Raw genomic sequence first — 56,128 nt, forward strand, 5'->3', positions numbered from 1 at the left:
TCCTGCAGGGCGCGGTAGTAGGGCAGTTCGGCGCCGGTCTGGACGAACACCTCGTTGACGCCGTGCAGGGCCAGGACGTCGATCTCGTGCCGGTACGCGGCGAAGTCGCGATAGGCGCCGGAGTACCCCTGGTCGGTGTCGTTCAGGGCGTAGCGGTGCGGGACCACGGCCGAGCGGGTGACCGGTGTGCCGACGCCGGGCAGGACGGCGGGCAGCCTGGTCACCGAATCGCCCGGCAGCCCGATGTCCACCCCGGCGACGTGTTCCAGGTACCACCCGGCCCCGGTCAGCAGCGCGGCGGCCGAGGTCCCGCGCAGGGTGACGGCGCCGGCCGTCCCGGAGAGCGAGAAGGAGTCGCCGCCGCCCGCGTCCACGGGGTCGGCGCTAAGCCTGAACTGACCGGCGTGGTCGGGCAGCAGACGGCCGAGGGCGGCGGCGGCCGGGGCGGTGTCGAACGCCGGGACGCTCCCACGGGCGGGGGCGGCACCGGCCGGCAGCGGGAGCAGGGCGGCGCACACCGTCAGGGCCGCCAGCACCGCGGTGGTCGCCGGGGCCCGGAGCCGGCGGGTGAATGGGCGCATGTGGCAGGGGCCTTCCTGACGCGGCGGTGCCGGGGAGGGAGGGACGCTTGCCTCGGGATTCTTCCGCCCGGCGGGCGCCGCGCGGGGCGGCGACGCCGAGGCGTACGGGTGACAGTGCCGCGGGGCGGCGTCAGCCCGCCAGCCAGCGCAGCCAACCGGGTGCGAGCAACTCGGCGAGCACGTCGTAGCCGGCGGCCCCGGGGTGGGCGCCGTCACCGACCCGCACCTCGTGCATCCACACCGCACTGTCACGCAGCGCCTGGTGGACGGAGAGGTACGGGACGGACGCGTCGCCGCAGATCTCGGCGAACCGCTCGTCGAGGGCAGCCGTCCGGGCGTTCTGCCCGGCGTCGTCGACCGGCGGCGGCGCCACCACCAGGACGGGCCACCCCCGGGAGGCCGCCTGATCCAGCATCAGCGCCAGATTCGCCGCGGACTCCTCGGGCCCCACCCGCGGTCGCCCGTCCGCGTGGGTGGTGTCGTTGACACCGAGCGAGAGCACCACCCGGCGGTCGTCGCCGTCGCGCAGCCGCTGGTCGCACTCGCCCAGCCAGCGGCCCAGGATGTCGCTCGAAGTCTGGCGCCGGACACCGAGGTTGTAGGAGGTGAGGGGCTGCCCGTCGGCGTGGGCCCGCGCGGCCAGCCGGCCCGCCCAGCCGAGGCAGCGGGGGTCGCCGACGCCGGCGACGAAGGAGTCCCCGACGAAGCAGATGCGGAGGTCACGGGTCATGGCCCGATCCTCGCACGCCCGTCGGGGCGGCCAGGGGTGCGTTCCAGCACCCGGGACGGCCGGTCGCCGGAGCCCCCGCCGGAGCCCCCGCCGGGCGGCCCCGGTCGGTCGACCTGCGCCGGTGCGGCCGCCGTGGCTGCGCGCCGCCACCACCGTCGCCGCTGCTGCCACCGACCCGGGCGGGGCGAGGTCTACCCTTCGTGCCAGGGGCCGGTCCGGGCCGGTCCGGGGCCGGTCGGGGCCGCTGCGCCCGACCCCGGCCCGACGTTTCGCCCGACCGAGGAGGAGTACCCGGATGGACAGTCACGCCTGGGACGCGCGCTACGGCGCCACCGATCTGGTCTGGGGCACCGAACCCAACCGCTGGGTGGTGCGGGAGACCGGCGGTCTGCCCGTGGGGCGGGCGCTCGACCTCGCGGCGGGGGAGGGGCGCAACGGCATCTGGCTCGCGGCCGGGGGGTGGCGGGTGACCGCCGTCGACTTCTCCCGGGTCGCCCTGGAGCGGGGCCGGCGGCTCGCGGCCGCGCTGCCGGGGGAGGTGGCCGACCGGCTGACCTGGATCCGGGCCGACGCGCTCGACCACCGGCCCGAACCGGGCGGCTACGACCTGGTGCTGATCGCCTACCTTCACCTGCCGGCCGAGCAGCGGCGCAGCGTGCTGGCGATGGCCGCCGACGCGCTCGCTCCCGGCGGCACCCTGCTGGTGGTCGGTCACGCGAGTGCCAACCTGACCGAGGGGGTCGGTGGCCCCCAGGACCCGGGGGTGCTCTACAGCCCCGGGGACATCGAGGCCGATCTCGCCGGGCGCGGCCTGCGGACCGAGCGCGCCGAGCACGTCCGACGGCCCGTCACCACCGTGGACGGCCGGGTCGAGCAGGCGGTCGACACCCTGGTCCGCTCTCGCCGCGCCGAGCCGGCCGGCTGACCGGGCCGACCGGCGGCGTCATTTCGACGGCGACGTGCGATCGCCATCCGCTGGTCCTGCCGGGGTGCCATGGTGTCCCTCCCGCCGATGGGCTTGACGAGATCAACGGTAGGAAGAGGGGGCGGGTGCGGGCCATGGAGGCCACCGGCGTCCGCGGGGTGGGGTTTACCCCCGGGCCGCCCCCGGGCCGCCCCCGGGCCGCCCCCGGGCCGCCCCCGGGGCAGCTCCCGCGACGACCGCGCCCCCGCGTCCGGGCAGGGCGGAGGGCGCGGGAGCGGTGCGCCGGGCTCAGGCGGTGAGCGCCGAGCCGAGCGCCGTGACGGCGATCGCGTGGTCCTGCTCCGGCGCGCCGCCGCCGACCCCGACGGCGCCGATCAGCCGCCCGCCGCGGTGCACGGGGATGCCGCCGGCGATGAAGAGCAGCGGCCGGTCCAGCGCGGTGGGCAGGGTGTGGAAGAGCCCGCCGGGCCGGACCGCCTCGACCAGGTCGGCGGTCGGGGTGTCGAGCTGCAGCGCGGTGTACGCCTTGCGGGTGCTGGTCTCGCCGGAGATCAGCACCGCCCGGTCGTCGCGACGGAAGGCGAGCAGGTGGCCGCCCGCGTCCAGGACGGTGATGCTGACCGCGACGCCCTGCGCCTCGGCGGCGGCGCGGGCGCTCTCCACCAGGACCTGCGCGTCCTGGATGGTCAGCGGTGCGACGGCTGCGGTGGTGGTGGTGCTCATGACGCTGCTCCTTGTGGGTGAGGTGGTGCGGTGCCGCTTGGGTGCGGTGGCGCGGTGCGGGGCGGGGTGGCGCGGTGCGGGTCGGTTCAGTGCTGCAGGGCCGGGGCAGGCGCCGGGGCGGCCTCGGCCCTGCTCCCCGTGTCGTCCCGGCCGCTGCCGTCGCCGTCGCGGCCGCGGCGCTCCAGCGCACCGGAGACCAGCGCCAGCAGCAGGGCGGAGGCCGCGAGCGCCGCGCCCACCCAGTCAGGGGCGGTGTAGCCGAAGCCGGCCGAGATGACCATGCCGCCGATCAGTGCGGCGATGGCGTTGCCGAGGTTGAAGGCGCCGATGTTGACGGCGGAGGCCAGGGTCGGGGCCCCGGCGGCCTGGTCCAGCACCCGCTTCTGCAGCGGCGGGACGGTGGCGAACCCGAGGGCGCCGATCAGGGTGATGGTCACGGCGGCCGCGAACTTGTCGTGGGCGGTGACGGTGAACAGGGCCAGCACGAGGGCGAGCGAGCCCAGGGTGACGTACAGCAGCGGCATCAGGGCCCGGTCGGCGAATCGGCCGCCGACCAGGTTCCCGCCGACCATGCCGAGGCCGAACAGGACGAGCAGCCAGGTGACGGAGGAGTCGGCGAAGCCCGCCACCTCGGTCATCATCGGCGAGATGTAGGTCACGGCGGCGAACACCCCGCCGAAGCCGAGCACCGTCATGGCCATCGCCAGCAGAACCTGGACGTTGCGGAAGGCGGCGAGTTCGTGCCGCAGGCGGACGCCTTCGGGGCGGGGGATCTCGGGCACCAGCCGGGCGATGCCGACCAGGCCGAGGACACCGAGGCCCGCGACGATGAAGAAGGTGGCGCGCCAGCCCATGGACTGGCCCACGTAGGTGCCCAGCGGCACGCCGACCACGTTGGCGACGGTCAGGCCGGTGAACATCATCGCGATGGCGCCGGCCTTCCTGGCCGGGGGGACGAGTCCGGCCGCTACCACGGAGCCGATGCCGAAGAACGCGCCGTGCGCGAGGGAGGCGACCAGCCGTCCGACCACCATCACCCCGAAGACGGGCGCGACGGCGGAGAGGACGTTGCCGATCACGAACAGCACCATCAGCAGCATCAGCATCCGCTTGCGGGACACCTTCGTGCCGAGGACGGTCATGACCGGCGCGCCGAGCAGCACGCCGAGGGCGTAGCCGGTGACCAGCCAGCCGGCGGTCGGGATGGACACGCCGAAGTCCCCGGCGACCTGGGGCAGCAGGCCCATGATCACGAACTCGGTGGTCCCGATACCGAAGGCCCCGATGGCGAGGGCCAGTAGTGCGAGAGGCATGGGGGCACCTTCCAGATGATTGCTTCCGTGCCTTACAGGCGCCAACAATAGTTGCAGACGCGGGATGATTGCAAACACTGGCTATTGCGGACGTGCTCTATCCTGGGGAGCGCACGAGATGGAGGAGGAAGCCGGAGATGACCGCCACGGACCCCGCACTCACCGCCCTCGCCCAGGGCTGGTGCGCCCTGTCGCTGCTCCACGGGCGGATCGAGAGCCACGTCGAGAAGGCCCTCCAGGCCGCCCACGCACTGAGCGTGCGCGAGTACTCGCTGCTCGACGTCCTCAGCCGCCAGCACGACGGCGAGGGCGGCCACCTCCAGATGAAGCAGGTCGCGGACGCCGTCGTGCTCAGCCAGAGCGCCACCACCCGGCTCGTCACCCGGCTGGAGGACCGCGGACTGCTCGCCCGCTACCTCTGCCCGACCGACCGGCGCGGCATCTACACCGACGTCAGCGAGAGCGGGCTGGCCCTGCTGGAGCAGGCCCGCCCCACCAACAACGGCGCACTGCGCGAGGCCCTGGACGCGGCCGCAGAGGTGCCCGAGCTGGCCCCGCTGGTCTCGGCGGTCGAAACGCTGCGCGTCCCGGCCTGATCGCGCGCCCTGCGCCGGGCCCGTGCGCAGGCCCCCGACGCTGCGGGCCCCGGGGGGACGGAGGGGAGCGATCGTCAGGAACACCGGCGTGAGGGCGCGTTGGCACTGCTCCCATCGGTGGGATTCCGGCCGCCCGGTCGCCGTGGTCTTTGACACTCCCCGTCGGCCGTCCAAGAATCCGGACGATATGACTTTCTCCTGAGAGAAGGCAGCCGTCCGTGCTCCGACCACGATGCGTCCGGCTGTTCGGCGCGGTTCTGCTGGCGGCGCTGAGCGCCGGTGGTGTCGTCGCCGCTCCGGCCCGAGCGGCCGCCACGCAACCCACCCGGTACGTGGACCCCTTCATCGGTACGGACGACAGCACCGCCCCCGATCCGGTGGCGGGCGGCTCCGGGGGCAGCACCTACCCCGGGGCGGTCGTCCCGTTCGGCGGGGTGCAGTTCGGCCCGGACACCCCCACCGCCTCGCCGTCCGGATACCGCTTCTCCGACACCGCGGTCGAGGACTTCAGCCTGACGCACTTCGACGGCGCGGGCTGCGCCAACAACGAGGACCTGCCGCTGCTGCCGGTCACCGGCGAGATCGGCGCCTCCCCGGGCACCGGATGGACGGGTTACGCCTCGGCGCACAGCAAGGCGGAGGAGTCCGCGGCGCCCGGCTACTACCGCACGGTGCTGGAGCGCTACGGCACGGGGGTCGAGCTGACCGCCACCACCCGCACCGGCATGGGCCGCCTGACGTACCCCGCCTCGACCGCCGCCCGGCTGCTCCTCGGCGCCGGCCGCAGCGCGACCGGCGACCGCGCCGGATCGGTGCGGATCGACGGGTCGGAGATCACCGGCAGCATGACCGCGGGCGGCTTCTGCGACGCGTCCAAGACCTACCAGATCTACTTCGACCTGCGGTTCGACCGGGAGCCCACCGGTTTCGGCACCTGGACCGGTGACGAGGTCACGGCCGGCTCCGCCGACGCCTCGGGCACCAGGACCGGCGCCTACGTCACCTTCGACACGACGAGCGCACCGGTGGTCCGGTTCAAGGTCGGCATCTCGTACGTCAGCGTGCAGGGCGCTCAGCGCAACCTCGCCGCGGAGAACCCGGGCTGGGACTTCGACGCCGTGCGCGCAGCCGCCGACGCGGCGTGGAACGGCGTCCTCGACCGGGTGCAGGTCTCCGGTGGCACGGCCGCCGACCTGCAGAAGTTCTACACCGCGCTCTACCACGTCTTCCAGAGTCCGAACGTCTCCAGCGACGTCGACGGCGCCTACCGGGGCTTCGACGGCGCCGTGCACAGCTCGGCCCACCCGGTTTACCAGAACTACTCGGGCTGGGACGTCTACCGCTCGTGGGCGGCGCTGGTCGCCCTGCTCGCGCCGGCCGAGGCGAACGACATCGCCCGCTCACTGGTGCTGGACGGGCAGCAGGGCGGCCTGCTCCCGAAGTGGTCCCAGCAGACCAACGAGGACCTCGTGATGACGGGTGATCCGGGCCCGATCGTGGTCGGCAGCCTGTACGCCTTCGGCGCGCGCGACTTCGACACGGCCGCGGCGCTGTCGCTGATGGAGAAGTCCTCCGGGGGCGGCACCACCCAGGGCAGCCCGATCCGCGGGAACCAGGCGGCCTTCACCGGCCTGCACTACATCCCCGGCAGCCCCTCCGACTCGCTGGAGTACGCCGCCTCGGACTTCGCGGTGGCCCGGTTCGCCCACGCCCTCGGCGACGAGGAGTCCTACCGCACCCACCTGACCCGGGCGCAGTGGTGGCGCGAGTCGTTCGGCCCGGAGTCCGGCTACGTGCAGCCGCGCGAGGCCGACGGCGGCTGGCGCCGGCCGCTCGACCCGGCGAGCCCGTCCGGGTTCACCGAGGGCAACGCCGCGCAGTACACCTGGATGGTCCCGTACGACTACGCCGACCTGGTCGGGGCCATGGGCGGCCGGTTCGTCGCCCGCCAGCGACTGGACCACCACTTCACCGAGGTGAACGCGGGCCAGAGCAGGCCCTACTACTACATCGGCAACGAGCCCGAGCACGGTGTCCCGTGGGCGTACAACTTCGTGGGTCACCCGGCCGGCGCCTCGGACGCGGTGCGCCGGGTGGCGACCGAGTCCTTCACCACCGGCCCCGGCGGGCTGCCCGGCAACGACGACCTGGGCGCGACCTCGGCCTGGTACGTCTGGGCGGCGCTCGGCATGTACCCGGTGACGCCCGGCGCCGACACGCTCGCCCTGCACGGGCCGCTCTTCCCCGGCCTGGTGATCCGGCGCCCCGGCGGTGACATCACCGTCGCCACCTCGGGAGTCGGCCCCTACGTCCAGGGCCTGACGGTCGGCCGGGCGGCCACCACCCACAGCTACCTCCGCTACCCCGATCTGGCGGCCGGGGCGCAGCTGACCTACACGATGGGCGCGGCTCCCGGCCCGGACTGGGGCACCGGCGCGCAGGACGCCCCGCCCTCCTTCGCCGACGGGGGCACGCCGTTCCCCGAGGCGCCGGACCTCGGCGAGAACCTGGCCCTGGGCAGGCCGGTGACGGCCTCGGCGCCCTGCGCCGCCGCCGAGCCGGGTACGAACGCGGTGGACGGCGCGCTGCGCGGCGACAGCAAGTGGTGCTCCGCACAGGCGGGCGCCGCGCTGGAGGTCGACCTGGGATCCGCGCGGACGGTGTCCTCGTTCGTGGTCGTGCACGCCGGGCTCGGCGGCGAGAGCACCGCCTGGAACACCGCCGACTTCCGGATCAGGACCAGTACGGACGGCAGCGGTTGGAGCACGGCGGTGGACGTCACGGGCTCCCGCTCCAGCCGGACGGTCCACCTCGTCACCCCGCAGTCGGTGCGGTACGCCCGGCTGGAGGTGCTGCGGCCCACCGCGACGGCCGATCCGGCGACCCGGATCTACGAGTTCGAGATCCACGGCGGCTGACCCCGCCCGCGACCCGCCTGCGGCCCGGCCCGGCCCGGACCGGCCCGGACCGGCCCCGGGGTTCGGCCGTGAGGCAGGGCACAGGATTCGTGCCCCCCGCAATGGTTGCCTGGAGCAACCAAGTGATATGGTTGCCCCGGGCAACCAACGGGCGTGGCGATGGACGGCGAACCCTCGACCGCCTCGGGTGGGACGCGTGTCGTCGAACTCGCCGACCAGCTCTGCGTCGACCTGTCGGCCGTCGGCCGGCCGCCGCCGGACAGGGAGGGGACCGGTCGCCCGTCGGCCGAACCCCGCCGCCGCCCGGTGACGCAGCGCCCTGAGCCGCACTCCCGGAGCGTGGCCGCCCGGCCGAGGCGCGGCATCGAACCACCCGAACCACCCCGCCGAGCACGACGGGACCAAGGAGAAGCACGTGTCACACCAGCCGACCACCGGAGTGCCCGCGGCAGCGGGGACGGCGCAGGCGGCGGGCCCCATGACGCACCGGCAGATCATGGAGGCGCTCTCCGGCCTCCTGCTCGGACTGTTCGTGGCGATCCTCTCCAGCACCGTGGTGTCCAACGCGCTGCCCCGGATCGTCTCCGACCTGCACGGCAGCCAGTCCACCTACACCTGGGTGGTCACCGCGACCCTGCTCGCGACCACCGTCTCGACCCCGATCTGGGGCAAGCTCGCCGACCTGACCAGCAAGAAGCTGCTGATCCAGCTCTCCCTGGGCGTCTACATCGTCGGCTCGGCGCTGGCCGGCCTCTCCCAGAACAGCGGCATGCTGATCGCCTGCCGGGTGGTGCAGGGCCTCGGCGCCGGCGGCCTCACCGCGCTCGCCCAGGTCATCCTGGCGACCATGATCCCGCCGCGTGAGCGCGGCAAGTACAACGGCTACCTCGGCGCGGTCATGGCGGTCGGCACCATCGGCGGCCCGCTGCTCGGCGGCGTCATCGTCGACACCTCCTGGCTCGGCTGGCGGTGGTGCTTCTACGTGGGCGTCCCGTTCGCCGCGCTCGCCCTCGTGGTGCTGCAGCGCACGCTCAAGCTCCCGGTGATCCGGCGCACGGTGAAGGTCGACTACCTCGGCGCCGTCCTGGTCAGTGCGGCGGTCAGCCTGCTGCTGGTCTGGGTCTCGCTGGCGGGCGACAGCTTCGCCTGGGGCTCCTGGCAGACCGCGGTGATGGTGCTCGGCGCACTGGCGCTGGCGGCCTTGTTCGTCCGGGCGGAACTGCGCGCGGCCGAGCCGATCATCCCGATGCACCTGTTCCGCAACCGGACGGTCAGCCTCTCGGTCGTCGCCAGCCTGGCGGTCGGCACCGCGATGTTCGGCGCGACGGTCTTCCTCAGCCAGTACTTCCAGATCAGCCGGGGCAAGTCGCCGACGATGTCCGGGCTGATGTCGCTGCCGATGATCATCGGTCTGACCGCCTGCTCCACCGTGGTCGGCCGGCTGATCTCGGCCTCGGGCCGCTGGAAGCGGTACCTGGTGGCCGGCGGGGTGCTGCTGACCGTCGGCTTCGCGCTGATGTCGACCGTCCGGGCCGACACCTCCCTGGTGCTCCTCGCCGGCTACATGTTCCTGGTCGGCTGCGGTCTCGGGATGACCATGCAGAACCTGGTCCTCGCGGTGCAGAACACCGTGCCGATGAGCGAACTCGGCGCCGCCAGCTCGGTCGTGGCGTTCTTCCGCACCCTCGGCGGCACGATCGGCGTCTGCGCCCTCGGCGCCGTGCTGGCCGCCCACGTCAAGACCTACACCGCCGAGGGCCTGGCCGGGATCGGCGTCACCCCGGCCGGCGGTGACGGCTCGCTGCCCGACGTCCGCACCCTGCCCGCCCCGCTCGCCCACGTGATCGAGGGCGCGTACGGGCACGCCACCGGCGGCGTCTTCCTGATCGCGGCGCCGATCGCGCTGGCCGCCCTGATCGCGATCCTGTTCGTCAAGGAGACCCCGCTGCGCACCGGCGCGCGGCCGCAGGAGCCCGCGCCGGCGCAGGAGAGCGTGCCGGCCCGCGGCTGACCCACGAACTCGGTGGTCCAGCAAGGCCCGGGGACGGGGCCGGACCGCCGAAGAACGCACCCAGGGCATCGGTGCGTTCCCCAGAAGGTCGGGCCGGACCGCTGCACGCGGTCCGGCCCGTCCGCTTTGGCACGGCGGTTCCGGCCCCGCCCGCTTTGGTACGGCGGCGGTCTGCCGGGCGAGGGCCGCCCCCGTGCTCACGTCGGGCCGAGCACCCGGATGACGTTCTGGCCGCTCGGGCTGTCCGAGCCGCCCTGCCGCGTGAGCCGTTCCTCTCGCCCGGGCCGCCCGTCACCGCCGAGGTCGTGGTCCGCGCCCGGTGAAGCCGCCCGGGGTCTGCCGCAGTTCGACGTCCGCCGTCGGCCGTCCGTCACCCGACGGCTTCGGGCGGGGCCGGGACAACGCCGTGGCCCCGGCCCCGCGGTGCGGGGGCCGGGGCCACGGCGGGCGGCGGTGAGGCCGGCGTCAGCCCTGCGGCGTCACCGAGGCGAGGTACGCGGCGGCCTTCTCCGGCTCGAAGAACCAGTGCTCGAAGTCGGCCGCGTCGGCGAAGCCGTTGGCGAAGCGGTCGGCGACCTGCGGGAGCTGGCCGGCCGCGCCGAGGAGGTTCAGCACGTGCTCCGGCGGCGGCGCCAGCATGGCGTTGGTCCACTTGGTGACGTGCTGCGCGCCCTCCCAGTAGCGGTCGAAGGCGGACTGCATGAAGTCACGGTCGAAGGGCTTGTCGCCGTGCTCCAGGATGGCGTCCAGGTAGACGGAGGCGCACTTGGCGGCGTTGTTCGAGCCCTGGCCGGTGATCGGGTCGTTCGCGACGACCACGTCGGCCACGCCCAGCACCAGTCCACCGCTGGGCAGTTCGCCGATCGGGTTGCGGACCACGGGCGCGTAGCGGCCCGCGAGCGTGGCGCCGGCATCGGTCAGCTCCACGCCGTCGCGGGTGCGGTCGTACTCCCAGGGCGTGAAGGTCCGCATCAGCTCCAGGGTGAGCCGCAGGTGCTCGCCCGGGTCCTTCACATCGCCGAAGACGTCCAGCGGACCGCCCGGGATGCCCTCCCAGAACAGGATGTCGCCCGGGCCCGAGGTGGTCAGGCAGGGCATCACGAACAGCTCGCCGACGCCCGGCACGAGGTTGCACCGAACGGCGCGGAAGTCGTGCTCCGGGCGCGGACCGAGACCGTGCACGTAGCTGACGGCCAGCGCGCGCTGCGGCGCGTCGTAGGGGGAGCGGGAGGCGTCCCGGCCGAACATCGAGACCAGCTCGCCCTTGCCGGCCGCGACCAGCACCAGGTCGTACGTACGCGCGAAGTAGTCCAGGTCGGAGACGGCGACGCCGTGCACCACGACCTGGCCGCCGCGCTCGGCGAAGGTCTCCAGCCAGCCGGACATCTTGACCCGCTGGTCGACCGACTGCGCGTAGCCGTTCAGCCGGCCCACCCAGTCGATCACCCGGGCCGTCTCGGGACCGGTCACCGAGACACCGACGCCCTCGATTCTCGGGGCCTCCTGCTCCCAGAAGTTGATGCCGAGATCCCGCTCGGTCTGCAACGCGGTGTCGAACATGCACTGGGTGGACATCACCCGGCCGTCGCGGATCTCGTCCGCCGTGCGGTTGGTCATCACGGTGACGTCGTAGCCGTTGGACTGGAGCCCCAGCGCGAGCTGGAGCCCGGCCTGCCCGGCCCCGACGATCAGTATCCTGCGCATCGCTGCCTGCCTTCTCGAAATGGTGGTGGTGTGTCCGCCGCGCCGGGCCGCCCGGCCTGCCCGGTTCGCCCGGGCGGGCCGGACACCGGTCGGCGGGGACGGCTCAGCGGTGCCCGGCCGTCGCCGACTCCTGCGCCAACGCGTGCACGACCAGGGCGGTCAGCACCTCGACGGACGAGGACCGCTGTCGCGCGTCGCACAGCAGCAGCGGGATGTGCTCGGGCAGCGCCAGCGAATCCCGTACGGCGTCGACGGAGTACACCGGGGCGCCGTCGAACTGGTTCACCGCCACCACGAACGGCAGCCCGGTGCCCTCGAAGTAGTCCAGCGCGGGGAAGCAGTCGGCCGGCCGGCGGGTGTCGGCGAGGATCACCGCGCCGACCGCGCCGCGCACCAGGTCGTCCCACATGAACCAGAACCGGCCCTGCCCGGGGGTGCCGAACAGGTAGAGCACCAGATCCGACTCCAGGCTGATCCGGCCGAAGTCCATCGCCACCGTGGTGGTCCGTTTGCCGGGGACGGCGTCGGAGTCGTCGATCCCCCGGCTCGCCTCCGTCATCACCGCCTCGGTGGTCAACGGCGGGATCTCGGAGACCGAGGCGACGAACGTGGTCTTGCCCACGCCGAAGCCGCCCGCCACCACGATCTTCGTGGAGGTCGCCGTCCCGGCGACCAGGGGAATGCCCGGCGGTATCGCCGGAGTTGCGGGCGCGACGTTCGTGACGTGCGCGTCCGGCGTTGCTGAGGCCCGTTCCCGTGCGGCCTCAGAGCTTGCGAAGTCCACCCAGCACCTTCTCCAGCAGATCCCGCTTCGACGTTCCGTACGCCTCGTCCGTGCCGTCCGTGGAACCGGTCGCGGAGTCCGCGCCGTGCACCCGGATCCGGCCCTGGTCCGCGAGGTCGCTCACCAGTACCTTGACCACGCCCAGCGGGATCCCCAGCAGCGCCGAGATCTCCGCGATCGAGCGCATCTGCCCGCGGCAGACCTCGCAGATCGCCGCCAGCTCGGGCAGCGCCCGGTCGGACGGGTCGGCAGGCCGGTTGAGGGCCGAGACGAGGGTCTCGACCAGCAGTACCCGGGCGAACCGTGTCCGGCCCCGGGTGATGGTGTAGGGCCGGACCCGGGACGACCGCCCCCGGCCGGGCCGCGCCGCATCGGTCCGCGGTGTCCGGACCACGTGGGCCTGCCCCGCTCCGGGCGCGGCTGTGTGCGTACTGCCGTTGCCGTCACCGGCCATGCTTCCCACCTCCCTGCGCCTCATCGGACGGCCATCGTCCGGTGGAGTTCGCTGCGCACCTGGGGCGTCAGCGCGTGTCCGGCGCGCTCGACGAGCAGCGCCATCTGGTAGGCGACCACGCCCAGATCGCATTCGAGCGAGGCGTACACACCGAGGCAGGAGCCGTCGCTGATCGCCATCACCACGAGATGCCCCTGATCCATGGTCACCATGGTCTGCTTCACGGTGCCGCGGTCCAGCGAGCCGGCCGCGCCGGCCGCCAGGCTGGTCAGCGCCGACACGATGGCCGACAACTGCTCGGACCGGCCGCCGTCGCGGGAGTCCGCGAGCAGCAGGCCGTCCGAGGAGACCACCACGGCGTCGACGACGCCGGTCACCGAGCCGAGGAACTCGCCGAGCAGCCACCGCACGTTGCCGGCCGCCTGACTGACCTTGCTCTGTCCGTAGCCGTTCATCGGTTGTCCCCTTCGACGGCCGCACTGCGCGGCTGCTGCTCCGGTAGGGCCTGCCCGCCACCGGGGCCGGCCGGTTCGGCGCCTTCGGCCGGGCGACCCTCGGCGCTCCCCTGCGCCGCATCACGGGCCGCGCGCCGCAGGCCGCCCTGGAAGACGCCGAGCCGGCGGCGCAGCTCCTCGGGCGAGGTTCCGCTCCGGACCGGGGCGGGCGCGCCCGCCTCCGCGGCGGTGGTCACGGTCTGCGCGGGCGTGCCGAAGGCCTGCACGGGTGCGACGGCGGGTGTGGGGCCGGCGGGTGCGGGTGTGGGTGCGGGTGCGGGAACGGGCGTGGACGCCGGCTCCGTCGCTTCGGTGGCGAGCCGCCGAAGGCCGGAGGCGGGCATCTCCCCGGTGCCCGGGAGTCCGTTGCCCCTGGGGACGCGGCGGGGCAGGCCGAGCGCCGTGACGGGGCCGTCCGTCGTCGGGCTTCCCGTCGTGGGGCCTCCCGTCCTCGGGCCGTCCGCGGCGGGTCTGCCGGCCGACACCGGGGTTCCCTGCGGACCGGTCTGCGCCGCCGGGTCCGTCGCGGACGCCGCCGGAGCGGGCTGCGGGGACTGCGGAACCTGCGGGGAGAGTGGGGACTGCGCGGGCTTGCGGCGCGGCAGGGCGGGCAGCTCCCCGTCCGAGACCGGCTGCCCGGCGGCCGCCCGGAACGCCCCGGTGACCGCTGCGGGCGTGGCCGGCGGCGCGAGTGCCGCGGCGGCCTCGGCCTCGGCCCGGGCGCTCTCCGCCGCCGAGGTGGCGGTGCGTTCCGCGCGGCGCTGGTCGTCGAGGTCCGTGCTGGTCACGGCGTCCTGCTGGAGGGCCTCGCGGGGCAGCATGACCATCGCGGTCACGCCGCCGCCCTGCGGGTTCTCACGCAGCTGCACCCGGATGCCGTGCCGCCGGGCGAGCCGCGCGACGACGAACAGGCCCATGCTCCGGCCGGTCAGGGCGCCGGCGAGCAGGGCGTCACGCCGGCCGGCGCCGGCTTCGGCGGGCTCCGACAACTGCTCGTTGAGGGCGCGCAGCCGCTCGCCGGGCAGGCCGATGCCGCGGTCGATCACGGAGATCATCAGCTCGCCGTTGTCCAGCAGCCAGCCGCCGACCTCGACCTGATCCTGCGGCGGTGAGAACGCGGTGGCGTTCTCCAGCAGTTCGGCCACCAGATGGCTGGTGTCGTCGGCGACCGCGCCGCTGAGCCGGATCGAGGCCAGGAAGCCGAGCCGGACCCGTTCGTACCGCTCGATCTCGGACACGGCCGCGCGGACCACGTCCAGCAGGGTGACGGTCTTACGGCTGCGGTGGCTGTTCTCCAGGCCGGCGAGCAGCAGCATGTTCTCGCTGTTGCGGCGCATCCGGGTGGCCAGGTGGTCGAGCCGGAAGAGGCTCTCCAGCTGCGCCGGGTCGGCCTCGCGCCCCTCCAGGTTCTCGATCAGGACGAGCTGGCGCTCCACCAGTGTCAGCGTCCGCATCGCCAGGTTGACGAAGGTCGCGTCGACGCTTCCCTCCAGCTCGTCGCGCTCCCGGGCCAGTTCGTCCCGTTCCTTGGCGAGGGAGTCGTGCGCCGCGTGGAGTTCGGCGAGCCGGGCGGCGGTCCCGGCCTGCTGCTCGGCGGCCTCGGTCCACTGCCGGGTCAGCTCGTCCTGTTGCCGGAGCAGGTTCTCGCGCTCCTGGAGCAGCGCCTGCCGCTCGCCCGCGAAGGCCTGCAAGCGGCGTTCCTGGTTCTCGCGTTCGGTGGCGAGAACGGCCCGTTCCTCCAGTACCGCACCGAGGTTGCTGGCGTCCTGGGCGCGGGCGCGCTCCAGCGGACGCTTGGTGATCCGGCGCGCGGCCAGGGCGCTGCCGCCGGCCAGGACGGCCGCCGCCGCGGCGCTCGCACCCCAGAACGCGGGTGTGGCGGAGCCGTCCGCACCGGCGCCGCAGCCGGAGAGGGACAGCACGGCCAGGCAGCAGGCGAGGGGACGTGGAAAACGTCCGGCCGCCCGGACCACGCCCGGTACCGGCAGGCCCTTCGCGGGGCCCTCGTCGGCCGGGCCGCCCAGGGCCCGCCCGGGGCTCCGACGCTCCGTCATCCTTGTATGCAACGGTGCTCACAATCTCGTCAGACCCCAGGTGAGCAAGCACATTGAGGTCTTCGTGGATCTCAAAGGAGGACGGTAACCCCCGATCCCGCCGCAGACACCCGCGAGAGTCAACCGTAGAAGGAGGTGGACAAACAAGATCAACTCCGGGGCCTCTTCGGTCACTTCTCTGACACATTGTCATGCTTGCCCGAGTTGTCGCAGGTCAGAGCGGTACGGACAGTCGCACCTTCGAAACTTTGGGTCACCCGGTGTGATGGAGATCTCATTCGGCCCTTGTGGCCGTACGTGGTCGAACTCATCGGGTCCGCAAGGCGACCGAGTGCTCGGGGAGTCTCGGCCGGCCGGCGGACCCTCTGCGCCGGACTCGTCGGACGCCGGGCCGGCGGACCCGCCGGGCACGTCCTGCCGTAACGCGCGGTGGTGCGCGCCGGCGCGTCGCGCTCTGCCGTGCCGCGAGGTGAGGGCGCTCCGGCGTACCGGGCGGTAACCGCGCTCTGCCGTAGCGCGCCGCGCGCCGCGCCGCCCGTGAGTCAGCCGGGGTCCGTCAGCCGGCGACGCGGCCGGTGCTTCCCTCCAGGGCGAGCAGCAGCCGGCTGAGTGCCTCGGCGAGGTCGTCGCGCTGCTCGCTGCTCAGGCCCGCGAGCAGCGCGTCGTCGTAACCCAGCAGCTCCGGGTAGAGCCGGTCGACCAGGTCCGTGCCGCTCGGGGTCAGTGAGAGGTGGGCCACCCGGCGGTCCCGCTCGTCGATCCGACGGCTCACCAGACCGAGGGATTCCAGCCGGCGCAGGCGCTTGGTGACGGCGGCTCCGGACGCGAAGCTCTCCCGGGCCAGCTGGGTGGGCGTCAGTTCGTGGCCGACCCGGCGGAGCGCGCCGAGGATGTCGAATTCGGACCGGGCCAGGCCCTCGCGGCCGAGCGGGCCGCCGGTGCCCTGCTGGAGCAGCGCCGAACAGCGGTTCAGCCGGCCGATCACCGCGATCGGGCCGGTCTCCAGCCCCGGGTACGCCCGCTCCCACTGCCGCAGCACGCCGGCGACGACATCCTCCACGCGCGTGCTCCCGTTCGTCGCGGCCGACGCGGTGGCCGGCGGCTGTGCTGCGGGCCGGCGGGCGGGCCGACCGCCTCGATTCTACGGCCGCCGACCTGTGCCGGTCGGCCTAGAGTGCCGCCGTCCCGCGGCTCGGCGCCGCGCGGCCCCGCAGCAGGGCGGCGAGCAGCAGGTGCCCACGCTGCTCGGTCTCGGCGACCCGCTCGTGCGGCAGTACCGGCTGCCACCACTCGCCGGCCGCGGTGTCGGCGGCCTCCCGCAGCTCGACCAGGGTGTGCGCGAGTCGGCCGCGGGCGGCGGCGACCGCCCCGGCGGTCGCCCCTTCGGCGACCACTGCTTCGGCCGTCGCCTCCTCGGCCCGTGCTGCGGTCGTTGCCGGGGTCGGGGTCGTGGTCGTGGTCGGGGTCGTGGTCGGGGTCGTTGTCGTTGCCGTACCGCCTGTTCGCGTGCCGGTCGTCGGTGTGGTGGTCGTCGGTGTTGCGGTCATGGGTGTTGCGCCCGCTGCGGCGTGGGCTGCTGCGGCCGCGTCGTCCACCCCGGTGAGCGCGTGCTCCAGTCGCGTGGCGGTCCGCCGGTTGGTGACGAGCAGGCAGGCGGCCAGTCCCGCCAGGGCGCCGATGCAGGTGTCCAGCCAGCGGTCCGCCACCATCTCCCGGGCCGGGTGGTAGCCGGCGAACTCGGTCATCACCAGGGCCATCGGCGTCACCAGGACGCTGGCCAGCCAGTAGCTGCGCGCGATCGTCGCCTCGGCGCCGAACTGGCACAGCAGCCCGAGCAGGACGAGGGCGAGCTGCCCGGAGTGGGAGACCGGCAGCAGCGCGGTGAACAGCACCAGCCCGAGCAGGTTGCCGAGTACGCGCTGCAGAGCCCGCTGCCAGGACAGCGCGCTGTTGGCCTGGAACACCGAGGCGGCGGTCACCACCGCCCAGTACGGGCGGCCGACGCCGAACGCCATCGACAGCCACCCGGCGGCGGCGCAGCCGACGGCCACCCGCAGTCCGATCGGGAGTAGGGGCGAGCCGGGACGCAGCGCCTGTCGCAGTGCCCGGCGCAGCGCCCGACGCGGTCCGCCGACGGGCGCGACGGCGGGACGGGCGGCGGCTTCGCGCAGCTCGTGGGCCTCGGCCGGTGTGAGGGGCTCCGGAGAGGGCAGCGGACGGCCCCGCCGCAGGCCGCGCGCCCAGCTCTCGTAGCGGTCGGCGCGGCCGTCGTCCGCTGCGGTGGCGGCCAGCGCGGATTCGCCGCGCAGCAACAGGGCGTGGAGCGCGGCCGTGTTCTCCCGCCGGGCGGTCCGCGGCTCCCTCCCGGGCGCGCGCGGGGCGAGTGCCTGCCGCCCCGCGCCCACGGCGGCCGCCAGCGCGGCCTGCGCGTGCGGGCGTCCGGCCGGCTCGCTGCGGAGCAGTCGGGCGGCGGCCTCCAGGGCCCGCGCGACCGCGATCCGTTCGGGGCCGTGCGGGCGAATCAGGGCCGGCGCCAGGCAGACCAGCCAGGCCAGCGCCGCACCGCCCGCGGTGAGCGCGAGGTGGAAGGGGAGGTCGCCGAGCCGCTGGGGGACGAAGGCGCAGCTCGCGCTCGTGAACGTGATGATGATGCTGCCGGGGGGCCCGATCCGGGTCGCGTCGCAGACCACCTTGTGCACGGCGGCGAGCGAGGCGGCGACCGCGACCAGCACGGTGACGGATCCGGTCAGCGCCGAGGCGGTCAGCGCAGCCGCGGTGCTGGCCACCGTGCCGAGTGCGACGGCGGCGAGCGTCCGTGTCCGGGCCGGGTACGGCAGCCCGTGGCCGTACAGCGCGACCAGGGCGCCGGCGGAGGTGTAGAGCGAGAGGTCCAGGCGGCCGGCGCCCAGCAGTACGAAGTTCAGCGCGGCGAGTGCCACGACCGCGCTGACGGCCGGCTTGTGCCAGATGTCCCCGGGGGCGCCGAGCCGGAAGACCTGGCGCAGCGGCGGGAGGGGGCGGCGGAGCGCGGGTACGGGGAGGGTGAGCTGTCCGGCCATACCGGAAAGCTTAGCAGGTAATTTACTCGTAAATGATATGCGGGCTCGATCGACTCCGATGCCTGCCGTCACCGGCGGCCGGCGCTACCCCTGGGCAGTGAGCGCCCGGGCGCGGGCAGCGACCTGGTCGAGGACGCGGGCGGCGGTCGCGAGCTCGGCCGGGTCCAGCCCGCCGTAGACCTGCTCGGTGATGTCGGCGGTACGGGACTGGATCTCGTCGCTCAGCGCCCAGCCGGCCGGTGTGAGCCCGACCAGGCCGGCTTCGTCCAGGGTGGCGAGGCCCTGGGCGGTCAGGGTGGGGACGATCAGGGGTGCGTCCTTGGCCGTCACCGCCAGGCTCTCGACGAGGATCTCGGCCAGACGGTCCTGCGGCAGGGCCGTGCCGTGGCTCGCGACCAGGCGCAGGGCGGTCGACTGGGCGAAGTCGATCCCGTGCTGGTCGAGCTCGCGGTTGAGGACGGCGCGGATCGCGTTGAAGGCCACACCGATGTTCCGGCCGGTGAGCGTCGGCTGGGGTGCGGCCTGGGGTGCGGCCTGCGGTGCGGCCTGGGCGGCGGTGCTGGGAGGTGTCGACCGGGGCGTGGACTCGGATGTGGGCTGCTGCGACATGCTGGTGCTCCTGTTCCGGATGCCCAGAAGCGTCCGAAGTGAGTCGGTCAGCGCGCGGGTCTGCGGGCTGCGGGTGCCGCCGAGCGGGGCGGTGAGTTCCTGGAGGAGCTCGTGGACGATGCCGATGGCGCGGACCGCGACGTCGCTGCCCTGTGCGGTGAGGCCGAGCTGGACGGCGCGGGAGTCGTCCGGGTGCTGGGTGCGGAGCAGCAGGCCGGAGCCCTCCAGTGTCCGGGCGAGCTTGGAGACGAAGATCGGCTCCAGGCCGGTGTGCTCGGCCAGCTCGCGCTGGCTCGGGCGGCGTCCGCTCCTGGCCATGCCGTAGAGGGAGGCGAGCAGGGAGTACTGGGCATGGGTCAGCCCCAGCGGTGCGACGGCGCGGTCGGTGGCGGCGCGCCACTTCATCGAGAGCCGCCAGACCAGGTAGCCGGGCGTGTGTCCGCGGGGCTCCCCGGCAGGTTCGTCGACGGGCTCCTCGACGGTTGTGGCGGACGGCGGATCGGTCGGCGTCTTCTCCATGGTCGATACAGTACACGGACATAGTATCCATGGCTACTATCTGCTGACGCGAAGGGTTGTGCCGCGCGGTCGGTCGGGTCCGCGGTCGGTCGGGTCCGCGATCGGTCGGGTCCGCGATCGGCGGGTCCACTGTCGGTCGGGTCCGCGATCGGGCGGGTGCCCGAGTGGGCAGGCGGCCCCGGGAAGCCGGTCGCAGGAGTGGCTCCCCGGGGGGTGGGTCAGAGCTTCGGGTCGAGCAGCAGCTTGCCGAACGTCCGGCGGGCGCGCAGGTCGGTGTGGGCGCGCGCCGCCTCGGAGAGTGGATAGACCCCGCCGAGGTGCGGCTTCAGCCGGCCGTCGATCGTCATCGCGAACAGCTCGGCCATCGGTTCGCGGTACATCCCCGGCCGCCCGACGCAGTGCATCAGCCAGAAGCCCACCACGGCCCGCGAGCGCCCCATCAGCTGGGCCGCCGTCACCGGCGTGGGCTCCTGCCGCGAGGCCATCCCGTACGTGACCAGCCGCCCGAACGGAGCGAGCGCGGCCAGCGAGGCGTCGAACACCGGGCCGCCGGTCATCTCCAGCACGATGTCGACCTTCCTGCCGCCGTTGGCCTCGATCAGCCGTTCCTTCAGGCCTTCGGCGTCGCCGTCGACGGCGACGTCCGCGCCGAGTTCGAGGGCGAGGTCGCGCTTCTCCTTCGAGGAGGCGGTGGCGATCACCCGGCCGGCCCCGAACTGCTTCGCCAGCTGTACGGCCAGGGAGCCGGTGCCACCGGCGGCGGCGTGGACCACAACCGATTCGCCCTCGGCGATCCTGGCGGAGGTGCGCAGCAGGTGCCAGGCGGTGAGGCCCTGCACCACCAGGGAGAGTGCCTGGCCGTCGGTCACCTCGTCCGGGACGTCGTGGGCCATCGACTCCCGGACGGCGGCCCGCTCGGCGTACCCGCCGTTGTCGCAGATCGCGACCACCCGTCGGCCGTCGGCGGTGCGCCCGACGACCTCGCCACCCGGTACCAGCGGCAGTGCCGTCCGTGAGAGGTAGGAGTCCTCCACGGCGTGGGTGTCCGCGTAGTTCACGCCGGCCGCCGCGACATCCACCAGCAGATGTCCCGGCTGGGCCTCCGGCTCGGGCAGATCGACGACGTGCAGCACCTCGGGGCCGCCGAACTCGGTGATCCGGATCGCTCGCACAAGCACTCCCTACCAGTGGGTAACCATTGCTGGTCAGCCAACACCGCCCGTGGGCCCGATGTCCAGAGCGGAGAGGTGTGTTTCCTGTGCGTACCCAGCGCGGCCGCGCCGGGGCTGCCACGGACTCGCGCCGGTGATCGCGCGAGGAGCCGGGAGCGCGGGGCCCGGCTTCCGGCTCCGCGCCCGCTACCGGCCGGGTGGTGCGGCGAGGGCCTGGCCGCCGAAGCCGGTCGCGCCGTCCACCTGGCTGTTCCACCAGGCGACCACCTGCGGGCCGTCGATCGTGGTCCAGTCGGGGGCCTGCTCGACCTGGGCCCGCCCGAGCCTGCGTCCGAGGGACACCAGGGCGCGCCCGGCCTCGCCGCGCTCCCGTTCGTAGGCGGCGAGCAGCTCGCTCCAGCCGGCGCTGCGCCGCCAGGCCGCTTCGAAGGCGCAGGCGTCCTGCAGTGCCTTGGCCGCTCCACTGGTGTTGTGCGGGCGCACCACGGCGGCGGCGTCGCCCGCCAGCAGCAGTCGGCCCCGGGTGCGGCGCGGGGTGTCGAGGTCGTGGATCGGCTGGAGCAGTGTGCGCACCGGCGGGGTCAGTGCCAGGACCTCGGCCCAGTACGGCGGGAGGTGGCGCTCGGCGAGCTGCCCCAGGCGCCCGGCCAGGTCGGCGGCGAGGGCGCCGGGCGGGATGCCGGCCGGGGCGTCGGATCGCGCTCCGGTGGCGGGCGGCTCGGTGTAGAACACCCAGTTCACCATCAGGGTGCCGGGCTCAGGACCGGGGATCCGGTACAGCACGCACTGGCCGCCGGGAAAGCAGACCGTGATCGCGGCGGTCGCGGGCCAGGCCTCGGCGGCGGGGGTGCCGAGCTCGGCCAGCCGTTCGGCGGGGAAGCTGCCGCGCCAGCAGACGTATCCGGCGTACTGGGGGCCGGCCTCCGGGCAGACGGCCGCGCGCACCACCGAGCGGTAGCCGTCGGCGCCGATGACCAGGTCGAACCGCTCCTCGCCGCCGGCGACCAGCCGGACGCTCGCACCGCCGGTCCCGCCCGCCGGCCCCTCCGTCCCATTGGCCGGGCTGCCGTTCGCCGGAATGCCTTTCGCCGCGCTGCCGTTCGCCGCGTCGGTCCCGTTCGCCGCCGGGGCGGGCACGTTCGCCACCGCGGCCACGGTGTCGCCCAGCCGGTACTCGACCGACGCCGGGGTCCGCTCGCGCAGGCCGCGCCAGAGCAGACCCCAGTGGTAGGAGCGGAACGGGAAGGGCTGGTCCCAGAGCAGCCGCCCCGATGGGGAGCCGTCCCGGGTGAGCCAGTGCCGCCGGGTGAGCCGGTGCCAGGCGATGGAGTCGTCCAGGTACCCGGCGACGGCCAGTTCGGCGTACCGGTCGTCGTGCACGCAGAGGCCGACCCCGCGGTCCGTCAGCTCGCCGTACGTGCGCTCCAGGACGACCACCCGATCGGCCCCGGCGCGGGCGGCCGCCGTGGCGAACGCGCAGCCCGCGATACTTCCGCCCACCACCGCGACACCGGCCGCACGCATGGTCACCTCCGCCGCGATCCCGAACACGTCCCGTCACGGCGACGGTACGCCGCACACGGAGAAGTTGACGCGACATCAGTGAACTGCGTGCGGCGGCGTCGCCCGGACACGACGGGAGGGTGCGGCCAGGTGATGGCCGCACCCTCCCGTCGCCGGACCGGATCAGCAGGTCAGGTTACTGCCCGCGGTGGTGCCGAGGATCTGGACGAAGTTCTGGTACGCGTTGACGCGGCTCTGGACCTGGGCGGGGTTGCCGCCGTTGCACTCCAGGCTGCCGTTGATGCTGCGGATCGTCTCACCGAACCCGTAGCCGTTGACCATCGCGTTGTGCGGGGTCATCGTGCCCGGCCCGCTCTGGGTGTTCCAGTACCAGAGAGCGGTCTTCCAGGCGACGGCGGAGTCGGTCTGGACGAGGTTCGGGTTGTGCAGCAGGTCGATGCCGAGGGCGTCGCCCGCCGCCTTGTAGTTGAAGTTCCAGCTCAGCTGGATCGGCCCGCGACCGTAGTACGCCGAGGTGCCGGCCGGGCAGCCGTACGACTGCGAAGTGTCGCAGTAGTGGGGGTAGTTGGCGGTGTTCTGCTCGACCACGTAGACCAGGCCGCCGGTCTCGTGGCTGACGTTGGCCAGGAAGGCCGCGGCCTCCTGCTTGCGGGTGGTGTCACTGCCGGTCGCCGCGAACGCCGGGTAGGCGCTCAGCGCGGCGGTCAGGCCGCTGTACGAGTAGAACGAGTTCCGGCTCGGGAACATCTGGTTGAACTGGGCCTCACTGACCGGGAATCCGCTCGGGTTCGCGGTCGGCGTCGGGCTGGGGGACTGGCCGCCGGAGCCGCAGGAGTAGGGCTGCCAGTACCAGGTGCTGATCACCGGGTCGTAGCCCGGGTTGTCGTGAGTCGCCTGGTAGAACAGGCCGTTGGTGTAGGTGACGATGGCGCCGGTCGCGTACGTCTGGCCCGCGACCCAGGCCGGGTACGAGCACCCCGGGCCGGAGGTGGGGGTGGGCGTCGGGTTGGTCGAGCCGCCGCAGGAGCCCTGGTCGGCCCAGACGCCGGAGGAGCCGCCCGGGGTCTCGTTCTGGGTCCACCACTTGGCGGTCCAGTTGTGGGAGTTGTAGGAGACGGGTGCGCTCGCCGCGGTGTAGACGGTGCTGGAGCTCCAGGCGGTCGCGCAGGTCGCCGCGGAGGCGGAGGCCGGTACCAGGACGGCCAGTGCGATGGCGGTCGCCACAGCTGCCAGCAGTGCCATGAGGCGCTTGACGGACATGTGTTTCATCACCCCTCGGTGCGGTGTGGGGGACCGCACGGGTCGACGACAGGAAGGTCCCGCGGGGGGCCGGCCGGGGCCGGGCCCCGACCGGGGGTGCGGGCCGGGGCGGGACTGAGGGGGACTCAACCGGGACTGGTATATACCTGTCAAGAGGTACAGACCATATCTCCTGGAAACCTCCACGCGGGCGCGCCCCGCCGAGCGCCCGGAAGCACCCGGGATCACCGTGCCTGGGAGGCCGGATCCCCCACGAAGCGCCACCACGACGGGCGGGACGGCCGGCCGGCTGCCGCCACTCGGCCCGGCGCCGCCGCCGGCCTCCTCGCCGCCACTCGGCCCGGCGCCGCCGCCGGCCTCCTCGCCGCCGGGCGGACCGAACTGCCCCGGGGACCGAACTGTCCGGCGGGCCGAACTGTCCGGGCGGTGGGCCCGGTTCGAGCGGTTCGAGCGGTTCGAGCGCCCGCCCGGTGCCCGGGTCCGCCTTGACGGGGCCGGTGGGACCGGTGGGGCCGACGGGGCCGGACCGGTGCTCCGTCCCCGGCGTCCAGGTCCAGCAGCTCCACCGCGAGCCGGGCCAGCGATCCGGCCACCGGGGGGGAAGCCAGCCGCCCGGGCCGACCGGTGCGAGGAGTTCGGGCCGGCCCGCGGTGAGCCGCTCCCGCAGCTCGCCGGGCGACGGCCGCGCACCCGGGTCCTTGGCGAGACGGCTCAGAACGACGGACCGCAGCCCGCCCTCCAGGCCGCCGAGTTCGGGCGCCTCGTGCAACACCCGGTAGAGCAGTACGGCGGCGCTGGCCCCGTCGCCGAAAGGCGGTACGCCGGTGGCGGCGTAGGCGAGGACGGCGCCGAGCGAGAACACCTCGCTCGGTGGTCCGATCCGATCCCTGACCCCCGCTGCGGAAGCGGGTGCCTGACGCGGTGCCTGACGCGGTGTCCCCCGGGGCCGTCCGAGCGGTCGGCGGGTGCGCGCGGCCGGGGCCCGGGCGCGGCCGGCGCCGGGGCCCGGATCTGCGAGGATGGCCGGATGAACGACACCCCCGGCCCCGGAGCGCCGATCCGGGCGGGTATCCCGGAGCACGGCCGGGTGCCCAAGTACTACGCGGTGAAGGGCGAGTTGGACGCGCTGCTCGACGAGCTGGGCGAGGGCGGCGTGCTACCCACCGAGCGCGATCTGGCGGCCCGCTTCGCGGTCTCCCGGGACACCCTTCGCCAGGCGCTGCGCGAGCTGCTGATCCAGGGGCGGGTACGCCGCCGGGGGAGGAGCACCGTGGTCGCGGGACCGAAGCTCGAACAGCCGCTCTCGCTGGCGAGTTACACCGAGGGGGTACGCCGGCAGGGCCGGATCCCGGGTCGGCACCTGATCGGTCTGGAGCGGTGCGCGGCGGACGGCGCGCTCGCCACGCAGCTGGGGATGGCGCCGGGTGATCCGGTGTGGCACCTGGAGCGGGTCCTGCTGGCGGACGGCGAGCGGGTGGGCCTGGAGAGCACCTACCTCGCGGTGTCCCGGGTTCCCGCGCTGGACCGGGACTTCGACCCGACGTCCTCGCTCTACGCCTATCTGCGCGAGCGGCTCGGCATCGGCTTCGGCGCGGCGGACGAGCGGATCGAGACCGTCCTCGCGACCCCGCGCGAGGCGCTGCTGATCGGCACCCCGCCGGCCCTGCCGATGCTGTTGCTGCACCGGCTGACCCGGGACGCCGCGGGGCTCCCGGTGGAGCGGGTCCGCTCCCTCTACCGGGGCGACCGGTTCAGCTTCACGACCCGCTTGGACGCGCCCGCGCAGCCGTCCTGACGGGTGCCCCGGCCGTCGAGCGGGCCCTCCGGCCGTCGCCGGTCCGCGAGGGGCCGCGGTCGCCGATCACCGGGCCGGGGCCGGGGCCGACGCGGAGCGGGGCCGGGGCCGGTACCGCTGGGCCGGTCAGTCGCGTGCCAGTGCGTCGCGCAGGCGGCCGGCCACCTCGGCGGCCGCCGTCTCGTCCGGGTACCGGCCGCGCGGCCAGAAGAACCCGCGCAGGCCGTCCTTGGGGTTCCTCGGCACCACGTGGACGTGCAGATGCGGTACCGACTGACTGATCCGGTTGTTGGCGGCGACGAAGCTCCCGGCCGCGGGCATCCCGCGCTCCACCGCCCCGGCGACGCGTTGCACCCGGGCGAAGAACGGCCCGACCTCCTGCACAGGCAGCTCGGTGAGTGTCTCGCGGTGGTGCCGGGGCACCACCAGCACATGCCCGGGGAAGAGCGGGCGCCGGTCCAGGAAGGCCACCGCCACCTCGTCGTCGAGCACCCGGTGCGCGGGCAGTTCACCGGTCACGATCCCACAGAAGACGCAGTCCACCGCTTCAGTCAAGCCCACCGCGCCCGCGCGCCCCGGCAGGCCGCGCCGGGGCCGGCGATCCGTGCGCCGGGCACGGTACCGGTCGGGCGCCGGCGCGGTTTCGGGGGCGATCCACCCCGGGCCGCAATCGGCCGGGCGGACCGCCGGGCGGACAATGGTGGCGGGGCCGCCGACGGCGGCCCGGGGGAGGAGCGGACCGGCGAGAGGAGGCACCCGTGATCGTCCGGATCTGGGCCGCCCAGATCGTCGCGGGACGGATGGACGACTTCTGCGCCCTGCTGTCCACCCAGGTGATGCCGGAGCTGCGGGCCACGGACGGGTGCCTGGGCGGGGAGGTGCTGCGCTCGTTGACCGACGAGGGCCCCCGGGTGCTGATGATCAGCCGGTGGCGGGACGAGGACGCGCTCCGGGCCTATGCCGGGCCGATGTGGCGGATCCGGCCGGTGTGGGCCGAGGACGAGTTGCGGTACCTGGCGCACCCGCCGGAGGTCGCCCACTACCGGCCGCTGCCCCACGGCTGAGCCGTGACCGCCGCTGAGCGGCACCCGCGTGCCGTCCCGCCCGACACGGCCGTCCCCGGCCCCCACCGGCCCCTGATCCCGCCGTCCCCGGCCCCCGCCGGCCCCTGCTCCCGGCGGGCGGGCACCGGGCGCCCCGAGAGCCGCCCGCCGGACTACGCTCGACAGCGGGACGGGAGGACTGCGGATGCCTGGGCTTCCCTTCGTCGGCCGGGCCGACCTGCTGGCTGAGATCGGGGACGCGCTCGCGGACGCCCGCTCGGGGCACGGCGGGCTGACCGCACCGGGAGGCGGGAGCCGCGCCACCGGCGGACGAGGGCAACCTGTTCCGTCGGACGGGCGGCCTCTGGCACCTGCGCTACGCGGGCGCGGAGGCGACCCTCCCCGGCAGCAAGGGCCTGCGCGACCTGGCCGTCCTGCTGGCCGCCCCCGGCCGCCCCGTACCGGCGCTCGACCTCGCCACCGCGGCGCCGGACCGGACGGCGAACCCCGACCCGGAGGCCGGACACGCTCCGGGCGACACCGGCGAGTTGATCGACGCCACCGCCCGTGACGCCTACCGGCGCCGGTTGCGGGAGCTGGAGCGCGCGGCGGGGGAGGCGGACGGGGCGGGCGACGCCGAGCGCTCGGCCCGGATCGCGGTGGAGCGGGACGCGCTGGTCGGCCAGCTCTCCGCCGCGTACGGGCTCGGCGGGCGGGTGCGTCGCACGGGCTCCGCCGCCGAGCGGGCCCGTACCACCGTGACCGCGCGGATCCGCGCCGCGATCGACCGGATCGCCCATGAGCACCCGCCGCTCGGCCGGCACCTGGCCAACGCGGTCCGCACCGGCACGCTCTGCGTCTACGAGCCCGAATCGCCGGTGGTCTGGCGGCTCTGAGGCACTCCTGCCCGTGCCGCGCACGACGCCCGCGGTAGGGCCCCGGTACGTCCGCCGTGTGCCCGGCTGCCCGGTATCGGCCGGGTGCCGTGTGCCCGGCTGCCCGGTACGTCCGCCGGGTGCCGTGTGCCCGGCTGCCCGGTACCGGCCGGGCGGGTGCGGTGGCCCACCCTCACATCGTGGGACCGGATCTCACGCCTCCCGGGTGAAGGGGACCGCAACCGATCGAGGAGGACACCGTGCCACGCATCTCGAAGCCCGAGGCGACGCTCGCCCTGGACGAGCCGGTGATCGAGGGCCGCTACGCCGAACTGGACGGGTACACCGTCGGGTTCGAGACCCACAAGGCGGACGTGGACCCGGCGGCGCTCTTCGCCGGGCTGCCGCAGGATCGTTGCCAGAGCCCGCACTGGGGGTTGGTGCTGACCGGGAAGGTGATCTTCCGCTACCCGGACCACGACGAGGTCTACCGGGCCGGCGACGCCTACTACGGCGCCCCGGGCCATCTGCCGCTGCTGTTCGCCGGTACGGAACTGGTCGAGTTCAGCCCGACCGAGGCCCTGGAGCGGACCACCGCGGTGGTCACCCGCAATCTGGCCGCCGCCACGGCCGGCGCCCCCTCGACCGGGGGCTGAGCGTCGTGGACACCGACCCCCGAGGGAATGCCCCCGCCGTGCCCCGGGAGGGCGAGCGGGAGGTGCTGGCGAGCCGCCTGGTCGCCTTCCTGGAGACCGGCTCCCCACCGGAGGGGCTGTTCCGGCCTGACGTGTTCTGCGATCTCACGCTGCCCGGCTGGCGACTGCAGTCCGTCGGTGTTCCGGGGCTGGTGGCCCTGCGCCGGAGCGGGCACCCCGACCCGGGGCTGGTCCCGCGCAGCCGGTTCGACCCGACGCCCGGCGGTTTCGTGCTGGAGGTCGAGGAGCGCTGGGAGCAGGGCGGGCAGTCCTGGTACTGCCGGGAGTTCCTCCGGGCGGACGTCGAGGCCGGCGCCGTCGGACGGCTGTCGGTCTACTGCACCGGTGACCGGGACGACGCCCGGCAGCGCCGGCACGCCGCGGAGGTGGTGCTGTTCAGGACGTGACACGGGCCTTGACAGCCGCGATCAAGTCATATGTTCTTTCGAAAATAAACCGCTTGGACCGACGGAGGGCCGACAGATGGCCACCCCGCCGGCCGCGGCCCCCGGCACCGCTCCGCCCGGCAACGGCACCGCTGGGCCGGTCACCGGTACCGCTCTGCCCCTCGACGGCGGTTCGCCCGCCGTCCTCCCGGAGGTCAACGTCCGATGAGCACGTCGCTGCCCGCACCCCGGCCCGTCGACGACCGGGTCAGCTCCCTCGGCGAGGGACCGGTGTGGGACGTCCGAACCAACTCGCTGCGCTGGGTGGACATTCCGGCCGGTACGGTGCACCACTCGGACGGCAGTTCCCGTCGGCTTCCGCCGCCCGCCACGGCGATCCTGCCCACCGCCGACGGCTGGGCGGCCGTCCTGCGGGACGGGGTCGTGGAACTGGACGGGCCCGCGCGGGCCGCGGTGCCGCTCGGCCGCGCCGAGCGCTGCAACGACGCCAAGGCCGATCCGGCGGGCCGGATCTGGGTCGGCACCATGGCGCCGGAGGAGACGCTCGGCCGGGGCGCACTGCTGCGCCTGGACGGCACCGAGGCCACCGAGGTGATCAGCGGCGCGAGCATCGCCAACGGCCTGGGCTGGAGCCCCGATGCGCGGCTGATGTACTGGATCGACACCCCGACCGGGCGGATCGACGTCTTCGACTACGACCTGGCCGACGGCAGTGTCCGCGGCCGACGCCCCTTCGCCGACGTGCGGGGCGACAGCGGCGGCGGACACCCCGACGGCCTGGCCGTGGACGCGGAGGGTGCGCTCTGGGTCGCCCTGTGGGGTGGCGCCGCGCTCCACCGCTACCTGCCGGACGGGCGGTTGGACACCGTCCTGCCGATCGCGGTGGCCTGCCCCACCAGTTGCGCCTTCGGGGGCGAGGATCTGCGCACGCTCTACATCACCACCGCCCACCGCCCCGGCGCGGACGGCCGGTTCGCGCCGGACGCGGGGCGTCTGCACGCGGTGCGGGTCCCCGTCCCGGGGCCGCCACCCACCCCGGCGGTGTTCCCCGGGCGGGTCGGCGCATCCCCCGGTGGGGCATTCCCGCCCTCCGAGTGAAACAGGCCACAGTGCGGCCCTCTCCCTGAGCAGGCGCGGACCATGGCACAATGACGGCAGTAGTAGTGACGTTCAGCGCACTCCGGGGTCGGTGAAAATCCGAACCGGCGGTTACAGTCCGCGACCCGTCCGCAGCCAGCGGGCGGTTGACCAGGTGAGATTCCTGGACCGACGGTTAAAGTCCGGATGGGAGGCGTGCGCGACGGGTTTCGAGCGGTGCCGTGGTTCCCCGTGGACCACGTGAGGATGTGCACAGGGAGAGCTCCCTCCGGCGACGACGCCGATCCGAGGGTGGGCTCTCCAGGTGGTGCGTCCGCTGCCGCGAAGGTCCGTGTCCTCTCCCATGCCGCCCCGGAGTCCGCGCCCCAAGCGCGAGGAGAACCCGGGTGTTCACCGGCATCATCGAAGAGCTCGGCGAGGTCGTTTCGATCGAGGAGATCGGCGACTCGTCGCGGATCCGCCTGCGTGGCCCGGTGGTCTGTCAGGGTGCGCACCACGGCGACTCCATCGCGGTCAACGGCGTCTGCCTCACGGTGGTCGACACCCCCGAGCAACTGGCCTCCGACAGTGCTGAGTTCACCGCCGACGTGATGGCGGAGACGTTGAAGCGCTCCAGCCTCGGCGCCCTCGGCACCGGCTCCCGGGTCAACCTGGAGCGCGCGATGGCCCTCGGGGCCCGGCTCGGCGGCCACCTGGTCCAGGGTCATGTGGACGCCACCGGCGCGCTGTTGGGCCGCGAGCCCGGGGATCCGGACGCCGAGGGGCTGCCCCGCTGGGAGGTGCTGCGGTTCTCCCTTCCGCAGAGCATCTCCCGCTACCTGGTCGAGAAGGGCTCCATCACGGTGGACGGCGTCAGCCTCACCGTCGTCGAGGCGGCCCGCGACAGCTTCACCGTCAGCCTGATCCCGGCGACCCTCGCCCTCACCACGCTCGGCACCAAGGTCGTCGGCGACCCCGTCAACCTGGAGGTCGACGTCCTCGCCAAGTACGTCGAGCGCCTGCTGGAATCCCGCACCCTGCCCGACACCATCGCGAAGGAAGCCCCGTGAACTGGCTCAGTGGCACAGCGTTCACCGCCTTCGGTGAGCCCGTGAAGTGGGCCGACATGTTCGGCAACCTGCTGGGGTTGAGCGCGCTCGCACTCGGCTGGCGCCGCTCGGTGTGGAGCTGGCCGGTCCAGCTCCTCTCCGGGGCGGTCCTGATCGCCGCCTACCTCTCCAGCGCGGTGCCCGCGCCCGGCCTGATCAGCAAGCAGCTCATCGTGATCGCCGCGGCCGGCTGGGGCTGGACCCGGTGGAACCGCGGGCGCCGCGACACCGGCGACATCGCGGTCCGCTTCGCCACCTGGCCCGAGCGCGCGGTCCTGGCCGGCGCCACCGCGCTGGGCACCCTCGCCCTCGCCTGGATCTTCCTGGCCAACCCCAGCCTGTCCTGGAACCCGTGGGCCGACGCCTACATCTTCGTGGGCACGCTGGCCGCCATGTACGCCCAGGCCAGGGGATGGGTGGAGTTCTGGTTCGCGTGGATCGCCGTCGACGTCGTCGGCGTCCCGCTCGCCTTCGACAGCGGCTACGCCTTCTCCGGGCTGACCTACAGCATCTACTTCGTCCTGGTCCTGCTCGGCCTGCGCGCCTGGTGGCTGCGCACCCGCGAGAACCGTCCCGCGACCGCCAACGTCCCGCAGGGAGCATCCGCATGAGCACCCAGCCCGCCAACGAGTCCGCCGGCGCGTTCGAGGACCTCGCCCTCGACCCGGTCGAGCGCGCCATCGCCGACATCGCGCTCGGCCGCGCCGTGATCGTGGTCGACGACGAGGACCGTGAGAACGAGGGCGACATCGTGTTCGCCGCCTCCGCCGCCACCCCCGAGCTGATGGCCTTCACCATCCGCTACAGCTCCGGTGTCATCTGCGTGCCGATGACCGGTGAGGAGCTGGACCGCCTCAAGCTGCCGCCGATGACCCAGGTCAACGAGGACCGCAAGGGCACCGCCTACGCCGTCTCGGTCGACGCCCGCGACGGCGTCTCCACCGGCATCTCCGCCGCCGACCGGGCCCGGACCGTCAAGCTGCTCGCGTCGGCCGGCACCGAGCCGGGCGACCTGACCCGCCCCGGGCACGTGTTCCCGCTGCGCGCGGTCGAGGGCGGCGTGCTCGTGCGCCCCGGTCACACCGAGGCCGCCGTCGACCTGGCCCGGCTGGCGGGGCTGGCTCCGGCGGGCGGCATCGCCGAGGTGGTCAACGACGACGGCAGCATGGCCCGGCTGCCCGAACTGGTCGCCTTCGCCCGCGAGCACGGCCTGGCGATCATCTCGATCGAGGACCTGATCGCCTACCGCCGCCGCACCGAACTGCACGTCGACCGCGCCGCCGTCACCTCGCTGCCCACCACGTACGGGGAGTTCACCGCCGTCGGCTACCGGGGCACCCTGGACGGCATCGAGCACCTCGCGCTGGTGGCCGGCGGCCTGGACGCCGAGGGCCGGGTGACCGACGGCGAGGACCTGTTGGTCCGGGTCCACTCGGAGTGCCTCACCGGCGACGTCTTCGGCTCGCTGCGCTGCGACTGCGGCCCCCAGCTCCAGGCCTCGCTGGAGAAGGTCGCCGCCGCCGGCCGCGGAGTGGTGCTCTACCTGCGCGGCCACGAGGGCCGGGGCATCGGTCTGGCCCACAAGCTGCGCGCCTACGAGCTCCAGGAGCAGGGCCGCGACACCGTCGACGCCAACCTGGACCTCGGGCTGCCCGCCGACGCCCGGGACTACAGCATCGGCGCGCAGATGCTCACCGACCTCGGGGTGTGTTCGCTGACGCTGCTCACCAACAATCCCGACAAGATCGCCGCGCTCACCGAGCACGGCCTCAAGGTCAGCGGCCGCGAGCCGGTCCGCACCCCCGCCGGCGAGCACAACCTGCGCTACCTGCGGACCAAGCGGGACCGGATGGGCCACGAGCTGCCCTGGCTCGGCCACGACTCCTGACCGCTCTCCCGTCGCCACCGCCGCGCGCCGGCACCGATCGGCACACCGGCGCCGGCGCCGACCACCACCCACCACCTCAGCACCGATAGGAAGTACGCACGTGAGCGGCCACGGAGCCCCCGAGCTGACCATCAAGAACTGCGCCGACCTGCGGGTCGCCGTGATCGCCGCCCAGTGGCACGAGCAGGTGATGAACGGCCTGCTGGACGGCGCCCACCGCGCGCTCAAGGAGCTCGGCATCGACGAGCCGACGGTGCTGCGGGTGCCCGGTACCTTCGAACTGCCGGTCGCCGCGAAGCAGCTGGCCGGCCGCGGCTACGACGCCGTGGTCGCCCTCGGCGTGGTCATCCGCGGTGGCACCCCGCACTTCGACTACGTCTGCGAGGCCGCCACGCTCGGTCTCACCCAGGTCAGCGTCGACACCGGCGTCCCGGTCGGCTTCGGTGTCCTGACCTGTGACAACGAGGAGCAGGCGCTGGACCGCGCGGGCCTGCCCGGCTCGGCCGAGGACAAGGGGCACGAGGCCGTCACCGCCGCCGTGGCCACCGCCGCGGTGCTGCGCTCGGTCTCCGAGCCCTGGCGGTAGCGGCCGCGGGACGGCGTTCGGGCGGCGGCGGACGTCGTCCAGGACGGTGTCCACGGCCTGGGACCGTTTACCGCCCGTATGCCCGCAAGCCGTAAGGTGAGTCCATCATGGCTTCGAAGACATTCGAGGAGCTCTTCATCGAGCTCCAGCAGAAGGCCGCCACCGGCGACCCCTCGTCCTCCCGTACCGCGCAGCTCGTCCAGCAGGGCGTCCATGCGATCGGAAAGAAGGTCGTCGAGGAGGCCGCGGAGGTCTGGATGGCCGCCGAGTACCAGTCCGACGAGGAGACGGCGGAGGAGATCTCGCAGCTCCTCTACCACCTCCAGGTGATGATGGTCGCCAAGGGGCTGACGCTCGACGACGTGTACGCCCATCTCTAGCAAGGACCCGCCACCACCTGGTACGGGCCGCCCTCGCGCGGCCCGTACCGCTGTACCGATCCACTGCTCCGCCCGCTCCACCCCCACCCGCTACCTCAGCGAAGGATTCACCACTCATGCTGCGCATCGCCGTCCCCAACAAGGGTTCGCTCTCGGGTCCCGCGGCGGAGATGCTCCATGAGGCCGGCTACCGCCAGCGCAAGGACCCCAAGGAGCTCGTCCTCGTCGACCCGGACAACCAGGTCGAGTTCTTCTTCCTGCGCCCGCGCGACATCGCGGTCTACGTGGGCTCCGGCCGGCTGGACGTCGGCATCACCGGCCGCGACCTGCTGCTGGACTCCGCCTCCAATGCGGAGGAGGTGCTCGCCCTCGGTTTCGGCGGGTCGACCTTCCGCTTCGCGCGTCCGGTGGGCGTGCAGGTCGAGGACGTGAAGGGCCTGGAGGGCCTGCGGATCGCCACCTCCTACACCGGCCTGGTGCAGCAGCACCTCGCCGAGCACGGGGTGAAGGCGACCGTCACCAAGCTCGACGGAGCGGTGGAGACCGCCGTCCAGTTGGGCGTCGCCGACGTGATCGCGGACGTCGTCGAGACCGGCACCAGCCTGCGCAACGCCGGCCTCGAGGTCTTCGGTGACCCGATCCTGGTGTCGGACGCAGTGGTGATCCGCCCCAAGGGCGCCGGCGAGGACGCCGGGGTCGAGCAGTTCCTGCGCCGCCTCCAGGGCGTGCTGGTGGCCCGCCGCTACGTCCTGATGGACTACGACATCCGCGCGGAGAGCGTCAGCGCCGCCGTCGCCCTCACCCCGGGCCTGGAGTCGCCGACCGTCTCGCCGCTGCACACCGAGGGCTGGGTCGCGGTGCGCTCGATGGTGCTCCGCAAGGAGGCCCAGCGGATCATGGACGACCTCTGGAGCATCGGCGCCCGGGCGATCCTGGTGACCAACATCCACGCCTGCCGCCTCTGAGCACGCACGCTGTCTGAACCACCTACGGGCGGGGGCGCCTCGCGCCCCCGCCCCGTTCTCTGGAGACCCCACGTGTCCACCCCCGTCGAGCTCCCCGTCACCTGGGCCCCGCGCCGGACCAGGGCGGTGCTGCTGCCGGTCAGCGCGCTGCTGGTGGTGCTGTTCGTCGTGATCGCCGTCGCGCTGCCGCAGAACTGGCAGCTCAACGACCGGATCGCGATGGTCATCAGCGGCCTGGTCTTCGCCGGGGCCGCGCTGATGCTGGCCCGCCCCCGGGTGAGCGCCGACGCCGAGGGCGTCACGGTGGTGAACTTCGTCCGCAGCCGCCGGCTGGCCTGGCCCGAGATCGTCCGGGTGAACTTCCGCCAGGGCGACCCGTGGGCCAGCCTCGACCTCGCGGACGGCACCGCGCTGGCGGCGGTCGGCATCCAGGCGGGCGGCGGCCACCGGGCGGCCGTGGCCGCCGCCCGGGCCCTGCGCGACCTGGTCGAGAGCCGCGGCCACCGGGACATCCGGGCCGGCTGAGCCGCGACGCGCCGGGATCCCGGGGCACGCCGCCCGGTCGAACAAGATCCTTACACTCGTACGGGTATCGTCTACGCTGGTAAAAGCAGGGCAAAGCCCTGCGCCCCGCCCTGCGACCAGAGGAGTGACACCTCCCCTCGATGGACGATCCGTCCGGTAGTACCTGCGCCGCCCCACGTCCGGCATCCGGAAGGCGGGCGGCACCGTGACCACCGCCTGGCTGCTGTTGCTCGCGGCCGTGCTGCTCATCCTCGCCAACGGCCTCTTCGTGGCGGCCGAATTCGCCTTCGTCACCGTCGAACGCGGTGTGGTGGAACGCTCCGCCGCGGCCGGGGACGCCAAGTCCCGCCGGGTGGCCCGGGCCCTGCACCGGCTCTCCTTCGAACTCTCCGGCGCCCAGCTCGGGATCACGATCACCTCCCTGGTGGTCGGCATGCTCGCCGCTCCCGCCCTGTCGACACTGCTCAGCCCGTTCTTCACCGGGCTCGGCCTGTCCGCCGGGGCCGCCCGGGGCGCCGCGGTGATCGTGGGCATGCTGCTCGCCACCGTGATCCAGATGGTGATCGGCGAGCTCGTCCCCAAGAACTGGGCGATCTCCCGTCCGCTCCAGGTGGCCCGCGCGGTCGCCGCTCCGCACATGGCCTTCTCGCTCGTCTGCCGCCCGCTGATCAGCCTGCTCAACGGCGCGGCCGACCGGACGGTCCGGGCGCTGGGCGTCGAGCCGCAGGAGGAGTTGGGCCACGCCCGCACCCCCGCCGAGCTGGTCTCGCTGGCCCGGCACTCGGCCAGGGCGGGCGTGATGGACGAGGAGTCGGCCACCCTGTTCGTGAAGACCCTCGGCCTCGGCGAGCTGACCGCCCAGAGCGTGATGACCCCGCGCGTCGACGTCTCCGCCCTCCAGCGGGACGCCAGCGCCGCCGACGTGATCAACCTCACCCGGGCCACCGGCCTCTCCCGCTTCCCGGTCTACACGGACAGCCTGGACGAGGTCACCGGCACCGTCACGCTCAAGGACGCGCTGGCCGTGTCCAAGGAGCGGCGCGGCGCCGTCCGGGTCGCCGATCTCGCGGTGCCGCCGCTGCTCGTGCCCGAGTCACTGCCCGCCGAACGGCTGCTCGACCAGCTGCGCCGTCAGCAGCCGATGGCCATCGTGGTCGACGAGTACGGCGGCACCGCCGGTGTGGTGACGATCGAGGACATCGTCGAGGAGATCGTCGGCGAGGTCCAGGACGAGCACGACCCCGAGGACGTCCCCGAGCTCCTGCCGCTGCCGCCGGTGGACGGACTGCCCGTCTGGGCAGCCGACGGCGGGGCCAGGATCGACCAGCTGGAGGCCCTCGGCCTGCACGCCCCCGAAGGCCCGTACGAGACCCTGGCCGGCCTGGTCGCCGACCTGCTCGGCAAGATCCCGGCCCGCGGCGAGCAGGCCGAACTCCCGGGCTGGCGCTTCACCGTGGAGAACGTCGACCGGCACCGCACCACCAAGGTCCGGATCGAGCGCACCGGCGGACACCACCACGACGAGGACGAGACCCGATGACCGCGCTCCAACTGGCCGCCGCACTCCTGCTGCTGCTGGGCAACGCCTTCTTCGTCGGCGCCGAGTTCGCCGTCATCTCGGTCCGCCGCAGCCAGGTGGAGCCCCTCGCCGAGGCCGGCAACAAGCGCGCCCGCACCGTGCTGCACGCCCTGTCCAACGTCTCGGCGATGCTGGCGGCCGCCCAGCTCGGCATCACCATCTGCTCGCTGGGCCTCGGCGCCCTCGCCGAGCCGACCATCGCGCACCTGGTCGAGGGGCCGTTCCACTCGATGGGCGTCCCCGAGGGCCTGATCCACCCGCTCTCGTACGGGCTGGCCCTGGGGCTCGTGGTCTTCCTGCACATGGTGATGGGCGAGATGGTCCCCAAGAACCTGGCCCTGGCCGGTCCGGAGAAGGCCGCGCTGCTGCTCGGCCCGCCGCTGGACCGGCTGGCCCGGATGCTCACCCCGGTGATCACCTTCCTGAACGCCTTCGCCAACGGCGTGCTGCGCCTGTTCAAGGTGGAGGCCAAGGACGAGGTCGCCTCGGTCTTCACCACCGAGCAGCTGATGTACCTGCTGCTCGACTCGCGGGACGCCGGCCTGCTGGACGAGGAGCGCCAGGAGCGTCTGGAGGACGCGCTGGAGCTGGGCCACCGCCCGGTCACCGACGTGGTGCTGCCGTTCGAGCAGCTGATCACCGTCGGGCCTGACGTGACGGCGGCCGAGATCGAGGCGCTGGCGGTCCGTACCGGCTTCTCGCGCTTCCCGGTGGTGGACGGCGACGTCGCGGCCAACGGATTCCTCGGCTACCTGCACCTCAAGGACATCCTGGACGTCGAGGACCCGGCGGCGCCGCTCCCGGCCAGGCTCTGGCGCCCGATCACCGTGGTGCGCGGCACCCTGCCGCTGGACGACGCCCTGGGTGCGATGCGCAGGGCCGCCTCCCACCTGGCCGCCGTGGCCGGTCCGGACGGCCGCACGCTCGGCCTCGTCGCGCTGGAGGACGTGGTGGAGGAGCTGGTCGGCGAGGTCCACGACCCGGACCACCGCCCGGCCGCCGCGTGACACGGCGGGTGCCCGCCCGGTCGGCGCCCGGCCGGCGGGTGCCCGACCCGGCCGGGGGTGGCCCGGGACACCTCGGCGCCGGGGCGGGCCGGGAGGCCGTCAGAGGTCGCCCCGGCCGTCGATCAGTTCTCCGTACGCCTGCACCAGGTCGGGCAGTCGCAGGGTGGCCAGGTCCTCCCGGCTCGGCTGCTCGCCGGTGAGCGAGAGCCGCAGGTCGCGGTAGGCGCAGGACTTCTCGTACAGGGTGCGGACGAACCGGCCGTTGCCGAGGTCGTCGATCCAGCCCTCGCGGACCACGTGCGCGCAGATGCTGGCGAGCTCCTCGGCGGCGTCCTCGTCCCAGCCGTCGCCGTCCCTGCGGGCCAGCGTGGCACCGATCGCGCTCAGCTCCCCGGGCCGGTAGCTCGGGAAGTCGACCCGGGTGGTGAACCGGGAGTTGAGCCCGGGGTTGGTGGCCAGCAGCCGGTTCATCCCCTCGGGGTAGCCGGCGAGGATCACCACCAGCCGGTCCCGGTTGTCCTCGGCCCGCTTCAGCAGCACCTGGAGGGCCTCGTCGCCGTACGCGTCGCCCTTGCTGTAGCCGGAGTTGGAGAGGCTGTACGCCTCGTCGATGAAGAGCACGCCGTCCAGCGCCGAGTCGATCAACTCGTTCGCCTTGACGGCGGTCTGACCGAGGAACTCCCCGACCAGGTCGGCCCGCTGGGCCTCCACCAGGTGATTGCCGGAGAGCAGCCCGAGCGAGTGGAAGACCCTCCCCAGGATCCGGGCCACCGTGGTCTTTCCGGTGCCGGAGGGGCCGGAGAAGACGAAGTGGCGCTTGGGGGGCTGCACCGGCAACCCCTCGCCGGCCCGCAGCCGGGACATCCGCAACTGCGCGGAGAGCGCGTGGACCTGGCGCTTCACCGGGTCCAGGCCGACCATCCGCTCCAGAGCGTCGAGTGCGGCGTCCAGCTCCTGGCGGCTGCCGGCCCGCCCGGGGGAGATCCGGTGCGGGACGGCGGCCTGCGATCCCATCGCCCGGCCGGGCAGGAACAGGGTCGGCGCGGGGCCGGGATCGCCGCCGGCGTCGGAGCGGGCGCCCGCACCGGCGCCCTGGGCGGGTCCGCCGAGGGCGCCAGGCGCCGCACCGGGCCCCGGTCCGGCCGGTCGCTCCGGCTGGTCGCGGGCACCGGGCGGGCCCGCCGGTCCCGGTCCCGGATCGGTGGGATCCCCGGGCGCACCCAGGTCCTCCTCCGCGCCGAGGTCCACGAGGTCGTCGTACGCCTCCTCGTCGGCGCTCGCGCCGACGAGCCCGAAGGCCGGGCCGTTGTCGGGGCCGACGCTCTGCCCGCCGTCGGGGCCGAAACTCTGCCCGCCGTCGGGCCCGAACGCCGGACCGCCCGCGGCGCCGGTGTCCGCCCCGCGTCTGCCGCCGGCGCTGCCGCCGGTCCCGGCGAAGCCCTCCAACAGGGCGTCAGCCGGGCCGTCCTCGGCGGATATCGCCGCGAGCCGGGCCGAGGTGTCCATGAACGCCGCGTCGGCCCGGTGCACCGCGCGGTAGAGCGGCAGCGCGGCCGCGCTGCGCCCCGCGCCCTCGTACGCCCGCGCCAGCCAGTACCGCAGTTCCTTGCGCTGCGGCTGCTCGGACCGGCAGCGGGCGAGCGAGGACGCCAGCGGGCCCTGGGCCTGCGCACACATGTCGAGCCGGACCCTGGCCATGCCGGCGAACAGCCCGGCCTCGATGCCGAGCAGCTGGTCGTCCAGCAGCCGGTCGGTGTCCCGGATCAGCTGCTCCCAGTCCTTCACCAGGTAGGAGCGGCAGGCGCGCAGAAAGCGCACGGAGGGATCCTCGGCGGCCGGCGCGCACCCGGCGAGCGCGGCGTCGAGTTCGGGCAGGTGGCGGCCGTCCAGCCAGTGCGAGGCGTGCGCGAGCGCGAGGTCGCGGGCGTCCTCCAGCACCGGCTGGACCCACCAGCCCAGCCAGTACCAGGAACTGAGCGGCCGTCGGTGGCGGCCGCGCTGCTCGCCGAAGCGGCTCCGGTGCCGGTGCATCGCCAGTAGCGCGCCGGAGGTGTCGCAGCGCAGGGCGTGCAGGCCGAGCCAGGCGTCGGCCATCCCCGGGTCGAGCTGGACCGCGGCCCGGAACTCCTCCTCGGCGCGCGCGTAGGCTCCCGCCTGGTAGGCGTCCATCGCCCGCAGCCAGGCGCGGTCGGCGAGCCCGCCGGGGCCCCCGCCGCCCGCGACGTCGCCGTCGGAACTGTCCACCGTCGTCACTCACGCCCCCCGCGGTGTGCCTCGGGGCTCTGCCGGCCGATGGTCCGTCAGTGGTGATGGCCCCTGGGGCGCATATGCGCCTGCGAGGAATCGTACCGGCGCGGCGCTGATCCGGAAGGGTGCGACGCCAGGTCAAATCGGAGCGACGGCCGGGTCGTTGGCGTACGGGGGAAAGGAGAACGGCATCTCCGGCTCACGGGGGAACAAGCCGGAGATGCCGTGTCTGTGGTTGCGCGATCAACAATCCTGCAACGAATGGAAACCTAGTTCCCGATGACGTCCCAGGTCAAGGGCGGTTTCACAGCTCACCGAGGGTGCCGGAGGCGATCCGTCCGGTTACTCCGTGGACCAGCCCATCGGCGTACGGACGGCTCGGATCGGCCGCGAAGTGGGCCTGCTCGGCGCGTGCCCAGTCGGCCCAGAACCGTGCCAGTTCCGGGCCGTCCCTCAGCTCGCCGCGCCGGCGCGCGTCCGGTGCGTCCAGCTCCATCCAGAGCAGCAGGGCCAACCAGGGGCGGATCTCCCGCCGCCCGGCGCCCACCCCTTCGAGCAGCACCACCGGCGCCGGCGGCACGGCCCGGACGGCGTCGAACCGGCGCAGCGTCCAGTCGTACACCCGGTGCTCGGCCGTGCGGCCGGCGGCCAGGGGCTCCAGGACCTGCCGGCGCAGCCGGACCGTCCATCCGAAGGGCTCCCGGTGGGTCGCCAGGTCATCCAGATGGACCACCGGTGCGCCGCCGAGCGCCGCTGCCAGCCGGCCGGCGAACGTGGTCTTCCCGGAGCCGGCGTGCCCGTCCACCGCGACCAGCCTGACCGGCCCGCAGGACGGCGGCGCGGCCCGGATCCGGGCCGCCAGCGCGGCCGTCTCCCGGTCGGCCGGGCCGCCCGGTCCGTCCGCACCCGCGCCACCGCCGACATCCGCCACAACGGCCACTGTACGGTCGCGCCCGCCGCCTCGCGGACGGCCCTGCGCCGCTGGTCGTGACGGCCGGGCCCGGATCGGGCATACTCACATCGCCAGACATGTGAACGACCGTTCACCGCGACCCGGTGCCGGTCGGGCCGACCTGCCACACCCGCGCCGTGCCCGCCACCTCTGGGCCCGGTGCCCGATCGAGGAGGCGACCAACCGCCATGAGCCCCGCACCCGCGAAGCCTGTGGACCGCCAGCTGCCCAGCGAGGAGGCCAGGCAACTGCTGAGCCTCACCCGCGAGCTGGTCCAGCGCGAGATCGCCCCCCGGGCCGCCGAGGACGAGGCGGCCGACCGCTTCCCCCGCGACGTCTTCCGCACGCTCGGGGACGCCGGCCTGCTCTCCCTCCCGTACGGCGAGGAGTACGGCGGCGGCGACCAGCCCTACGAGGTGTACCTGCAGGTGCTGGAGGAGCTCGCGAGCGGCTGGCTGGCGGTCGGCCTGGGCGTCAGCGTGCACACGCTCTCCTGTCACGCCCTCGCCACCTTCGGTTCGGACGAGCAGCGCGCCGCGTGGCTGCCCGCGATGCTCGGCGGCGAGCAGCTCGGCGCCTACTGCCTCTCCGAGCCGCAGTCCGGCTCCGACGCGGCGGCCCTGCGCACCCGGGCGGATCTGAACGGCGACGCGTACGTCGTGAACGGGACCAAGGCGTGGATCACCCACGGCGGCCACGCGGACTTCTACAGCACCATGGTCCGCACCGGCGAGGACGGACCGCGCGGCATCAGCTGCCTGCTGGTGCCCGGTGCCTCGGCGGGCCTGTCCGCCGCGCCGCCCGAGCACAAGATGGGCATGCGCTCCTCGCCGACCGCCCAGGTGCACTTCGACGGTGTGCGGGTGGCCCGTGAGCGCCTGGTCGGCGCCGAGGGGCAGGGCTTCCAGATAGCCCTGTCGGCCCTGGACTCCGGGCGGCTGGGCATCGCCGCCTGCGCGACGGGCGTCGCCCAGGCCGCGCTGGACCTCGCGGTCGACCACGCCGGGACCCGCAAGCAGTTCGGCCGCCGGATCGCCGACTTCCAGGGACTGTCCTTCATGCTCGCGGACATGGCCACCCAGATCGAGGCCGGTCGTGCGCTGTACCTGGCCGCCGCGCGCCGGCGGGACGCCGGGATGCCGTTCTCGAAGGAGGCGGCGATGGCGAAGCTCTTCTGCACCGACGCCGCGATGCGGGTCACCACCGACGCCGTCCAGGTGCTCGGCGGCTACGGGTACACCCAGGACTTCCCGGCCGAGCGCTACATGCGCGAGGCCAAGGTGCTGCAGATCGTCGAGGGCACCAACCAGATCCAGCGCCTGGTGATCGGCCGCCACCTCAGCGGAGCCTGAGTCCTCGGGCGTCGGCGCCCGGCGTCCCGGGTGGTGGCGGTACGGTCCGGCGGCCGCCCCGCGTCAGCGGTGGCGCCGGACCGTCCTGGGCCGTCCGGCGGTCAGCGGCGGGCCGGTCGGCGGCCGGCCGTGGGTGCGGCGGCGGGTGCCGGCGCGGTCGCGGCGGGCGAGGCCGAACGCTGGGCCGGCACCAGGCCGACGGGAACGGCCTTGACCGGGCTGTGCGGGACGGCGTGCGAGAACGGCTGGGTGCGCCAGTCCAGGGCGGCGGGCAGGGCCAGCAGGCCCTCCAGGCCGGGGGCGAGCGAGTCCTCCGGCAGGTCGACCTCGGCCAGGTCGTCCGCGGGAGCGTCGGAGCCCGGGCAGAGCGCGGGGGAGAAGGGGTTCCACGCCGTCGGCAGGACGGCGTGCTGGGGGAGCCGCTCCTCGTCGCCGACCAGGGCGATCGGGCGGTCGCACTCCGGGCAGTGCACCCGGATGATCTCCCAGGTGTCGCCCTCGCCCGGGTCCGCCCCCGGGGTCGGGCCGAAGTCGACCGCGAAGCTGTCGCGGTCGTTCATATCGTGGGTGTCGTCCGCGCTCAGCGAGCGCTGGTCAACTGCGGGCATGGGGATCCCCCTCGGATCGGGCCGGCCTGGACGGCCAGGGCCAAAACGAGCATTTCCCGGTGGCGAGTGCTCATAACCCTGCAGCTGAGGGCACAGTGATGCGGCGGGTGTGTCCTTCGCCACATTCGTCCGGCACATGACAGATTTATATGCGGCGGCCGCCACCGGGGGTCGCCCGGGGTCCGGCCCCCGCCGGGAGCCGGTTTCGGAGCGCCCGCGGGAGCCCCGGGCGCGCGCGGCGGGACGGCACGGCGGGTGTCGGGGGCGCTCCCGTGCGGGGAGTGTCGGCAGGGGGGTGCCCGGGGCAGTAGGTTTGCGCCTTGTGGAGGATCTCGACCAGCGCATCGTTCAGCTGCTCCTTGAGGACGGCCGGATGAGCTACACGGACCTGGGCAAGGCCACCGGCCTGTCCACCTCGGCGGTGCACCAGCGGGTGCGCCGCCTCGAACAACGCGGGGTGATCCGCGGTTACACCGCGATCATCGACCCGGACGCCGTCAACCTGGCGCTGACCGCGTTCATCTCGGTCAAGCCCTTCGACCCCAGCGCCCCCGACGACGCCCCCGAGCGTCTCGCCGGGCTGCCCGAGATCGAGGCGTGCCACAGCGTGGCCGGCGACGAGAACTACATCCTCAAGGTCCGCGTGGGCGCCCCGGGTGACCTGGAGGATCTGCTCGCCCGGATCCGCAGCGCGGCCGGCGTCTCCACCCGCACCACGGTGGTGCTCTCCACTCCCTACGAGGCGCGCCCCCCGAAGCTCTGACCGGTTTCGTACGGGTGCAGACTTGGGCCCATGACCGAACGCACCTCCCGGACCGTGCTGCTGCGCGGCGGATCCGTCTACAGCCCCGCCGACCCGTTCGCCTCCGCGATGCTCGTCGAGGGTGAGCACATCGCCTGGGTCGGCAGTGACGGCGCCGCCGAGGCGTACGCCGACGTCGCGGACGAGATCGTCGAGCTGGACGGTGCGCTGGTCACCCCCGCGTTCGTCGACGCCCACGTGCACGCCACCGCCACCGGCCTGGCTCTCACCGGCCTCGACCTCACCGGCTGCCCGACGCTGGCCGAGGCGCTCGCCCGGATCTCGGCCTTCGCCGCCGGCGGCGCCGACGGGGGTGTGCTGATCGGCCACGGCTGGGACGAGACCGGCTGGCCCGAGGGGCGCCCGCCGACCCTCGCCGAGCTGGACGCGGCCGTCGGCGGCGCCGCCGTCTACCTCTCGCGTACCGACGTCCACTCCGGCCTCGCCGGTACCGCGCTGCGCGCGCTCACCCCCGGCCTGGAGACGCTGCCCGGCCACACCGCAGAGGGGCCGCTGACCCGGGACGCCCACCACGCCGTGCGCCGCGCCGCCCTGGCCCACCTCACGGACGTCCAGCGCCGCGTCGCCCAGCAGGCCACCCTGGCCCGCGCCGCCGCCCTCGGCATCGGCTCGCTGCACGAGTGCGCCGGGCCCGACATCTCCTCCGAACAGGACCTCACCGCGCTGCTCGCCCTCGCGGCCGAGGGCGCCGGCCCCGAGGTGTACGGCTACTGGGGCGAAGCGGGCGCGGTCGCCACCGCCCGCCGGCTGGGCGCCGTCGGCGCCGGCGGGGACCTCTTCGTGGACGGCGCGCTCGGCTCGCACACCGCCTGCCTGCACACGCCCTACGACGACGCCCCGCACACCGGCACCGCCTATCTCACCGCCGAGCAGGTCGCCGACCACGTGGCCGCCTGCACCGAAGCGGGCCTCCAGGCGGGCTTCCACGCGATCGGCGACGCCGCCCTGAGCGCCGTGATCGAGGGCGTCCGGGCCGCCGCGGACCGGGTCGGCACCGACCGTGTCAAGGCGCTGCGCCACCGCGTCGAGCACGCCGAGGCACTGGACGACAAGGGCGTGGCCGCCTTCGTCGAGCTCGGCCTGGTCGCCTCCGTCCAGCCCGCGTTCGACGCGGCCTGGGGCGGCCCGGAGGGCATGTACGCGCAGCGCCTGGGGGCCGAGCGCGCCGCCGCGCTGAACCCCTTCGCGGCGCTGCTGCGCGCGGGCGTCCCGCTGGCCTTCGGCTCGGACGCGCCGGTGACGCCGCTCGACCCGTGGGGGACCGTCCGCGCGGCGGCCTTCCACCGCACGCCCGAGCACCGGATCTCGGTCCGGGCCGCGTTCACCGCCCACACCCGGGGCGGCTGGCGCGCGATCGGCCGGGACCAGGACGGCGTGCTCGTTCCGGGTGCGGTCGCCAGCTACGCGGTCTGGGCCACCGGGGAGCTGGTCGTGCAGACCCCCGACGCCCGGGTGGCCGGCTGGTCCACCGACCCCCGCTCCGGCACCCCCGGGCTGCCCGACCTCACCCCGGGCGGCCCGCTGCCGGTCTGCCTGCGCACCGTGGTGCGCGGCCGGACCGTCCACCGGGGCTGAACCCGCGACCCGTTGTCGCGCCGGGCCGCGGCCCGGCGCCCGGGTCCGGGCTGGTGGGACGGTGTTTCGCCGGTCCCGGCCCGGCCCGGACGTGGCCACTCCGTTATCCGGACGCCCGACAATCCGGGGTACCGTCTTCGCACGGCGTTCGGGCGACGCGTTCGGTCCCGGACGGCGAAGAGCGAGCGAACAGTACGACCAGAGAGATGGTGCGCAGGTGGCCCTGCCCGTCACACAGGAGCGGTCGGTGCCCGGGCCCGTGCCCGCCGCGCCCACGGCAGGCCGGAGCGCCCGCGCGCTGGCCCGGATCCGCGCCGGACTGCCCCGCACCGGGCTCGCGGTCCTGTGCGGCCTGTTGCTCGGCGCGGCCTTCCCGCCGTACGACCTGTGGCCGCTGTCGATCGTCGGCGCGGCGGGGCTGTCCCTGCTCACCCGCGGCCGCACCGCGCGGCAGGGCGCCTGGACGGGTTTCGCCTTCGGCCTGCCCTTCTTCCTGCTGCTGCTCAAGTGGCTCACCGTCATCGGCAGCGACGCGATGATCGGGCTCTCCGTCGTCGAGGCCCTGTTCGTCGCGGCCCTGGGCGCCGCACTCGCCGTCACCTCCCGGCTGCGGCTGTGGCCGCTCTGGGCGGCCTGCCTGTGGGTCGCCCAGGAGTGGGCGCGCGACCGGCTGCCGCTCGGCGGGTTCCCCTGGGGCCGGCTCGCCTTCGCCAACACGGCGACGCCGTTCACGCCGCTCGCCGCCCTCGGCGGCGCGCCGCTGGTGACCTTCGCGGTCGCCCTCTGCGGCGCCCTGCTGGCCTGGGCGGCCCTCCGGGCGCGCGGCCCGGCCCGGGCCAGGACGGCCACCGCGCTGGCCTCGCTCGGAGCCGTCGCCGCGCTGCTGGCCGGCTACACCGTGCCGGTGCCGACGGCCGCCGCCGACACCCTCAAGGTCGCCATCGTCCAGGGCAACGTGCCCAACCCCGGGATGGACTTCCTCGGCCGTCCGATGCAGGTCCTCGACAACCACGCCTCCGCCACCGAGAAGCTGGCCGCCGACATCGCCGCCGGCCGCACCGAGCGCCCGGACGTGGTGATCTGGCCGGAGAACTCCTCCGACCTCGACCCCTTCACGGACCCGGCCGCCTACGAGCGGATCGACGAGGCGGTGAAGGCCGTCGGAGTCCCGACCCTGGTGGGCACCCTGGTCGACGGCCCGGACGAGCAGCACGTCCAGAACGAGGGCATCGTCTGGGACCCGCGGACCGGCCCCGGCGCCTCGTACACCAAGCAGCACCCGGTGCCCTTCGGCGAGTACGTGCCCTTCCGCAGCGAACTCTCCCAGGTCATCACCCGGCTCCAGCGGGTGGCCCGCGACTTCTACCCCGGCACCACCACCGGCGTGATGCAGCTCGGCCCGGCCCGGATCGGCGACGTGATCTGCTTCGAGGTCGCCTACGACGAGATCGTCCGGGACACGGTCAACAAGGGCGCGCGGGTCCTGGTCGTGCAGACCAACAACGCCACCTACGCCCTCAGCGGCCAGCCCGACCAGCAGCTGGCGATGTCCAGGCTGCGCGCGGTCGAGCACGGCCGCGCGGTGCTGATCGCGGCCACCAGCGGCATCAGCGGCGTGATCGGCCCGGACGGCTCGGTGCTCTCCCGCACCAAGGAGCTGACCGCCGCCGAGATCTCCGCCACCGTGCCGCTGCGCGACGGCACCACGGTCGCGGACCGGGTCGGCGCGGCCCCCGAGTGGACGCTGGCCGTCGCCGGCCTGCTGGCCTGCGGCGGCGCCGTGATCGGCGGCGGGCTCCGCCGCCGTCGCGCGGCGCGCGGGGACAGCGCCGCGACGTCCGACGGAACACCCGGCGCCGACGACACGTTGAAACCGGTGGTGCCGTAGCCGCTCCGGAGTCCGCCGGGCGGCGCGCGGAGCACCGTGATGGAGTGGATCAGTACCGTGGCCCAGCAAGCGACCCCCGCCCGTCCCGCCCCACGAGGCAAGGTGCGGCGGATGCTGCCCCTGCTGCTCACCGTCTGGCTGGTGCTGGAGATCTGGATCCTGGTCCAGGTCGCCTCGGTGATCGGCGGATTCGCCGTTCTGCTGCTGCTGTTGGGCGGTGTGGCGGTCGGCGGTTGGGTGGTCAAGCGCGCCGGGCTCAAGGCGCTCTCGGCGGCGATCGACCAGAGCCGCGACCCCAAGCCCCGGCAGACCCAGACCGGCACCAGCCTGACAGTCCTCGCCGGGGTGCTGCTGATCATCCCGGGCTTCCTCTCCGACGTTCTCGCGCTCACCCTGCTGCTGCCGCCCACCCGGGCGCTCTGGCGCGCGGCCGGCCGCCGGTTCGCCGACGCCGCGCTGCGCCGCTCCCCGGTCGTCGGCGGTGACCCGTTCGCCGACGCCGTCCGCCTCCAGGAGCAGCTGCGCATCCACCGGCCGGACGGCAAGGTGGTCCAGGGTGAGGTGGTCGACCCGGCCCAGGGCCCGCGCGGCCCGCAGGGCCCGGACACCGGGGACGTCCCGCCGATCGCCGGCTGAACCCGGCGGGCGGCCGGGGCCGGCCGGGGTCGGCCGCCCGCCGGGTACGGAAAGCGAACCGCCCGCCGAGCACACGAAGCCGGGCATACGAAAGGGACCCTGAATTCTCAGGGTCCCTTTTCGGCGCCTCCCGCCGTGGCGGGAGCGTGGTCAGGCGCTCTTGCGGGTGTCGCGCGGGTGCACCGCGAGGTTCATCCCGCCGGAGCGGAGCACGGCCAGTCGTTCGGCCAGCACCTCTTCCAGTTCCTCGCGCGTGCGGCGCTCCATCAGCATGTCCCAATGGGTACGCGTGGGCTTGGTCTTCTTCTCCTCCGGCTCCTCGCCGTCGAGAAGTACTGCTTCCTGGCCGCAGAACCGGCATTCCCAGGCCGAGGGGATCTCCGCTTCCACGGAGAAGGGAACCTCGAATCGGTGTCCGTTCTGACATGCGTATTCGACGGTCTGGCGGGGAGCCAGATCGATACCGCGGTCCGTCTCGTAGCTAGTGGCCCCGAGTCGCGTGCCGCGAAGAGCTCGCTCGCTCATGAATCGTGCCTCCCGGGCTTATGGCCCACAGGACTAGTTGGTCGCTGTTCTTCGTCAGTTCGGTCAACGCCCGGCTGTCGACGAAGATTCCCGTCCGGGGACATGCGTCGTTTGGCGTGCCGCCCCTGTTTGTACCCATCAGCGCCCGATTTGTCACATCTGGCCGGTGTTATCACCCTGAGTGTCAGGTATTTCACATCTGGTGATCAATTCGACTTTCAACGAGGAGCGTACCGGGACGGGCCCGCCCGGACCCAACCGGCCGGGCCGCGGCCCGGCCGGACGGGTGATCACCAGACCGGGCGGGGCCGTACCGGCGCGTGCTCCTTGCCCAGGTCGACCGAGAGGTCCGGGGCCGCCTCCTCGACCGGACCGGCGGCCTCGGTGACCGGCGGCTCCTCGGTGCGGCGCGCCGCCTCCAGCGCCACGACCGTCGGGCCGGCCGCCTCCGTCCGGGTGTCGCGGTGCGGGAGCAGCGCGATGACCGCATCCCGCAGCTGCGCGGGCGCCTCGTCGTCCAGCGGGTCCACGGTGGCCGGGACCTGCAGCCGGACGGGCGCCGCGGTGCCGATCCTGGCGTAACCGCGTCCGGCCGGCGCGTGGGCGGCCGGCACGATGTCCAGTGGCGCGCCGAGCGCGGCCTGCGCCTCCTCGGGGCCGGTCGGGCCGAGCACGACCCTGGCCCGGGTGGTCGCCCGCAGGGTCGGGGTGATCCGGTCCCTGGCCTCGATGTCATCGGCGATCACCACGGTGACCCGGGCCGCCCGGCCGTGCCGCAGCGGCGTCTCCAACAGGTCCTGCGGATCCGGGCGGCCCTCGGCGTGGGCCAGCTCGCTGAGTTCGGTCGGGTGGTCGAGCAGCAGCCACAGCGGCCGGGTGACGTCCTCGGGCGGCGTGGTTCCGGCGTGCCGGGCGGCGTTGAGGGCGGTCAGGCGGCGGGCGGTCTCCTGGGCGGCCCACTCCAGCGCGGCCAGCGTGCCGTGCAGGCTGGTCTCCACGGTGTGCACGCCGGGACGGTTCACCAGGCAGGCGTGCTCGCCGGTGCCGGCGCCGTCGATCAGCACCAGGTCCGCGAACTGCAGGGCCTGCAGCGCGATCGAGCGGATCAGGGTGGAGGTGCCGTGCCCGGCGGCGCCCAGGGCGAGCAGGTGCGGCTCGGGGGAGCGCGGCCCGGTGCGCCAGATCACCGGTGGCTGCTGGGTGCTCACACCGCCCTGGCCGACCGGGATGGTCCGGGTGCTGCCGGCCTCGTCGGTGAAACCGAGCACGATCTCGCCCGGCGCCGTCACGAACCGCTGCGCGGCGATGTCCGTGGCCAGCGGCGCGAGCGCGCTGACCCGCAGGCGGTTGGACTCCTCGTCCCAGTCGAAGCGGTACTCGCGGGCCCGGCCCGCCTTGCCCTGCACGACCTGCTCGATCCGCGCCCGGGCCCCGGGCTCGGTGTCGGTGAAGTAGGCCGGATACGCGAGCTCCAGGGTGGTCAGCCGCCCCTGGCCGTCGAACTCCCACGAGCCGAAGGCCGTCTGGTAGCCGTGCTCGTTGCCGTAGAGCGGGCTCAGGTCGTCGGGCGCGGCCAGGTAGGGCGTGAGCGCCGCGTAGAGGGCGGTGAGCTTGACCTCGGCGACGTCCGGCTCGGCCGGGCCGGACGCGGCCTTCGGGGAGCGGCCGACCCAGGCGGCGCTGGCCATCAGCGCGATCAGGGCGAGGAGCGGCCCGTGCGGCAGCAGGAAGACGCCGAGCAGGACCGCCGCGGTGAGGAAGAGCGTCGGCCCCCGCCGCTCCTTCGGGGTCGCCTGCCAGCGGCCCTTCGCCCATTCGGCGTGGCGCCGCAGGCCCCGTCCGATGAGGGTGATCGGTGCGAACATGTCGGCGGCGTGGTCGCCGGCCGTACGGGCGAAGTCGCGGCCCTTGCTGACATGGCGGGTGAGGGACATTTCTTCGGACTCCCCGGGCGAATGGGACGGATCGGTGGGGGTGGGTCGGTACGGCCGGCGCGGCCGGCGCGGCCGGCGTGATCGTCGGGGCCGGCGCGGCGGCCGGGGGACGGGTGGGGCGGGGATCAACGCGTGCGGCGGCGGTGACGAACGGGCAGGCCCGGGGCGGTGGGATCCGCACCCGGGCCTGTGGCGGGGGAGTGGCGGCTCAGAACTTGATGCCGCCGAGCAGGCCGGCGAGACTCGCGCCGCCCGCCGTGATGCTGGGCGCGATGGAGGAGCCCGCCACGTAGAAGCCGAGGAGGGCACAGACCACGGCATGGGAGATCTTCAATCCGTCCCGGCGGAAGAAGAGAAAGGCGATGGTGCCGAACAGGACGATGCCTGAAATGGAGAGGATCACGCGTCTGCTCCTCGGGGAGGGTGACAGGGACAGTGTCACGGAAAGTGCCCTAATCGTGACAAAAAGTAATAGATGATGGAACGGCGCAAATGGGTGGTTCCCGTGGGTACGGCAATAGCGGGTGTATGCGAACCGCGCCCGGTCGGCCGTCGCGCGGCTCTGTTCGGCCATTGCCAGCCATTCCCGGGCGGGTGCCCCGCCGGTACTGCCGGTCCGGTCAAGTTCGCTCGAACGGACGCGTGACCACCGCGTCGACCTGTCGACACGTGGCGCCGCGGCGCACGGTGTGCTCCACATACCGGACGGCCGCTGGAACACGCCGCACCCGCCCGCTACGGTGCGGTACGTCACCCGCCCCGCTGAAAGGTCCCCCTCATGGCCGACTCCGCCGCTCCCGCAGGCTCCGCCGATCCCGCCGCGACCGCGCCGCAGGCGCCCGACGCCGACGTGATCGAGCTGGCCGGCAGGCTCTTCGACGCGGCCCGTGCGGGCGACGCGGCGACCCTCGCGGCCTACGTCGACGCCGGGGCGCCCGCGAACCTCTCCAACGACCGCGGCGACACCCTGCTGATGCTGGCCGCCTACCACGGCCACGTGGCCGCCGTCCGGGCCCTGCTGGAGCGCGGCGCCGACCCGGACCGGGCCAACGACCGGGGGCAGACGCCGCTGGCCGGCGCCGTCTTCAAGGGGGCCGACGACGTCCTGGCCGCGCTGCTGGACGGGGGCGCGGACCCGGCGGCGGGCACCCCCTCGGCGCTGGACACCGCCCGGATGTTCGGCAAGGACGACCTGGTGGCGCGGTTCTCCGCGCGCTGACGCCGGGCGGTACGGGTGGGGCCCGGCGAGCTCCCGGCGCGGGTGCGCCACCCGCCCCCGGGGCCCGGTGGCGCACCGGATCGTCGTAGGCTGGCCGACCATGGAGAGCACCACGCAGGGCACCGTCGAGATCCGCGTCACCGGCTTCGGCCACCCGGACGCGCAGAGGCTGTCGGCGGAGGTCCAGGAGGAGTACGTCCGCCGGTACGGCGAGGGCGACCTCACGGTCATCCACCCCGAGCACTTCGAGCCGCCGGCCGGCCTCTTCCTGATCGCCTACCTGGACGGCGTGCCGGTCGCCACCGGCGGGTGGCGGGCGAAGAAGGCCGACCCGCACGGCCTGCGGGACGGCGACGCCGAGCTCAAGCGGATGTTCGTGGTGCCCGGCGCGCGCGGCCGGGGTCTGGCCCGGGCGGTGCTGCGCCGGCTGGAGGAGACCGCCGCACTGGCCGGTCACACCCGGGTCGTGCTGGAGACCGGCACCGAGCAGCCCGAGGCGATCGCGCTGTACGCCTCCGAGGGGTACGCCCACATCCAGAAGTTCGGTCTCTACCGCGAGCACCCGCAGAGCGTCTGCATGGGCAAGTCGCTCCCGGCGCAGGACGCCTGAGCCCACGGGCTCGGGTCCACCCGCTCGGCCCCACGGGCCCGGTCCGTCCGGCCGAGCCGTCCGCCCGATCCCTCCGTCCGGCCGAGCCGCCCGTCGCGCTTCGGTGGCCGGGCCGCGCCGCTGGGTAGGCTCCCGCGGACGGCGACGGAGGCGGGGGAATGACCACCAGCGACGACCCACGGACCGATGGCGCACGGACCGACGGCCAGCGCACCGACGATCCGGGCGGTGGGCCCCAGGGCGGTGGGGACCGCGGCGGTGACGGCCCCCTGGCGGCGCTCGTCCGCCGCGGGCTGCGCCGGGTCGGCACCGGCGCCGTCTGGGCGGTCGGCGGGCCGGACGGCGTGTCGGCCGAGGGGCGGACCGGTCCGCTGGGACGCGAGCGGCAGCAGCCGGAGATGGACGCCGACACCGTCTTCGACCTGGCCAGCCTGACCAAGATCATCGCGCTCTGGCCCTGCGTCGGCGCCCTCTGGGCGGCGGGGCGGCTCCCGCTGGACGAACCGCTCGGCCGCTACTGGCCCGAGGTGACCGCCCGCCCGATCGGCGACCGGACGGCACGGCAGCTGCTGACCCACACCGCCGGTGTCCCGCTGCGCACCAACTTCGCCAGCCTGTACGGCACCGATCCCGGCGCCGTCCGGGCCGGCGTGCTCGCCGCGCCGCTGGAGCGGCCGGCCGGACGCGCCGTCGAGTACACCGACCGGGCCGCGATCATCCTCGGCTACCTGGTCGAGGCGCTCGGCGGTGCGTCGCTCGCCCGGCTCGCCACCCGCGACGTCTGGCGCCCGCTCGGCATGGCCGACACCGCCTTCGGCCCGCTCGGCGCCGCCGTGCTCGACCGCACCGCGCCCACCGAGTACGACGGGCCGACCGGGGGCTATCTCAGGGGCGTCGTCCACGATCCGTCCGCCCGTCTGCTCGGCGGTGCCTGCGGCAGCGCCGGCGCCTTCTCCACCGCTCGCGACCTGGGCGTCCTCCTCACGGCCCTGCTCAACCCGTCCGACCGCGAGGCCTGGGTGACGGAGTCACTGCGCGAGCAGACCGGCGGCCTGAGCCCCGCCCGGGGCCTGTCCTGGCTCTGCGCCCCCGGCACGGACCCGGCGGACGGCACCTTCGTGCACTACGGCTTCACCGGCACCGCCCTGTGGCTCTCCCGACGGCAGCGGCGCTGGGCGGTGCTGCTCACCAACAAGGTGCACGTCAACCGCGAGCGCCAGCCGCTGACCGACCTGCGCAACGCCTTCCGGCAGCAGGTGTTCGGCTGACCGCGGGCGGCCGCCCGCCCGAGGGCGCGTCGGCCGGGGCCGCTCAGGCCAGCCGGTTGACCCCCGCCGCGAAGAGGGCCGGGTACCGGACGGCGGTCGGTACGATCCGGGCCGCCAGCCGCGGCTGTCCGCGCAGCCAGAGCAGCGAGCCGGTCAGCAGCCGGTAGCGCCGGGACACCCGGCGCCAGGCCCGCTCGTACTCCTGCGGCCGGCCGGCCACGACGTGGTGCACGAGCTGGGCGGCCGCGCCCAGCGCCATCGCGATGCCCTCGCCGGTCAGGGCGTCGACGTAGCCGGCCGCGTCGCCCACCAGCAGGACGCGACCGGCCACCCGCGTGCGGGCCCGCTGCCGCAGCGGTCCGGCGCCGCGGGCGGCCGTCGCGGCGCCCGCGGGGAGGCGGGCGGCCAGCTGCGGGAACCCGGCCAGGTGCCGGTCGAACGGCGCGCGGTCGCCGGTCAGCACCGCGACGCCGACCAGTCCGGGCCCGACCGGGGTCACGTAGGCCTCGGCCCGGTCGGACCAGTGCACCTCGACACAGTCCGACCAGGGCGGCACCGCGAAGTGCCGGCGCAGTCCGTACCGGGGAGGCCGGTGGCCGGGGTGGGCGGTGAGGCCGAGCTGGCGGCGGATCGGCGAGTGCAGGCCGTCGGCGGCCGCGAGGTAGCGGGCGGTGATCCCGGCCGCGGTGACGCTGTCCCCGCTCTGGCACACGGCGCCCACCCGCAGCGGGAGCACCGGGACACCGAGCTCGGCGACCCGGCGGGCCAGTGCGGCGTGCAGGTCGGTGCGCCGTACGCCCCGGCCGGGTGGACCGCGGAAGTGCGCCTCGGCCTGCCGGTGGGCGTCCAGGTAGCGGATGCCCAGCAGGGGGACGCCCCCGATCGGTACACCGAGGCCGGCGAGAGCGCCGACGGCGGCGGGCATCAGCCCCTCGCCGCAGGCCTTGTCGACCGGCGCCGGGCGGGGCTCGGCCACCACCACCTCCAGGCCGGCCAGCGCGGCGTGGATCGCGGTGGCCAGCCCGGCCGGGCCGCCGCCGGCGACCAGCAGGTCGATCACGGCGTCGCGCCCGCCACGGCCGGCGCCGGACCGGTGGCGAGTCCCAGCGCGCGGTTCTCGCAGCGCAGTCGTACCGCCAGCAGCGGCAGGTTCAGCAGGGTGAACCCGAGCGCGGTCAGCCAGGCGGTGTGCACCAGCGGCAGCGCGGCGCCCTCCACCACGACGGCGACGTAGTTGGGGTGGGCGAACAGCCGGTAGGGCCCGCCGGTCACCAGCGGCAGTCCGGGGACGACGATCACCCGGGTGTTCCAGCGCGGGCCGAGGGTGGCGATGCACCACCAGCGCAGCGCCTGCGCCGCCAGCGCGAGGGCGAGCATCGGCCAGCCCAGGGCCGGCAGGAACGGGCGATGGGCCCACGCGGTCTCGGCCAGGCAGCCGGCCAGCAGTCCGGTGTGCAGCAGGACCATCACGGGGTAGTGGCCGCCGCCGAACTCCCGGCCGCCGAGGCGCCGGGACCAGCCGGCGTTGCGGCGGGCGGTGACCAGCTCGGCCAGGCGTTCGGCGGCGACCAGCAGGATGAGCGCGGTGTAGGGGGACATCGGCGGCCTACCAGCGGAGCAGGACGAGTTCGGAGCAGAAGCCCGGGCCCATCGCCAGCAGCAGGCCGGGAGTGCCGGGCAGCGGCGGCCGCTCGGCCAGGGTGTCGCGCAGGATGTGCAGGACCGAGGCGGAGGAGAGGTTGCCCACCTCGGCGAGCGAACGCCGGGTCAGCTCCAGCGCGCGGGCCGGCAGATCCAGCGTCTCGCGGACGGCGTCCAGGATCTTCGGGCCACCGGGGTGACAGACCCAGGCGGTCACCTCCTGCGGTTTCAGGTCGTGGTCGGCCAGGAAGGTGCGGACCTCCGGGCCCAGGTGGCGGCGCACGACGTCGGGCAGTTCGCCGCCCAGCACGATCTGGAAGCCGTTGTCGCCGATGTCCCACCCGAGGAGCCGCTCGGTGCCGGGGTAGAGCCGGCTGCGGGTCGCCACCACGACGGGCCCCTCGTCCGGCCGGTTGGCGGGGTGGTCCCGGCCGACCGCGACCAGCGCGGCCGCGCCGTCGCCGAACAGCGAACCCGCCACCAGGTTGGCCGCCGAGGAGTCGGTGCGCTGGAGGGTCAGGGAGCACAGCTCGACCGAGAGCAGCACGGCCACGTCGTCCGGCCGGCCGCGCAGGTAGTCGTGGAGCCTGGCGATGCCGGCGGCCCCGGCCACGCAGCCCAGTCCGAAGACCGGTACCCGCTTCACGTCCTCGCGCAGACCGAGTCGCCCGGCCAGCCGGGCCTCGATGGAGGGGGCCGCGATGCCGGTGACGGAGGTGGAGATGACCAGGTCCACGTCCTGCGGGCGGAGGCCGGCCTCGTCCAGCGCGGCCTTCACCGCGCGTTCGCCGAGCTCCAGGGCCACCTCGATGAAGGCGTCGTTCGCCTCGCCGAAGCCGTTCAGCGTCGCGTACCGCTCCAACGGGAGGGCGAGGCTGCGGGTGCGGACCGAGGAGGTGCCGTGCAGCCGGTCGAGCACCCCGCGCTCGGCCTCCCGCACCAGGCCCATGGCTGCGAGCGCGTCCGTGATCTCGTACTGCTCGTAGCGGTGGGGCGGGAGAACTCCGTGGACAGCGGCGATTCGCGTCATGGCCACAGGATAGGAACGAAAGGCGCGGAGCCATCCATCCCGGCATAAGTCTGACTTTCCGGGTGTCGTCCGTGCCGAGTGACGTGCCGGACAGGACCAGGGCCGGGTCCGGCCGGGTCCGGCCGTTCCCGCCGGGCGTCCGGCGCCGCGCGCTGATCCCACGCTAAGTGTCGGACGCGGCCTAGGATCCGGCTGTGCCCAGCACCGTGATCGGGAGCGCCGACGCCCCGGGCCGCTCGACCCCGGGTCGGGCGGCCCGGGTGACGAGGGGTCTGCTGCGGGCCTGTCACCCCGAGCCCACGCTGGTGGTCACGGCGCTGATCACCGCGCTCGCGGCGGCCGCCGGGCGGAGTGCGGCCGGGTGCCTGCTGGTCGCCGCCGCGGTGCTCACCGGGCAGTTGTCGGTGGGCTGGTGCAACGACCGGGTCGACCTCCGACGTGACCGCGCCGCCGGGCGCC

Annotated in this window: 53 protein-coding genes, 1 pseudogene and 1 riboswitch (2 of these 55 running past the window's edge); of the genes and pseudogenes, 29 read left to right on the forward strand and 25 right to left on the reverse strand. The window is 74.3% G+C overall.

What is annotated here, in order from left to right:
• Positions 1-581, reverse strand: the beginning of a protein-coding gene (locus OG823_RS29415; RefSeq protein WP_371483125.1) for an alpha-N-acetylglucosaminidase. It extends 1,654 nt beyond the left edge of the window; the window shows 581 of its 2,235 coding nt (coding positions 1-581); the start codon lies at positions 579-581; its stop codon lies beyond the left edge, outside the window.
• A gap of 130 nt (positions 582-711) precedes the next feature.
• Positions 712-1,311, reverse strand: a complete 600-nt coding sequence (locus tag OG823_RS29420; protein ID WP_371483126.1) for a GDSL-type esterase/lipase family protein — start codon at positions 1,309-1,311, stop codon at positions 712-714.
• Between the two features lie 295 nt (positions 1,312-1,606).
• Here OG823_RS29420 and OG823_RS29425 point away from each other — a divergent pair, with 295 nt between their 5' ends.
• Positions 1,607-2,236 carry a class I SAM-dependent methyltransferase gene (locus tag OG823_RS29425; RefSeq protein ID WP_371483127.1) on the forward strand — a complete coding sequence of 210 codons (630 nt, stop codon included), beginning with the start codon at positions 1,607-1,609 and terminating at the stop codon, positions 2,234-2,236.
• 288 nt (positions 2,237-2,524) lie between these two features.
• Here OG823_RS29425 and OG823_RS29430 read toward each other — a convergent pair whose 3' ends face one another.
• Entirely contained in the window at positions 2,525-2,959 is a 435-nt protein-coding gene (locus OG823_RS29430; protein ID WP_371483128.1) for a heme-binding protein, read from the reverse strand.
• 86 nt (positions 2,960-3,045) lie between these two features.
• Positions 3,046-4,272, reverse strand: a complete 1,227-nt coding sequence (locus OG823_RS29435) for an MFS transporter (protein ID WP_371483129.1) — start codon at positions 4,270-4,272, stop codon at positions 3,046-3,048.
• Between the two features lie 137 nt (positions 4,273-4,409).
• Here OG823_RS29435 and OG823_RS29440 point away from each other — a divergent pair, with 137 nt between their 5' ends.
• The 3 genes from OG823_RS29440 to OG823_RS29450 all read left to right on the forward strand — a co-directional run bounded on the left by OG823_RS29440 (position 4,410) and on the right by OG823_RS29450 (position 9,797).
• Entirely contained in the window at positions 4,410-4,868 is a 459-nt protein-coding gene (locus tag OG823_RS29440; RefSeq protein ID WP_371483130.1) for a MarR family winged helix-turn-helix transcriptional regulator, read from the forward strand.
• Between the two features lie 218 nt (positions 4,869-5,086).
• Positions 5,087-7,786 (forward strand): GH92 family glycosyl hydrolase, encoded by a 2,700-nt coding sequence (locus OG823_RS29445; protein WP_371483131.1) that lies wholly within the window; start codon positions 5,087-5,089, stop codon positions 7,784-7,786.
• A gap of 478 nt (positions 7,787-8,264) precedes the next feature.
• Positions 8,265-9,797, forward strand: coding sequence for an MDR family MFS transporter (locus OG823_RS29450; RefSeq protein ID WP_371484695.1), 1,533 nt, complete (start codon positions 8,265-8,267; stop codon positions 9,795-9,797).
• Between the two features lie 465 nt (positions 9,798-10,262).
• Here the strand turns inward: OG823_RS29450 and OG823_RS29455 are convergent, their stop codons facing one another.
• From OG823_RS29455 to OG823_RS29505, 11 genes and pseudogenes are all read right to left on the reverse strand, one after another.
• Positions 10,263-11,501, reverse strand: a complete 1,239-nt coding sequence (locus OG823_RS29455) for a styrene monooxygenase/indole monooxygenase family protein (RefSeq protein WP_371483132.1) — start codon at positions 11,499-11,501, stop codon at positions 10,263-10,265.
• 103 nt (positions 11,502-11,604) lie between these two features.
• Positions 11,605-12,195, reverse strand: coding sequence for an ATP/GTP-binding protein (locus OG823_RS29460; RefSeq protein ID WP_371484696.1), 591 nt, complete (start codon positions 12,193-12,195; stop codon positions 11,605-11,607).
• A 70-nt stretch (positions 12,196-12,265) separates the two neighbouring features.
• A complete protein-coding gene (locus tag OG823_RS29465) occupies positions 12,266-12,739 on the reverse strand; it encodes a DUF742 domain-containing protein (protein ID WP_371483133.1) in 474 nt (157 codons plus the stop codon).
• A 20-nt stretch (positions 12,740-12,759) separates the two neighbouring features.
• Positions 12,760-13,194: a roadblock/LC7 domain-containing protein gene (locus tag OG823_RS29470; protein ID WP_371483134.1), complete on the reverse strand. Its 435-nt coding sequence runs from the start codon at positions 13,192-13,194 to the stop codon at positions 12,760-12,762.
• Positions 13,191-15,287 (reverse strand): ATP-binding protein, encoded by a 2,097-nt coding sequence (locus tag OG823_RS29475; protein ID WP_371483135.1) that lies wholly within the window; start codon positions 15,285-15,287, stop codon positions 13,191-13,193. The genes OG823_RS29470 and OG823_RS29475 overlap by 4 nt, the downstream gene beginning before the upstream one ends.
• A 556-nt stretch (positions 15,288-15,843) precedes the next feature.
• Positions 15,844-16,347 (reverse strand): MarR family winged helix-turn-helix transcriptional regulator, encoded by a 504-nt coding sequence (locus OG823_RS29480; RefSeq protein WP_371483136.1) that lies wholly within the window; start codon positions 16,345-16,347, stop codon positions 15,844-15,846.
• A 109-nt stretch (positions 16,348-16,456) separates the two neighbouring features.
• Positions 16,457-18,346 carry an FUSC family protein gene (locus OG823_RS29485; protein WP_371483137.1) on the reverse strand — a complete coding sequence of 630 codons (1,890 nt, stop codon included), beginning with the start codon at positions 18,344-18,346 and terminating at the stop codon, positions 16,457-16,459.
• Between the two features lie 633 nt (positions 18,347-18,979).
• Positions 18,980-19,360: pseudogene (locus tag OG823_RS29490) on the reverse strand (MarR family winged helix-turn-helix transcriptional regulator); the annotation flags it as partial.
• Between the two features lie 332 nt (positions 19,361-19,692).
• The gene (locus OG823_RS29495; RefSeq protein ID WP_371483138.1) at positions 19,693-20,646 is read right to left on the reverse strand and encodes a zinc-binding alcohol dehydrogenase family protein; all 954 of its coding nucleotides are present in this window, start codon (positions 20,644-20,646) and stop codon (positions 19,693-19,695) included.
• Between the two features lie 186 nt (positions 20,647-20,832).
• A complete protein-coding gene (locus OG823_RS29500; protein ID WP_371483139.1) occupies positions 20,833-22,170 on the reverse strand; it encodes an FAD-dependent monooxygenase in 1,338 nt (445 codons plus the stop codon).
• Positions 22,171-22,332: 162 nt separating this feature from the next.
• Positions 22,333-23,430: a glycoside hydrolase family 19 protein gene (locus tag OG823_RS29505; RefSeq protein ID WP_371483140.1), complete on the reverse strand. Its 1,098-nt coding sequence runs from the start codon at positions 23,428-23,430 to the stop codon at positions 22,333-22,335.
• A gap of 1,027 nt (positions 23,431-24,457) precedes the next feature.
• Here OG823_RS29505 and OG823_RS29510 point away from each other — a divergent pair.
• Complete coding sequence (locus OG823_RS29510; RefSeq protein WP_371483141.1) at positions 24,458-25,225, forward strand: GntR family transcriptional regulator; 768 nt, start codon at positions 24,458-24,460, stop codon at positions 25,223-25,225.
• A gap of 126 nt (positions 25,226-25,351) precedes the next feature.
• Here OG823_RS29510 and OG823_RS29515 read toward each other — a convergent pair whose 3' ends face one another.
• Positions 25,352-25,768, reverse strand: a complete 417-nt coding sequence (locus tag OG823_RS29515) for an HIT family protein (RefSeq protein ID WP_371484697.1) — start codon at positions 25,766-25,768, stop codon at positions 25,352-25,354.
• Positions 25,769-25,983: 215 nt separating this feature from the next.
• On the opposite strand from OG823_RS29515, the gene OG823_RS29520 reads away from it, so the two are divergent.
• The 15 genes from OG823_RS29520 to OG823_RS29590 all read left to right on the forward strand — a co-directional run bounded on the left by OG823_RS29520 (position 25,984) and on the right by OG823_RS29590 (position 37,361).
• Positions 25,984-26,289 (forward strand): antibiotic biosynthesis monooxygenase, encoded by a 306-nt coding sequence (locus OG823_RS29520; RefSeq protein WP_371483142.1) that lies wholly within the window; start codon positions 25,984-25,986, stop codon positions 26,287-26,289.
• Positions 26,290-26,816: 527 nt separating this feature from the next.
• Positions 26,817-27,164: a hypothetical protein gene (locus OG823_RS29525; RefSeq protein WP_371483143.1), complete on the forward strand. Its 348-nt coding sequence runs from the start codon at positions 26,817-26,819 to the stop codon at positions 27,162-27,164.
• Positions 27,165-27,403: 239 nt separating this feature from the next.
• Positions 27,404-27,799 carry a hypothetical protein gene (locus OG823_RS29530; protein WP_371483144.1) on the forward strand — a complete coding sequence of 132 codons (396 nt, stop codon included), beginning with the start codon at positions 27,404-27,406 and terminating at the stop codon, positions 27,797-27,799.
• A gap of 38 nt (positions 27,800-27,837) precedes the next feature.
• The gene (locus OG823_RS29535) at positions 27,838-28,245 is read left to right on the forward strand and encodes a hypothetical protein (protein ID WP_371483145.1); all 408 of its coding nucleotides are present in this window, start codon (positions 27,838-27,840) and stop codon (positions 28,243-28,245) included.
• A gap of 76 nt (positions 28,246-28,321) precedes the next feature.
• A complete protein-coding gene (locus OG823_RS29540) occupies positions 28,322-28,453 on the forward strand; it encodes a hypothetical protein (RefSeq protein ID WP_371483146.1) in 132 nt (43 codons plus the stop codon).
• Positions 28,450-29,343 (forward strand): SMP-30/gluconolactonase/LRE family protein, encoded by an 894-nt coding sequence (locus OG823_RS29545; RefSeq protein WP_371483148.1) that lies wholly within the window; start codon positions 28,450-28,452, stop codon positions 29,341-29,343. Before OG823_RS29540 ends, OG823_RS29545 begins: the two co-directional genes overlap by 4 nt.
• Positions 29,344-29,417: 74 nt before the next feature.
• Positions 29,418-29,545, forward strand: a riboswitch (FMN riboswitch).
• 184 nt (positions 29,546-29,729) lie between these two features.
• Positions 29,730-30,392: a riboflavin synthase gene (locus tag OG823_RS29550; RefSeq protein ID WP_371483149.1), complete on the forward strand. Its 663-nt coding sequence runs from the start codon at positions 29,730-29,732 to the stop codon at positions 30,390-30,392.
• On the forward strand, positions 30,389-31,042 hold the full coding sequence (locus tag OG823_RS29555; protein ID WP_371483150.1) for a nicotinamide riboside transporter PnuC: 654 nt from the start codon (positions 30,389-30,391) through the stop codon (positions 31,040-31,042). The genes OG823_RS29550 and OG823_RS29555 overlap by 4 nt, the downstream gene beginning before the upstream one ends.
• Positions 31,039-32,319 (forward strand): bifunctional 3,4-dihydroxy-2-butanone-4-phosphate synthase/GTP cyclohydrolase II, encoded by a 1,281-nt coding sequence (locus OG823_RS29560; protein WP_371483151.1) that lies wholly within the window; start codon positions 31,039-31,041, stop codon positions 32,317-32,319. Before OG823_RS29555 ends, OG823_RS29560 begins: the two co-directional genes overlap by 4 nt.
• 100 nt (positions 32,320-32,419) lie before the next feature.
• Positions 32,420-32,905, forward strand: coding sequence for a 6,7-dimethyl-8-ribityllumazine synthase (ribH, locus tag OG823_RS29565; protein ID WP_371483152.1), 486 nt, complete (start codon positions 32,420-32,422; stop codon positions 32,903-32,905).
• Positions 32,906-33,012: 107 nt separating this feature from the next.
• Complete coding sequence (locus OG823_RS29570) at positions 33,013-33,285, forward strand: phosphoribosyl-ATP diphosphatase (RefSeq protein ID WP_371483153.1); 273 nt, start codon at positions 33,013-33,015, stop codon at positions 33,283-33,285.
• 116 nt (positions 33,286-33,401) lie between these two features.
• Positions 33,402-34,250 (forward strand): ATP phosphoribosyltransferase, encoded by an 849-nt coding sequence (hisG, locus tag OG823_RS29575; RefSeq protein ID WP_371483154.1) that lies wholly within the window; start codon positions 33,402-33,404, stop codon positions 34,248-34,250.
• A 72-nt stretch (positions 34,251-34,322) separates the two neighbouring features.
• Positions 34,323-34,775, forward strand: a complete 453-nt coding sequence (locus tag OG823_RS29580; protein ID WP_371483155.1) for a PH domain-containing protein — start codon at positions 34,323-34,325, stop codon at positions 34,773-34,775.
• Positions 34,776-34,980: 205 nt separating this feature from the next.
• Positions 34,981-36,315, forward strand: a complete 1,335-nt coding sequence (locus tag OG823_RS29585) for a hemolysin family protein (protein WP_371483156.1) — start codon at positions 34,981-34,983, stop codon at positions 36,313-36,315.
• Positions 36,312-37,361, forward strand: coding sequence for a hemolysin family protein (locus tag OG823_RS29590; protein ID WP_371483157.1), 1,050 nt, complete (start codon positions 36,312-36,314; stop codon positions 37,359-37,361). Before OG823_RS29585 ends, OG823_RS29590 begins: the two co-directional genes overlap by 4 nt.
• 99 nt (positions 37,362-37,460) lie before the next feature.
• On the opposite strand, the gene OG823_RS29595 is transcribed toward OG823_RS29590, so the two are convergent.
• The gene (locus OG823_RS29595; RefSeq protein ID WP_371484698.1) at positions 37,461-39,530 is read right to left on the reverse strand and encodes an AAA family ATPase; all 2,070 of its coding nucleotides are present in this window, start codon (positions 39,528-39,530) and stop codon (positions 37,461-37,463) included.
• Between the two features lie 382 nt (positions 39,531-39,912).
• Positions 39,913-40,539, reverse strand: a complete 627-nt coding sequence (locus tag OG823_RS29600) for a uridine kinase (RefSeq protein WP_371483158.1) — start codon at positions 40,537-40,539, stop codon at positions 39,913-39,915.
• A gap of 209 nt (positions 40,540-40,748) precedes the next feature.
• On the opposite strand from OG823_RS29600, the gene OG823_RS29605 reads away from it, so the two are divergent.
• Positions 40,749-41,912, forward strand: coding sequence for an acyl-CoA dehydrogenase family protein (locus tag OG823_RS29605; RefSeq protein ID WP_371483159.1), 1,164 nt, complete (start codon positions 40,749-40,751; stop codon positions 41,910-41,912).
• Positions 41,913-42,013: 101 nt separating this feature from the next.
• Here OG823_RS29605 and OG823_RS29610 read toward each other — a convergent pair whose 3' ends face one another.
• On the reverse strand, positions 42,014-42,520 hold the full coding sequence (locus OG823_RS29610) for a hypothetical protein (protein WP_371483160.1): 507 nt from the start codon (positions 42,518-42,520) through the stop codon (positions 42,014-42,016).
• A 322-nt stretch (positions 42,521-42,842) separates the two neighbouring features.
• Here OG823_RS29610 and OG823_RS29615 point away from each other — a divergent pair, with 322 nt between their 5' ends.
• The 4 genes from OG823_RS29615 to fxsA all read left to right on the forward strand — a co-directional run bounded on the left by OG823_RS29615 (position 42,843) and on the right by fxsA (position 47,442).
• Positions 42,843-43,283 (forward strand): Lrp/AsnC family transcriptional regulator, encoded by a 441-nt coding sequence (locus tag OG823_RS29615; RefSeq protein ID WP_371483161.1) that lies wholly within the window; start codon positions 42,843-42,845, stop codon positions 43,281-43,283.
• Between the two features lie 30 nt (positions 43,284-43,313).
• Positions 43,314-44,918 (forward strand): amidohydrolase, encoded by a 1,605-nt coding sequence (locus tag OG823_RS29620; RefSeq protein ID WP_371483162.1) that lies wholly within the window; start codon positions 43,314-43,316, stop codon positions 44,916-44,918.
• A gap of 247 nt (positions 44,919-45,165) precedes the next feature.
• On the forward strand, positions 45,166-46,806 hold the full coding sequence (gene lnt, locus OG823_RS29625; protein ID WP_371483163.1) for an apolipoprotein N-acyltransferase: 1,641 nt from the start codon (positions 45,166-45,168) through the stop codon (positions 46,804-46,806).
• A 39-nt stretch (positions 46,807-46,845) separates the two neighbouring features.
• Positions 46,846-47,442, forward strand: coding sequence for an FxsA family membrane protein (fxsA, locus tag OG823_RS29630; protein ID WP_371483164.1), 597 nt, complete (start codon positions 46,846-46,848; stop codon positions 47,440-47,442).
• A 150-nt stretch (positions 47,443-47,592) separates the two neighbouring features.
• Here the strand turns inward: fxsA and OG823_RS29635 are convergent, their stop codons facing one another.
• The 3 genes from OG823_RS29635 to OG823_RS29645 form a co-directional block, all read right to left on the reverse strand.
• Positions 47,593-47,967 carry an RNA polymerase-binding protein RbpA gene (locus OG823_RS29635; protein ID WP_371483165.1) on the reverse strand — a complete coding sequence of 125 codons (375 nt, stop codon included), beginning with the start codon at positions 47,965-47,967 and terminating at the stop codon, positions 47,593-47,595.
• Between the two features lie 290 nt (positions 47,968-48,257).
• The gene (locus OG823_RS29640; protein ID WP_371483166.1) at positions 48,258-49,901 is read right to left on the reverse strand and encodes a hypothetical protein; all 1,644 of its coding nucleotides are present in this window, start codon (positions 49,899-49,901) and stop codon (positions 48,258-48,260) included.
• 208 nt (positions 49,902-50,109) lie between these two features.
• Positions 50,110-50,304 carry a hypothetical protein gene (locus OG823_RS29645; RefSeq protein ID WP_073921277.1) on the reverse strand — a complete coding sequence of 65 codons (195 nt, stop codon included), beginning with the start codon at positions 50,302-50,304 and terminating at the stop codon, positions 50,110-50,112.
• Positions 50,305-50,679: 375 nt separating this feature from the next.
• Between OG823_RS29645 and OG823_RS29650 the strand changes: the two genes are divergently transcribed.
• The 3 genes from OG823_RS29650 to OG823_RS29660 all read left to right on the forward strand — a co-directional run bounded on the left by OG823_RS29650 (position 50,680) and on the right by OG823_RS29660 (position 52,998).
• On the forward strand, positions 50,680-51,120 hold the full coding sequence (locus OG823_RS29650) for an ankyrin repeat domain-containing protein (protein ID WP_371483167.1): 441 nt from the start codon (positions 50,680-50,682) through the stop codon (positions 51,118-51,120).
• 100 nt (positions 51,121-51,220) lie between these two features.
• A complete protein-coding gene (locus OG823_RS29655) occupies positions 51,221-51,730 on the forward strand; it encodes a GNAT family N-acetyltransferase (protein ID WP_371483168.1) in 510 nt (169 codons plus the stop codon).
• A 158-nt stretch (positions 51,731-51,888) separates the two neighbouring features.
• Positions 51,889-52,998 carry a serine hydrolase domain-containing protein gene (locus tag OG823_RS29660; RefSeq protein WP_371483169.1) on the forward strand — a complete coding sequence of 370 codons (1,110 nt, stop codon included), beginning with the start codon at positions 51,889-51,891 and terminating at the stop codon, positions 52,996-52,998.
• A gap of 43 nt (positions 52,999-53,041) precedes the next feature.
• On the opposite strand, the gene OG823_RS29665 is transcribed toward OG823_RS29660, so the two are convergent.
• From OG823_RS29665 to OG823_RS29675, 3 genes are read right to left on the reverse strand one after another with little or no spacing between them, the layout of a single operon-like run.
• Complete coding sequence (locus tag OG823_RS29665; RefSeq protein ID WP_371483170.1) at positions 53,042-54,058, reverse strand: NAD(P)/FAD-dependent oxidoreductase; 1,017 nt, start codon at positions 54,056-54,058, stop codon at positions 53,042-53,044.
• Positions 54,055-54,597, reverse strand: coding sequence for an isoprenylcysteine carboxyl methyltransferase family protein (locus tag OG823_RS29670; RefSeq protein ID WP_371483171.1), 543 nt, complete (start codon positions 54,595-54,597; stop codon positions 54,055-54,057). Before OG823_RS29670 ends, OG823_RS29665 begins: the two co-directional genes overlap by 4 nt.
• Before the next feature lie 7 nt (positions 54,598-54,604).
• On the reverse strand, positions 54,605-55,669 hold the full coding sequence (locus OG823_RS29675; RefSeq protein WP_371483172.1) for a type III polyketide synthase: 1,065 nt from the start codon (positions 55,667-55,669) through the stop codon (positions 54,605-54,607).
• A 194-nt stretch (positions 55,670-55,863) separates the two neighbouring features.
• On the opposite strand from OG823_RS29675, the gene OG823_RS29680 reads away from it, so the two are divergent.
• On the forward strand, positions 55,864-56,128 hold the beginning of the coding sequence (locus OG823_RS29680) for a UbiA family prenyltransferase (RefSeq protein WP_371483173.1). 623 nt of this gene lie beyond the right edge of the window; the window shows 265 of its 888 coding nt (coding positions 1-265); it begins with the start codon at positions 55,864-55,866; its stop codon lies off the right edge, out of view.

The organism is Kitasatospora sp. NBC_00315, from assembly GCF_041435095.1.
In the GTDB taxonomy this organism is placed as follows: domain Bacteria; phylum Actinomycetota; class Actinomycetes; order Streptomycetales; family Streptomycetaceae; genus Kitasatospora.

Excerpts from the sequence above, each read along its gene's own strand:
- OG823_RS29420 (WP_371483126.1), bottom strand. The coding sequence starts at position 1,311 with ATGACCCGTGACCTCCGCATCTGCTTCGTCGGGGACTCCTTCGTCGCC.
- OG823_RS29425 (WP_371483127.1), top strand. The coding sequence starts at position 1,607 with ATGGACAGTCACGCCTGGGACGCGCGCTACGGCGCCACCGATCTGGTC.
- OG823_RS29430 (WP_371483128.1), bottom strand. The coding sequence starts at position 2,959 with ATGAGCACCACCACCACCGCAGCCGTCGCACCGCTGACCATCCAGGAC.
- OG823_RS29435 (WP_371483129.1), bottom strand. The coding sequence starts at position 4,272 with ATGCCTCTCGCACTACTGGCCCTCGCCATCGGGGCCTTCGGTATCGGG.
- OG823_RS29440 (WP_371483130.1), top strand. The coding sequence starts at position 4,410 with ATGACCGCCACGGACCCCGCACTCACCGCCCTCGCCCAGGGCTGGTGC.
- OG823_RS29450 (WP_371484695.1), top strand. The coding sequence starts at position 8,265 with ATGACGCACCGGCAGATCATGGAGGCGCTCTCCGGCCTCCTGCTCGGA.
- OG823_RS29455 (WP_371483132.1), bottom strand. The coding sequence starts at position 11,501 with ATGCGCAGGATACTGATCGTCGGGGCCGGGCAGGCCGGGCTCCAGCTC.
- OG823_RS29465 (WP_371483133.1), bottom strand. The coding sequence starts at position 12,739 with ATGGCCGGTGACGGCAACGGCAGTACGCACACAGCCGCGCCCGGAGCG.
- OG823_RS29470 (WP_371483134.1), bottom strand. The coding sequence starts at position 13,194 with ATGAACGGCTACGGACAGAGCAAGGTCAGTCAGGCGGCCGGCAACGTG.
- OG823_RS29475 (WP_371483135.1), bottom strand. The coding sequence starts at position 15,287 with ATGACGGAGCGTCGGAGCCCCGGGCGGGCCCTGGGCGGCCCGGCCGAC.
- OG823_RS29485 (WP_371483137.1), bottom strand. The coding sequence starts at position 18,346 with ATGGCCGGACAGCTCACCCTCCCCGTACCCGCGCTCCGCCGCCCCCTC.
- OG823_RS29500 (WP_371483139.1), bottom strand. The coding sequence starts at position 22,170 with ATGCGTGCGGCCGGTGTCGCGGTGGTGGGCGGAAGTATCGCGGGCTGC.
- OG823_RS29505 (WP_371483140.1), bottom strand. The coding sequence starts at position 23,430 with ATGTCCGTCAAGCGCCTCATGGCACTGCTGGCAGCTGTGGCGACCGCC.
- OG823_RS29510 (WP_371483141.1), top strand. The coding sequence starts at position 24,458 with ATGAACGACACCCCCGGCCCCGGAGCGCCGATCCGGGCGGGTATCCCG.
- OG823_RS29540 (WP_371483146.1), top strand. The coding sequence starts at position 28,322 with ATGGCCACCCCGCCGGCCGCGGCCCCCGGCACCGCTCCGCCCGGCAAC.
- OG823_RS29545 (WP_371483148.1), top strand. The coding sequence starts at position 28,450 with ATGAGCACGTCGCTGCCCGCACCCCGGCCCGTCGACGACCGGGTCAGC.
- OG823_RS29560 (WP_371483151.1), top strand. The coding sequence starts at position 31,039 with ATGAGCACCCAGCCCGCCAACGAGTCCGCCGGCGCGTTCGAGGACCTC.
- OG823_RS29570 (WP_371483153.1), top strand. The coding sequence starts at position 33,013 with ATGGCTTCGAAGACATTCGAGGAGCTCTTCATCGAGCTCCAGCAGAAG.
- hisG (WP_371483154.1), top strand. The coding sequence starts at position 33,402 with ATGCTGCGCATCGCCGTCCCCAACAAGGGTTCGCTCTCGGGTCCCGCG.
- OG823_RS29590 (WP_371483157.1), top strand. The coding sequence starts at position 36,312 with ATGACCGCGCTCCAACTGGCCGCCGCACTCCTGCTGCTGCTGGGCAAC.
- OG823_RS29595 (WP_371484698.1), bottom strand. The coding sequence starts at position 39,530 with ATGGACGCCTACCAGGCGGGAGCCTACGCGCGCGCCGAGGAGGAGTTC.
- OG823_RS29605 (WP_371483159.1), top strand. The coding sequence starts at position 40,749 with ATGAGCCCCGCACCCGCGAAGCCTGTGGACCGCCAGCTGCCCAGCGAG.
- OG823_RS29610 (WP_371483160.1), bottom strand. The coding sequence starts at position 42,520 with ATGCCCGCAGTTGACCAGCGCTCGCTGAGCGCGGACGACACCCACGAT.
- OG823_RS29620 (WP_371483162.1), top strand. The coding sequence starts at position 43,314 with ATGACCGAACGCACCTCCCGGACCGTGCTGCTGCGCGGCGGATCCGTC.
- fxsA (WP_371483164.1), top strand. The coding sequence starts at position 46,846 with ATGGAGTGGATCAGTACCGTGGCCCAGCAAGCGACCCCCGCCCGTCCC.
- OG823_RS29635 (WP_371483165.1), bottom strand. The coding sequence starts at position 47,967 with ATGAGCGAGCGAGCTCTTCGCGGCACGCGACTCGGGGCCACTAGCTAC.
- OG823_RS29640 (WP_371483166.1), bottom strand. The coding sequence starts at position 49,901 with ATGTCCCTCACCCGCCATGTCAGCAAGGGCCGCGACTTCGCCCGTACG.
- OG823_RS29650 (WP_371483167.1), top strand. The coding sequence starts at position 50,680 with ATGGCCGACTCCGCCGCTCCCGCAGGCTCCGCCGATCCCGCCGCGACC.
- OG823_RS29655 (WP_371483168.1), top strand. The coding sequence starts at position 51,221 with ATGGAGAGCACCACGCAGGGCACCGTCGAGATCCGCGTCACCGGCTTC.
- OG823_RS29660 (WP_371483169.1), top strand. The coding sequence starts at position 51,889 with ATGACCACCAGCGACGACCCACGGACCGATGGCGCACGGACCGACGGC.
- OG823_RS29670 (WP_371483171.1), bottom strand. The coding sequence starts at position 54,597 with ATGTCCCCCTACACCGCGCTCATCCTGCTGGTCGCCGCCGAACGCCTG.
- OG823_RS29675 (WP_371483172.1), bottom strand. The coding sequence starts at position 55,669 with ATGACGCGAATCGCCGCTGTCCACGGAGTTCTCCCGCCCCACCGCTAC.